The organism is Lysinibacillus sp. NPDC086135 (assembly GCF_044746345.1).
Classification (GTDB): domain Bacteria; phylum Bacillota; class Bacilli; order Bacillales_A; family Planococcaceae; genus Lysinibacillus.
Genome location: NZ_JBIVCA010000001.1, coordinates 1 through 57,671 on the forward strand (window position 1 = coordinate 1; position 57,671 = coordinate 57,671).

General features: G+C 37.5%; 47 protein-coding genes, 1 tRNA gene, 1 pseudogene, 1 riboswitch and 1 other annotated feature. Of the genes and pseudogenes, 35 read left to right on the forward strand and 14 right to left on the reverse strand.

The annotated features are described in order from the left end of the window. The first annotated feature begins 14 nt into the window (after positions 1-14). Positions 15-86: transfer RNA gene (locus ACIPKN_RS00005), tRNA-Glu, on the forward strand. Positions 87-473: 387 nt separating this feature from the next. Next, a complete protein-coding gene (locus ACIPKN_RS00010; RefSeq protein ID WP_400932238.1) occupies positions 474-3,251 on the forward strand; it encodes an S-layer homology domain-containing protein in 2,778 nt (925 codons plus the stop codon). A gap of 110 nt (positions 3,252-3,361) precedes the next feature. On the opposite strand, the gene ACIPKN_RS00015 is transcribed toward ACIPKN_RS00010, so the two are convergent. Then, a complete protein-coding gene (locus ACIPKN_RS00015) occupies positions 3,362-4,000 on the reverse strand; it encodes an NAD(P)H-binding protein (RefSeq protein ID WP_400932241.1) in 639 nt (212 codons plus the stop codon). A gap of 153 nt (positions 4,001-4,153) precedes the next feature. Here ACIPKN_RS00015 and dpaL point away from each other — a divergent pair, with 153 nt between their 5' ends. From dpaL to ACIPKN_RS00035, 4 genes are all read left to right on the forward strand, one after another. After that, positions 4,154-5,365 carry a diaminopropionate ammonia-lyase gene (gene dpaL / locus ACIPKN_RS00020; protein WP_400932244.1) on the forward strand — a complete coding sequence of 404 codons (1,212 nt, stop codon included), beginning with the start codon at positions 4,154-4,156 and terminating at the stop codon, positions 5,363-5,365. A gap of 467 nt (positions 5,366-5,832) precedes the next feature. Continuing rightward, positions 5,833-6,594 carry a MerR family transcriptional regulator gene (locus ACIPKN_RS00025; RefSeq protein ID WP_400932247.1) on the forward strand — a complete coding sequence of 254 codons (762 nt, stop codon included), beginning with the start codon at positions 5,833-5,835 and terminating at the stop codon, positions 6,592-6,594. 109 nt (positions 6,595-6,703) lie between these two features. Continuing rightward, complete coding sequence (locus ACIPKN_RS00030; protein WP_400932250.1) at positions 6,704-7,153, forward strand: TraR/DksA C4-type zinc finger protein; 450 nt, start codon at positions 6,704-6,706, stop codon at positions 7,151-7,153. A 49-nt stretch (positions 7,154-7,202) separates the two neighbouring features. Beyond that, a complete protein-coding gene (locus tag ACIPKN_RS00035) occupies positions 7,203-8,129 on the forward strand; it encodes a dipeptidase (protein WP_400932253.1) in 927 nt (308 codons plus the stop codon). 92 nt (positions 8,130-8,221) lie between these two features. Here ACIPKN_RS00035 and ACIPKN_RS00040 read toward each other — a convergent pair whose 3' ends face one another. Then, complete coding sequence (locus ACIPKN_RS00040) at positions 8,222-9,142, reverse strand: 1,4-dihydroxy-2-naphthoate polyprenyltransferase (protein ID WP_132364620.1); 921 nt, start codon at positions 9,140-9,142, stop codon at positions 8,222-8,224. Positions 9,143-9,752: 610 nt separating this feature from the next. On the opposite strand from ACIPKN_RS00040, the gene ACIPKN_RS00045 reads away from it, so the two are divergent. From ACIPKN_RS00045 to ACIPKN_RS00080, 8 genes and pseudogenes are all read left to right on the forward strand, one after another. Continuing rightward, positions 9,753-11,138: an isochorismate synthase gene (locus ACIPKN_RS00045; RefSeq protein ID WP_400932257.1), complete on the forward strand. Its 1,386-nt coding sequence runs from the start codon at positions 9,753-9,755 to the stop codon at positions 11,136-11,138. Then, positions 11,131-12,855 carry a 2-succinyl-5-enolpyruvyl-6-hydroxy-3-cyclohexene-1-carboxylic-acid synthase gene (menD, locus tag ACIPKN_RS00050; RefSeq protein WP_400932260.1) on the forward strand — a complete coding sequence of 575 codons (1,725 nt, stop codon included), beginning with the start codon at positions 11,131-11,133 and terminating at the stop codon, positions 12,853-12,855. Before ACIPKN_RS00045 ends, menD begins: the two co-directional genes overlap by 8 nt. Continuing rightward, positions 12,843-13,676, forward strand: coding sequence for a 2-succinyl-6-hydroxy-2,4-cyclohexadiene-1-carboxylate synthase (gene menH / locus ACIPKN_RS00055; protein ID WP_400932263.1), 834 nt, complete (start codon positions 12,843-12,845; stop codon positions 13,674-13,676). Before menD ends, menH begins: the two co-directional genes overlap by 13 nt. A gap of 160 nt (positions 13,677-13,836) precedes the next feature. Continuing rightward, positions 13,837-14,655: a 1,4-dihydroxy-2-naphthoyl-CoA synthase gene (menB, locus tag ACIPKN_RS00060; protein ID WP_132364614.1), complete on the forward strand. Its 819-nt coding sequence runs from the start codon at positions 13,837-13,839 to the stop codon at positions 14,653-14,655. Positions 14,656-14,741: 86 nt separating this feature from the next. Beyond that, the gene (locus ACIPKN_RS00065) at positions 14,742-15,248 is read left to right on the forward strand and encodes a hypothetical protein (RefSeq protein ID WP_400932266.1); all 507 of its coding nucleotides are present in this window, start codon (positions 14,742-14,744) and stop codon (positions 15,246-15,248) included. Between the two features lie 101 nt (positions 15,249-15,349). Next, positions 15,350-16,777 carry an o-succinylbenzoate--CoA ligase gene (locus ACIPKN_RS00070; protein WP_400932269.1) on the forward strand — a complete coding sequence of 476 codons (1,428 nt, stop codon included), beginning with the start codon at positions 15,350-15,352 and terminating at the stop codon, positions 16,775-16,777. 53 nt (positions 16,778-16,830) lie between these two features. After that, positions 16,831-17,022, forward strand: a pseudogene (locus ACIPKN_RS00075) (hypothetical protein); the annotation flags it as partial. 277 nt (positions 17,023-17,299) lie between these two features. Next, positions 17,300-18,586: a transglutaminase domain-containing protein gene (locus tag ACIPKN_RS00080; protein WP_400932273.1), complete on the forward strand. Its 1,287-nt coding sequence runs from the start codon at positions 17,300-17,302 to the stop codon at positions 18,584-18,586. On the opposite strand, the gene ACIPKN_RS00085 is transcribed toward ACIPKN_RS00080, so the two are convergent. From ACIPKN_RS00085 to ytzI, 4 genes are all read right to left on the reverse strand, one after another. Further along, positions 18,532-19,503, reverse strand: a complete 972-nt coding sequence (locus ACIPKN_RS00085; protein ID WP_400932276.1) for a metal ABC transporter solute-binding protein, Zn/Mn family — start codon at positions 19,501-19,503, stop codon at positions 18,532-18,534. The genes ACIPKN_RS00080 and ACIPKN_RS00085 overlap by 55 nt on opposite strands. Positions 19,504-19,610: 107 nt before the next feature. After that, a complete protein-coding gene (gene yidD / locus ACIPKN_RS00090; protein WP_082172819.1) occupies positions 19,611-19,844 on the reverse strand; it encodes a membrane protein insertion efficiency factor YidD in 234 nt (77 codons plus the stop codon). Further along, complete coding sequence (locus ACIPKN_RS00095) at positions 19,841-20,002, reverse strand: hypothetical protein (RefSeq protein ID WP_248716946.1); 162 nt, start codon at positions 20,000-20,002, stop codon at positions 19,841-19,843. Before ACIPKN_RS00095 ends, yidD begins: the two co-directional genes overlap by 4 nt. 69 nt (positions 20,003-20,071) lie before the next feature. After that, the gene (gene ytzI / locus ACIPKN_RS00100) at positions 20,072-20,218 is read right to left on the reverse strand and encodes a YtzI protein (RefSeq protein WP_400932280.1); all 147 of its coding nucleotides are present in this window, start codon (positions 20,216-20,218) and stop codon (positions 20,072-20,074) included. A gap of 138 nt (positions 20,219-20,356) precedes the next feature. Between ytzI and ACIPKN_RS00105 the strand changes: the two genes are divergently transcribed. The 3 genes from ACIPKN_RS00105 (at position 20,357) to ACIPKN_RS00115 (ending at position 22,225) form a co-directional block, all read left to right on the forward strand. Next, on the forward strand, positions 20,357-20,674 hold the full coding sequence (locus ACIPKN_RS00105; protein ID WP_132364602.1) for a transposase: 318 nt from the start codon (positions 20,357-20,359) through the stop codon (positions 20,672-20,674). A gap of 326 nt (positions 20,675-21,000) precedes the next feature. After that, the gene (locus ACIPKN_RS00110) at positions 21,001-21,465 is read left to right on the forward strand and encodes an NUDIX domain-containing protein (protein ID WP_400932284.1); all 465 of its coding nucleotides are present in this window, start codon (positions 21,001-21,003) and stop codon (positions 21,463-21,465) included. After that, complete coding sequence (locus tag ACIPKN_RS00115; RefSeq protein WP_142510674.1) at positions 21,449-22,225, forward strand: alpha/beta hydrolase family protein; 777 nt, start codon at positions 21,449-21,451, stop codon at positions 22,223-22,225. The genes ACIPKN_RS00110 and ACIPKN_RS00115 overlap by 17 nt, the downstream gene beginning before the upstream one ends. A 179-nt stretch (positions 22,226-22,404) precedes the next feature. Here the strand turns inward: ACIPKN_RS00115 and ACIPKN_RS00120 are convergent, their stop codons facing one another. Together ACIPKN_RS00120 and pckA are read right to left on the reverse strand one after the other, a co-directional pair. Then, a complete protein-coding gene (locus tag ACIPKN_RS00120) occupies positions 22,405-23,361 on the reverse strand; it encodes an alpha/beta hydrolase (RefSeq protein ID WP_400932287.1) in 957 nt (318 codons plus the stop codon). A gap of 122 nt (positions 23,362-23,483) precedes the next feature. Beyond that, entirely contained in the window at positions 23,484-25,070 is a 1,587-nt protein-coding gene (pckA, locus tag ACIPKN_RS00125; protein ID WP_400932290.1) for a phosphoenolpyruvate carboxykinase (ATP), read from the reverse strand. Positions 25,071-25,687: 617 nt separating this feature from the next. Further along, positions 25,688-25,807: riboswitch (SAM riboswitch) on the forward strand. A gap of 324 nt (positions 25,808-26,131) precedes the next feature. On the opposite strand from pckA, the gene metK reads away from it, so the two are divergent. Next, positions 26,132-27,328 (forward strand): methionine adenosyltransferase, encoded by a 1,197-nt coding sequence (metK, locus tag ACIPKN_RS00130; RefSeq protein WP_400932293.1) that lies wholly within the window; start codon positions 26,132-26,134, stop codon positions 27,326-27,328. Positions 27,329-27,506: 178 nt separating this feature from the next. Here metK and ACIPKN_RS00135 read toward each other — a convergent pair whose 3' ends face one another. After that, positions 27,507-28,025, reverse strand: a complete 519-nt coding sequence (locus tag ACIPKN_RS00135) for a gamma carbonic anhydrase (protein ID WP_400932296.1) — start codon at positions 28,023-28,025, stop codon at positions 27,507-27,509. Between the two features lie 136 nt (positions 28,026-28,161). On the opposite strand from ACIPKN_RS00135, the gene ACIPKN_RS00140 reads away from it, so the two are divergent. The 3 genes from ACIPKN_RS00140 to ACIPKN_RS00150 all read left to right on the forward strand — a co-directional run bounded on the left by ACIPKN_RS00140 (position 28,162) and on the right by ACIPKN_RS00150 (position 31,405). Further along, complete coding sequence (locus ACIPKN_RS00140; protein ID WP_132364588.1) at positions 28,162-28,968, forward strand: alpha/beta hydrolase; 807 nt, start codon at positions 28,162-28,164, stop codon at positions 28,966-28,968. 127 nt (positions 28,969-29,095) lie between these two features. Then, the gene (locus ACIPKN_RS00145) at positions 29,096-30,598 is read left to right on the forward strand and encodes an alanine/glycine:cation symporter family protein (protein ID WP_400932299.1); all 1,503 of its coding nucleotides are present in this window, start codon (positions 29,096-29,098) and stop codon (positions 30,596-30,598) included. A 168-nt stretch (positions 30,599-30,766) separates the two neighbouring features. Beyond that, on the forward strand, positions 30,767-31,405 hold the full coding sequence (locus ACIPKN_RS00150; RefSeq protein WP_400932302.1) for a superoxide dismutase: 639 nt from the start codon (positions 30,767-30,769) through the stop codon (positions 31,403-31,405). A gap of 147 nt (positions 31,406-31,552) precedes the next feature. On the opposite strand, the gene mnmM is transcribed toward ACIPKN_RS00150, so the two are convergent. Beyond that, complete coding sequence (gene mnmM / locus ACIPKN_RS00155; RefSeq protein WP_400932305.1) at positions 31,553-32,131, reverse strand: tRNA 5-(aminomethyl)-2-thiouridylate-methyltransferase MnmM; 579 nt, start codon at positions 32,129-32,131, stop codon at positions 31,553-31,555. Further along, positions 32,128-33,084, reverse strand: a complete 957-nt coding sequence (gene mnmL, locus ACIPKN_RS00160; RefSeq protein WP_400932308.1) for a tRNA modification radical SAM protein MnmL/YtqA — start codon at positions 33,082-33,084, stop codon at positions 32,128-32,130. Before mnmL ends, mnmM begins: the two co-directional genes overlap by 4 nt. Before the next feature lie 211 nt (positions 33,085-33,295). Here mnmL and ACIPKN_RS00165 point away from each other — a divergent pair, with 211 nt between their 5' ends. From ACIPKN_RS00165 to ACIPKN_RS00205, 9 genes are all read left to right on the forward strand, one after another. Beyond that, a complete protein-coding gene (locus ACIPKN_RS00165; RefSeq protein WP_400932311.1) occupies positions 33,296-34,474 on the forward strand; it encodes an MDR family MFS transporter in 1,179 nt (392 codons plus the stop codon). A gap of 172 nt (positions 34,475-34,646) precedes the next feature. Continuing rightward, positions 34,647-34,994, forward strand: a complete 348-nt coding sequence (locus tag ACIPKN_RS00170; RefSeq protein ID WP_142510684.1) for an ArsR/SmtB family transcription factor — start codon at positions 34,647-34,649, stop codon at positions 34,992-34,994. A gap of 65 nt (positions 34,995-35,059) precedes the next feature. Continuing rightward, on the forward strand, positions 35,060-36,784 hold the full coding sequence (locus ACIPKN_RS00175; protein ID WP_400932315.1) for a SulP family inorganic anion transporter: 1,725 nt from the start codon (positions 35,060-35,062) through the stop codon (positions 36,782-36,784). Between the two features lie 317 nt (positions 36,785-37,101). Next, positions 37,102-38,853, forward strand: coding sequence for a dihydroxyacetone kinase subunit DhaK (gene dhaK / locus ACIPKN_RS00180; RefSeq protein ID WP_400932317.1), 1,752 nt, complete (start codon positions 37,102-37,104; stop codon positions 38,851-38,853). Between the two features lie 101 nt (positions 38,854-38,954). After that, positions 38,955-39,168, forward strand: a binding site (T-box leader). A 90-nt stretch (positions 39,169-39,258) separates the two neighbouring features. Next, complete coding sequence (gene leuS / locus ACIPKN_RS00185; RefSeq protein WP_400932319.1) at positions 39,259-41,676, forward strand: leucine--tRNA ligase; 2,418 nt, start codon at positions 39,259-39,261, stop codon at positions 41,674-41,676. Between the two features lie 97 nt (positions 41,677-41,773). After that, the gene (locus ACIPKN_RS00190) at positions 41,774-42,295 is read left to right on the forward strand and encodes a sigma-70 family RNA polymerase sigma factor (RefSeq protein ID WP_142510688.1); all 522 of its coding nucleotides are present in this window, start codon (positions 41,774-41,776) and stop codon (positions 42,293-42,295) included. Further along, positions 42,282-43,214 (forward strand): hypothetical protein, encoded by a 933-nt coding sequence (locus ACIPKN_RS00195; RefSeq protein WP_400932321.1) that lies wholly within the window; start codon positions 42,282-42,284, stop codon positions 43,212-43,214. The genes ACIPKN_RS00190 and ACIPKN_RS00195 overlap by 14 nt, the downstream gene beginning before the upstream one ends. A gap of 828 nt (positions 43,215-44,042) precedes the next feature. After that, positions 44,043-45,314 (forward strand): L-lactate MFS transporter, encoded by a 1,272-nt coding sequence (locus tag ACIPKN_RS00200; RefSeq protein WP_400932323.1) that lies wholly within the window; start codon positions 44,043-44,045, stop codon positions 45,312-45,314. A 309-nt stretch (positions 45,315-45,623) separates the two neighbouring features. After that, on the forward strand, positions 45,624-46,316 hold the full coding sequence (locus ACIPKN_RS00205) for an AIM24 family protein (protein WP_053485054.1): 693 nt from the start codon (positions 45,624-45,626) through the stop codon (positions 46,314-46,316). A gap of 105 nt (positions 46,317-46,421) precedes the next feature. On the opposite strand, the gene ACIPKN_RS00210 is transcribed toward ACIPKN_RS00205, so the two are convergent. Beyond that, complete coding sequence (locus ACIPKN_RS00210; protein ID WP_400932326.1) at positions 46,422-47,672, reverse strand: BaiN/RdsA family NAD(P)/FAD-dependent oxidoreductase; 1,251 nt, start codon at positions 47,670-47,672, stop codon at positions 46,422-46,424. A 528-nt stretch (positions 47,673-48,200) separates the two neighbouring features. Between ACIPKN_RS00210 and asnB the strand changes: the two genes are divergently transcribed. From asnB to ACIPKN_RS00230, 4 genes are all read left to right on the forward strand, one after another. Further along, complete coding sequence (gene asnB, locus ACIPKN_RS00215; RefSeq protein ID WP_400932328.1) at positions 48,201-50,051, forward strand: asparagine synthase (glutamine-hydrolyzing); 1,851 nt, start codon at positions 48,201-48,203, stop codon at positions 50,049-50,051. A 483-nt stretch (positions 50,052-50,534) separates the two neighbouring features. Continuing rightward, complete coding sequence (locus tag ACIPKN_RS00220) at positions 50,535-52,148, forward strand: putative polysaccharide biosynthesis protein (RefSeq protein WP_400932330.1); 1,614 nt, start codon at positions 50,535-50,537, stop codon at positions 52,146-52,148. A 9-nt stretch (positions 52,149-52,157) separates the two neighbouring features. Continuing rightward, on the forward strand, positions 52,158-52,871 hold the full coding sequence (locus tag ACIPKN_RS00225) for a pseudouridine synthase (protein ID WP_400932332.1): 714 nt from the start codon (positions 52,158-52,160) through the stop codon (positions 52,869-52,871). A 175-nt stretch (positions 52,872-53,046) separates the two neighbouring features. Next, entirely contained in the window at positions 53,047-54,561 is a 1,515-nt protein-coding gene (locus ACIPKN_RS00230; protein WP_400932334.1) for a GGDEF domain-containing protein, read from the forward strand. Positions 54,562-55,056: 495 nt separating this feature from the next. Here the strand turns inward: ACIPKN_RS00230 and ACIPKN_RS00235 are convergent, their stop codons facing one another. Next, entirely contained in the window at positions 55,057-56,232 is a 1,176-nt protein-coding gene (locus ACIPKN_RS00235) for an MDR family MFS transporter (RefSeq protein WP_400932336.1), read from the reverse strand. A 480-nt stretch (positions 56,233-56,712) separates the two neighbouring features. On the opposite strand from ACIPKN_RS00235, the gene ACIPKN_RS00240 reads away from it, so the two are divergent. Beyond that, entirely contained in the window at positions 56,713-56,889 is a 177-nt protein-coding gene (locus tag ACIPKN_RS00240) for a hypothetical protein (protein WP_400932338.1), read from the forward strand. Between the two features lie 265 nt (positions 56,890-57,154). On the opposite strand, the gene ACIPKN_RS00245 is transcribed toward ACIPKN_RS00240, so the two are convergent. Beyond that, the gene (locus ACIPKN_RS00245) at positions 57,155-57,376 is read right to left on the reverse strand and encodes a DeoR family transcriptional regulator (RefSeq protein ID WP_036118795.1); all 222 of its coding nucleotides are present in this window, start codon (positions 57,374-57,376) and stop codon (positions 57,155-57,157) included. Positions 57,377-57,671: the final 295 nt, after the last annotated feature.

Here is a 57,671-nt window from a genome sequence, read left to right on the forward strand (position 1 = left end):
CCTTCTCCGCCATTGGCCCGTTGGTCAAGTGGTTAAGACACCGCCCTTTCACGGCGGTAACACGGGTTCGAATCCCGTACGGGTCATACTGAAATGCAGTAGATGTAATTTACATCTACTGCATTTTTTTTTATGGTACTTTATCAGACAACGAAAATTCCTTTCCGTCGAACCGCTGTTGCAGTTAGAATAGCTAGTCTGCTTATTTATCATTCTTCCGCTTATCACGTTTAGAGACAATCGTGTATAACCTTCATTTGGCCTTTGCTCTAAACTATCTAAAAAGCTAAAAACCAACCTTAAGATTCGCGCCTCCCATAAAATTAGGTAATTCATATAGAAAAAAATATGTGTTCACTATTAAATTGGACAAATAATCCATGGTAAATAGCTATAATATTGGTATATCCTTTGGAATATAGCTATCTTTCTTTTATAATGGGAATGAATAGAATTCATAGGAGGTAATAAATGTGAAAAAAAAGCAGGGTAAATGGATTATGAGTGCAGCTTCTGCTGCTTTGATTGCTGCAGCTGTTGTTCCGACTGCAAGTGCGGCTAACTTTACAGACATTGCAAAAAATGACCATAAAGAGGCCATTTTGGCACTAGCAGATGCAAAAATTGTAGCTGGATATCCAGACGGTTCGTTTAAGCCAAACGGGGTCCTTACGAAAGGCAATGTAACGAAATTTTTAGGGAAATGGCTTGTATTAGAACACTTCCAAGTGCCAGCAGACTACAATAAAAAAGTACGTTTTACAGACATGCCTACATCTTCAAAAGATAAAGAATTACTACAATATGCAGCGCTTATAAATGATACTGGTATTTTCAAAGGGACTAACAACAAGTTATTACCTTCCGAGTATATCTCGCGCGAACAAATGGCTTCTATTTTAGTACGTGCAATTGAAAAAGTTTACGATATCGATTTAATTGCGATGTATAAAAAAGAAAACTTTAAATCATCTATTACAGATTTAAAAGTAGCTTCACCAGAAAATCATGAGGCTATCATCGCATTAGAATATGCAAAAATTACAAACGTAAAGACATTTAATCCGAAAAAAACACTAACACGTGGTCAATTTTCGTCATTTTTACATCGTTCAATGACGAATATCAGTGAAATGGTAAGAGGACCCGAAGTGTCCATCCAAACAGTTAAAGTTATAGATGCAAAAACACTACAGGTAACATTAACAGATGGGACAAGCCATAAGGTAACATTAGCGACACCGCTTACTGAAAATGTGGAAACGAAGGTAGATTTCAAAATTAATGACAAACCATATTCCGCTGTTGTTACATATGAAGTGAATGAGTTAAATGTACAATCCATTGAGGGAATTAATGCTTCTCAGATTAAAGTTGTTTTCAACCAAGCTATTGATCCACTTTCTGTGATAAAAGCAGATGGGAAATTACAGGATAATGTTGTAGCTTTCTCTAATGTGGATACTTTAAGAGCACTATCGGTTATAAAAACAGAAATCAGCGCTGATAAAAAATCAATCACCTTTACAATGAATGAATCATTAAAAGGTACACATCGTTATGTGTTCAGTAACATCAAATCGGAAAAGGGCGCAGTGCTTCAAAAAGTAGATGCGAATTTTGTTATTGCTGGAGATACACAAGCACCTACGATTTTAGGAACAACGCAAGGAAAAAATTCTTCAATCGTTAAAGTGCAGTTTTCTAAGCCAATGGCAGCATTTCCAAATGAACGCATTCAATTTACATTAGCAAATGGTACAAAGGTATCGAATGTAGTTGGAAGCATTGAGCAAAACTCAACTGAAGCGACATTTGACTTATCAGCTGCAACAATAAATGGTGTGTATTTAGCACCTGGTACAGCTGTTCAAATTACATTCGTAGCGTCAGCAGATATAGCAGGGAATATTATTTCACCAAACCCTTCAACTGTAACAGTGAAAAAGGGAGATAAGGATGGTGTTCCACCGACACTATCTTCTGTTACACAAACTGGACCAAATACGTTCCAGCTATTGTTCTCAGAGGAGATTCAACCACTTTATTCATATGACCTTTCAGTGAAAAGCGGCCAGACTTCAATTTCTGTGAATTCTGTAGAGAAAGATCCTAAAAATGGTCGTTTATTTAATGTTACGGTGGATCCAAAAAGCTCGCTTCAAGGAATTACAACGATTGGGACAGCTTCTAGTCGTGTAATAACCGACTTATCAGGTGAAACGGCAACATTCTCAACAGCGTATAACTTTATAAGAGATGACAGAGCGCCAGCCCTAATGAATTCTGAAATTGTTTACGAGGATAGTGTAGAATATTTACAATTAACTTTCGATAAGCCAGTACAGTTAGGCGTTAACGCAAAAGCATCATTTACTGGAAAATTCGTGAATAATTACATTTTATATGAGGTATCAAGAGGACCTCAAAGTGATATTCAGATTGTAAAAGATCAACCTACGAAATTACGTGTTAAAATGGCAGGACTGCTAGGCATGTATGATACAAAGGGAGCTCTTTACGACGGCAAATTAAATTTATTTAATGTTACTAATTTATACGGTGTGCCAGTCACTGAGGTGCAAAATGTTAAATTTACACGTAACGGTGATTTAAATATAAATGGCAATAAATTAGCTTTATCGCAATACAATGCAATTCAAACATCTGCAACAGATTATTCTATTAAAGATAATAATATTGTTTATTTAAATTTCAATTATCCTGTTGATCCAGCACTTGCTCAAAATGTTCAAAATTATAGTATTGATAATGCTCAGGTAGAAAGTGCTGTTGTAGAGGGATCCAATTTAAATCGTATTAAGCTCACATTGAAAAAGGATTCAAATTATTTTAATGGCACACGAAACTTCACGATTAAAGGCTTAAGAGCAGCAAACTCTATGGAACCATTTGATGAGGTGCGAACATCCATTAACCTTAAAGAAAATATTGCACCAAAGGTTGTAACTGTTAATGTTAGTAATTCACAAACATTAGAGCTTGTTTTCAGTGAACCAGTAATAAACGTTAATAATTTGGATTTTAATATTACTGTGAATGGTTCTTCGGTAGCAGGAACTACCTATCCACAAGGTAATGATAGAGTATTAATTACAATACCTCAGAATGGCTATTTATTTGATAACGGCAGAAGTGTTACGATTCAAGCTTCACCTCGTAATAATATTATGGATTTCAATGGGAATAAATTAGATTTCATTTCTCAAACAATTACAGTACAAAGATAAATAAAAAGGGATTAAGCAAAAATTTACTACGATTTATCTTTAATTAAAAAATAGCATGCTGGATATATTCTCAGCATGCTATTTTCTCATATCTTTTTATTGCGATTTCACTAATGAGAGATAAACGGTGCTTTATGCACGTATTTTGTATTATCAATATGATCAATGATAAAGGTGGCTATATCTTGATTCGTAATTTTTGTACCAGGCATATCCGTCAGGTTTTCCTTTATCTGATTGGATGTTAAACTATCTTTTACAAACGGTAATCTAATTAGTGTCCATTTGATCTGTTTGTTATTTAATAAATATTCCCATTCCAATTTTTTATCTTGCATCATTTTTGAAAGGAAAACTTCAAATATCTTTGCTCCTAAACGATTCATCATGCTTTTTTCGTCCTCTTTAATCGTTAGAGAACCACCTGAAACACCTATATAACGACTAATGTTTAATTCTTTCATCACATTAAAAATATTATTTGTAACTTTGCTATATATAGGTTCCTCTTTAGTTGGTTGACCAAATGTATTAATAACAACTTGACTATCTTTAAGAAGTTCTCGGATGTTTTCTATATCCTGTACCTGCCCTTTCACTATTTCAATTGCATCATTTTGATCCAGTAACTTTTCAGGATTTCTAACAAGCATCCGAACATGGTATCCTTTTTGGATGGCTTGAGTTGCTATATGCCTTCCTACTTTCCCTGTTCCTCCAATTATCGCTATCTTATAAGGATTATCCATTATATACCTCCTATTTATTATGTTGGTAGATATACGATAAACCCTATCAAAAGGATTCAAATTTTTCTTTTTTTACTAAAGTATGTAATATGGTTTTGTTTTGCGAATCTATAAGCTAAGATGAAAATAGTACAAAAACTAGGGGGGATATGGATGGGGAAATTATTGTGGACTAACAACCAACAATATTTGTTACAGAAGAATGTAGAACAAGTAGTACCTTTTCTACGTCATTTTTCACCAGAACAAGTAAATCGTGTTGGTAAATTTCAGCGTACATATGAGAAGTTTGAAAGCACTCCATTACGATGCTTAAATACTTTTGCATCATTCGTTGGGGTACAAAGTATTGTGGTAAAAGATGAATCTTATCGATTTGGCTTAAATGCATTTAAAGTATTAGGTGGCGTGTATGCAATTGGGCATTACGTTGCTAAAAAGTTAGATAGAAATATTGATGAGCTATCGTTTGACCAGCTTAAATCACCTGAAATAAAGGAGCAGTTAGGGGACTTAACGTTTATTTCAACGACAGATGGCAATCATGGTCGTGGAGTGGCATGGGCTGCTAGAGAGCTTGGTTTGAAAGCTCGCATTTATATGCCTGCTGGTAGTGCAGAGGAGCGCCTCCAAAATATTAAAAATGAAGGTGCATATGCTGAAATAACAACAATGAATTATGATGATACAGTTCGTTATACCTCACAACTAGCAACAGAAAATGGATGGGTCGTTATTCAAGATACGATGTGGGAAGGCTATGAAGAAATTCCGTTATGGATAATGCAAGGCTATACAACACTAATAAAAGAAGCCGCCCTGCAGTTGGAAAAAGCACCTACCCATGTATTTTTGCAAGCTGGGGTTGGATCTTTTGCAGGGGCAGTTGTAGCTTTCTTACAACAATATTATGAGCAAGAGATTACATTTGTCTTAGTTGAGCCTTTTGTAGCGAATTGCTATTATGAAAGCTTTAAAGCAGGAGATGAACAGTTTGTAACGGTTGGTGGAGAGATGCAAACAATTATGGCAGGTCTTGCTTGTGGTGAGCCGAATCCACTTGCTTGGGACCTGTTAAAGACTTATACGAAAGTAAGTATTTGCTGTGATGAAGAAGTTGCCGCAATAGGTATGCGTATTCTAGGAAATCCACTAGCGACAGATGCACGAATTATTGCTGGAGAATCGGGAGCTGCCCCAGTTGGATGTTTTTATGAATTGATGACGAATGAGCAATATACAGAACTGAAGGAAACATTACAATTAGATGAAAATTCTCGAGTGTTGTTTATTAACACTGAGGGTGACACAGATGTAGAAAACTATAGAAATATTGTGTGGCATGGCAAGTATGCAAAAATTTAACTTCTTTCAGTGGATGTCCAAACATCTGTACCTGTTGCTACGCATTCGGTACAAAAGACATCCGCTAAAATAGATGAACTTAGTCTAAGAACACCACGCCCTGTGGCAACGGCTGAGTGGCCAACGTCATGCTGTTGCTGACGCTTCGCTTTCGCACAGACAAAAACATGTTGCTGACGCTACGTTTTCGTGCAGACAAAAACACGTTGCTGACGCTACGTTAGCTCTACGCTTCCGCACAAAAAACATTTGTTGGCCTAAACCCTACGGATTATGCCAGGCATAATTGATTTTAAAGAAAAAGCAAACTAGTGTTAATAAAACGTTCTAGTTTGCTTTTTTTATTTACTGGGTCGGATCATCGACGCCAGTCGGAACGGAAATCAACCTAACGTTTTTTCTTAATTTTTTTCTTGACCTTAACGTTGCGTAAACATTTACAGTAGCATTAGTGGAGGTGAAAAAATGTGGAATATACAATTCAAGAGCTTGCTCAATTATCCGGGGTTAGCACCAGAACACTGCGTTATTATGATGAAATTGGATTACTAAAGCCTGCAAGAACGAATGAGGCGGGCTATCGATTTTATGGACAGTTTGAAGTTGATATGCTCCAGCAAATTTTATTTTATAGAGCATTAGATATGAAGCTAGGAACAATTAAGGAAATTATTAAAGCGCCTGATTTTCAACATACAGCGGCACTCAAAAATCATCGTACTGCTTTACTGAAACGCAAGGAGCAGCTGGAAAAGATATTACAAACAGTAGAAAAAACCATTCAATCTATTGAGGAGGAACAACCGATGGCAAATGAAGAGAAATTTAATGGACTAAAAGAGAAGCTAATCGAGGAAAATGAAAAGCAATATGGTCAAGAAATTCGTGCAAAATATGGTGATAAAACAGTTGATGCATCAAATGCCAAGGTAATGAATATGACAGAGGAACAGTATGAAGCAATGCAACAGCTAGAACAGCAATTATTTAATCGTTTAAAAGAAGCGATGGATATCGGCGATACGAACAACGATGTGGCAATGGAGGTTGCAGAGCTTCATAAGCGTTGGCTTAGCTTTACATGGTCACAATATTCTAAAGAGGCACATGCAGGTATAGCTCAGATGTATTTAGCGGATGAACGCTTTTCAGCATATTACGATGAGCGTGTTTCTAAAGGAGCAGCACAATTTTTACATGATGCCATTATCAATTTCACTCTAGCGTAAATGTACTAAATGAAGATACATTATAAAAAAATAAGTGATTCATCCGCATGCTTTCATGTTTTAGAAATATTAATTTAGGAAAAAATGAAGGCATGAGGAGGAGATTTTTTTGAACCCACAAGTAATGGAAAAATTAAGGAAGCAATTAGAGCAAGAATTACAGGAAATAGAGAAGCGACTTGAGGAATCAGAGCGTCCACAAGCGACAGAGCTATCTAATTATGATAATCATCCAGCTGACAATGCGAGTGATTTAACAGATCAGCTAACGGAAATGGCGGTTGACGAGCACCGGGGTGACGATGCTGAAGAAATAAAAGCTGCGCTTCAAGCGATGGAAGACGGTACGTATGGTAAATGTGCTGTATGTGGTGAAGAGATTCCTATTGGTCGCTTAGAAGCTATGCCGAAAGCATTGACATGTGTTGAGCACGCAGAGCACAGAGAAGAAAATTTAAGGCCAGTAGAGGAAGATGTGTTGTCTTCTACGCCAAGATCGGATGATTTCATAGAACTTGAGGAATTTGGCTCTTCTGATACACCTCAAGATAAAAGTTAGTAAGCATTTTCGCTCACAGGCAGTATAATAGCTGTATGGGGGTGAGGATATGGACATAATTGATTTACACTGCGATGCTCTATTGAAATTAACAACTTTAGAAGCGGCAAAATTTGAAGATGATGTACGTTTGCAAGCTAATCGACAGAGATTACAATTAGGGCGTGTTAAGGCACAAGTATTTGCTATTTTTATTAATCCTAAAATTCCGCAAAGTATGCGATTTTTAGAGACAGTGCGGCAAATTGAAGCCTTCCATACACATGTATTACAAACTGAAGGCATGGTGCATATTACGAATTGGTCGCAATTAGATACTTTAGCTCCGCATGAAATTGGTGCAATTTTAAGCTTAGAGGGCTGTGGTCCAATCGGCGAAGATTTAGCAAAGCTTTCTGCAATATTAGATGCAGGAGTGAAGCTAGTCGGCTTAACGTGGAATGAAGAAAATGCTGTGGCCCACGGTGCTGAACAAGATGCAAGCCTTGGTTTAAAATCATTTGGTAAAGAGGTTATAAACTTGCTAAATGAGCGAGATATCATTATCGATGTCTCGCATTTAAATGAACAGAGTTTCTGGGATGTCTTACCATTAGCGAAGCATATTATTGCGAGCCATAGCAATGCACGTGCAATTTGTGATCATCCAAGAAATTTAACGGACGCTCAGGCAAAAGCACTTGTCGAGCATGGAGGGCATATTCATGTTGTTTACTACCCGCCTTTTATCCATGACAATGCTACGCTAGATGATTTAGTAGCGCATGTGAAGCATCTAGTGAATATAGTAGGGGTAGAGCACCTTGGACTAGGTTCAGACTTCGATGGAATAGATACAACTGTAAAAGGATTAGCACACGCAGGAGAGGCACAAAATTTGTTAGAGGCGTTACGTGAACATTTTTCAACCGAAGAAGTTCGTGGTATTGCAATTGAAAATTTTAGATGCTATGTAAAAAGTGCAGCAGCCCGTTAAAGCTGCTGCATCTTTAACTTCTCCCAGAAGTCAATGCCTCTCGGCACAAAGCCGGTTCCGGACCAATTATGCTGAGGCATAATTGATTAATATTAATAAAAGAAATATTGAATTAATAAACCGATTCCTAAGAGGAAGCCGAAGAATGTATTTGTTTGCGCTGTAAATTTCATCGCAGGCATAACTTCTTTCGCTTCTTTTTTATCGCGGAAAATTTGGATCGCACGAAGTGGTTTTGGAACGCTTAAGAAAATGATTAGAGCCCAAAAAGTAATACCATCAATTGCTACAAGAGCGATTACCCATAAATATGAAACGATAAAAAAGCCAGATAGCACAGAAATGGCATTATCTCGACCTACTAAAATAGCAAGCGTTCTTCGACCACCCTCTGTATCGCCAACAATATCACGGATATTGTTGGACAGCATGATAGCTCCAACTAAAATCATACTCGGTACTGAAAGCAAAACAGCGTCTAATGTCACAGTAAGCGTTTGAATATAAAATGCGATTAAAACAATCCCCATTCCCATAACAGCGCCAGAGACAATTTCTCCAAATGGTGAATAGGCTATTGGGTATGGTCCGCCAGTATATAAAAAACCAATAAGCATACAAACAAGCCCAACAGCAGCAAGCCACCAAGAGGTTGAGGCACATATGTAAATGCCAAGCAGCATAGCGATTGCGTAAAAGCTTAAGGCAATCATCATAATTGTTTTTGGTTGAACACCGTGACGCACAATCGTTCCGCCGATACCGACAGAATTTTCATTGTCCAATCCTAATTTGTAATCGTAATATTCATTGAACATATTTGTTGCTGCTTGTATAAGCATACTTGCAATGAGCATAGCAAAAAATAGTCCAAAATCAATTGTTTGTTTTTCAATTGCTAAAGCAATCGCTGTTCCTAAAAATACTGGAACGAATGAAGCGGTTAAAGTATGTGGACGTGTTAAATGCCACCAAACTTTAAAACCCCTATCAGCTTCAATGACTTTGGTCATAAGGTCTTTCTCTCCTTCAAATGTTGTAGACTATTCTTATTTTATACGAAGAATGAGAAAATGGATAGGTTCACAGCTTATTACATACAGTCCAATAAAAAAAATGATACAATAGAACATGCATTTATGAACTGAAAACAATAATTAAGATAATAGCAACAGTACGAAGAATAGGCTAGCAAATAAAAAAATATGATGTAAAAAAGTACAAATGCTCATGTCATTATGCAAAGTTTTGGTCAATTTGTTCTAAAGAAAAGGTTCATCACCAAAAGTTTGGATGACATTTGTTAAAACGTCTACTATGTAAATAAGTTGATTGGAGTGAGGCTGGGCGACTACTTGGGGATTAGCGATATAGATGAACGAAGGCTAAAACCATCACATCCTGTGATAACGCCTTCGTGACCAACCTCGTGCTGGCCCGAGACCCTGGAGCGAGCAAAGCGACAGCTACAAAGCGCTCAGTCGGAACGGAAATCAACCACACGTTTTGGTGATGATCCAAAGAAAAGCCAAAGCAGTTGATATTTATGAGAAAGTGTAGAACGAGTACAAAACATACCGTGCGTCATTCATTATGTACATTGCAACAACGGAGGTAATTTTCATGCAACAGAAGTGGTACCAAGCCACAGAGATAGAAGTGGACTCTTTGGGCCAAAGCCTTCATTTTTATATGGAAACAATTGAAGTTAGTCGCTTATCGGCGCTCGCATTTTATGCAGCGGGCGAGGAGCATTATAAAGGTGAACGATTTTATTGGCAAAATAGAGAAAAAACAATGACATTAGTAGGGCTAGGACATGCCTATACGATTCAAAGTAACGCCAAAAATGATCGCTTCGATGCAATAGAAGCAGAGTGGAAAAATTTAACGAAAAACTGTGTGAAGGGACAAAGCGAGCTACAGCCAATTTTGTTTGGCGGATTTACATTCGATCCGCAAAATGAAGTAACTGGGGAATGGACAGACTTTCCAGAGGCTTATTTTGCACTTGCAACTTACCAGCTTGTTATTCGTGATGACAAAGCGTTTGTAAGTATTCATCTTATTTCGAAAAATGAGCAAGCAGCAACTCAATTTGAAGCGCTACGTAAAGAGCGAGATCATTTAATTCATGCAGCTCAAGTAAAAGAAGTGAAAACGTATTCAAAGCCTGAAATCACAAGTTACTTTGAGCCATACAAGGAGCCGTATTTAGCTTCGATTGACCAAGTAACAGCATTGATTAAGCAGAAGAAAGCAGATAAAGTCGTTATTGCACGCTCACTAGCATTGCAATTTAAAGAACAAGTTTCTTCACCACAGGTACTCTCACAAATTATTCATGAGCAGCCAGAGAGCTATTTATTTGGTTTAGAACGTCAAAAATTATTGTTCTTTGGTGCGTCCCCTGAACGTCTTGTAAAAGTAGAAGAGGGGCGAGCCTTTTCATCTTGTGTAGCAGGCTCTATTAAACGTGGTAAGACAGCAGAGGAAGATGAAGCCTTTGGACAAAGCTTATTAAATGATTCGAAAAATGGTGGCGAGCATCAATATGTTGTCGATATGATTGCGGAAACATTCCGTAAAAATTGTATAGAGATGACAATACCTGATGGCCCACGCTTACTAAAAATTAGAGATATACAACATTTATATACACCTGTTGAAGGTCAGTTAAATAATGAGGCAACAATATTACAACTGACAAAATCTTTGCATCCAACGCCAGCTTTAGGCGGTGTGCCAAGGAAAGAGGCAATGGCAGCTATACGTAAGTATGAGCCTATGAATCGTGGGCTTTACGCTGCTCCAATTGGTTGGGTAGATGCTGACGGCAATGGGGAATTTGCAGTGGCCATTCGTTCAGCTGCTTTACTTAAGGACAAAGCTTATTTATATGCTGGTGGCGGTATTGTAGCAGATTCAGAGCCACAATCTGAATATGAGGAAACATTAGTGAAATTCCGTCCAATGCTTCGTGCGCTAGGAGGACAATTACATGAGTGAACGGAAAATATTAACGGATTATGTTTATAAAATGGTAGCATCACTAGTACAAGCTGGTGTTGAAAACGTTGTTGTCAGCCCTGGCTCACGTTCGACACCTTTAGCTTATGCATTTGCTTCAACGAAACAGCTTCATATGTATCGTCAAGTTGATGAACGATCAGCTGCCTTTTTTGCGCTAGGAATTGCAAAGGCTACAGCAAAACCTGTTGTTCTTTTATGTACATCGGGAACAGCTGCGGCAAACTATTTTCCTGCCATTGTTGAAGCAAGCTATGCTCGTGTACCGTTAATCGTCATTACAGCTGATCGTCCACATGAATTGCGAGAGGTGGGTGCACCACAGGCTATTAATCAGCCGAATTTATATGGTACAAATGTCAAATGGAGCGTGGATTTCCCTTTGGCAGATGGTGCCGCACCAACATTGCCGTTTATTGAGCGTCATACTGCACGTGCGGTAGCAGTGGCAATGAGCGCACCATTTGGACCAGTGCATATTAATGTACCGTTCAGAGAACCTTTGTTGATTGATTTTCAAGAGGTACTTCCAGAAGCGATATTTAAGCATAGCAGTATGGGTCAGTTAGTACCTTCAAAGGAGACTCAACAAGAGCTATCGGAGATTTTACGTGCAACCAAAAGAGGCTTTATTATTATTGGTGAGCTAGCACTCGGTACAGATTTAACAACTATGTGGGAGTTCATTCGCCAATTAAAATGGCCGGTCATTGTCGAGAGTTTATCTAATATGCGGTCATCTGTCCCAGAAGATTGTCTGCCCTATATGATCACGACGTATGATGCCATTTTGAAAAGTGAAGATTTTAAAGCATTAGTTGAACCAGATACGGTGCTACGTTTAGGAGCACAGCCTGTTTCTAAATTTATTATGCAATTTATTACAAAATCTCAGCCTAATGCTTATATTGTTGTCGATGAAGATCCGATGTTCCGTGATTCTACAGGTGTGTCTACTCATTTTGTTCATGCTAGTATTGGTGAGTGGCTCACGCAATTAGAAATCTCTGAAACAGCACTAGAAACAGAGTATTTAGCTGAGTGGCAGGATGCTAATGATATTGCACTTGAGTATATTGAACATTATGCTGACGGTGCGATTGATGAGGGAGCAATGGTAAGTCGATTACTAAAATTGATTCCGAATGGCAGTGATATTTTTGTTAGTAGCAGTATGCCAGTGCGTGATATTGATACGTTTTTAATGGCGACACCGAAGGATATTCGGATTGTTGCGAATCGTGGAACGAATGGTATTGATGGTGTCGTATCAACTGCAATGGGCTTTAGTCAAGGGAATAACCGTGAAACCTACTTGCTTATTGGCGATTTAGCCTTTTTACATGATGTCAACGGTCTCATTGCTTCAAGATACCAGGAATGCAATTTGACAATAATCGTTATGAATAATGATGGTGGTGGTATTTTCTCTTATTTACCACAAGCTACAGTTGAGGCGCATTATGAAGATTTATTTGGTACGCCAACAGCCCTTAAATTCCATGATATTGCCAATATGTACGATATGGATTATATACGAGTAGATGATATTTCAGAGCTATCAGTAAAGTTTACTACGATGAAAAAACGACCAATGCGCTTAATTGAAATTTTCACGAATCGAGAGGAAAATGTGTATGCGCATCGTGCACTATGGAATCGCATTAACGTAGGGTTAAAAGCATGGCAAAGCTAATGATTCGAGGGCTTGAAACATACGTAGAAATCTGGAATGAAGAAGCGGAGCAAACGCTCGTTGCATTGCATGGTTTTACAGGTAGTACGGCTACATGGCGAAATTTAGCGAAAGCTCTACCTAGTGTACGAGTGATTACCATTGATTTAATTGGCCATGGCCAAACAGCTATACCTCAACAAATTAGTCGTTTCTCTATGCAAGAACAAATCCAAGATTTAGAGGAAGTTTTTGGCCAGCTACAGCTCAAGAAATTTACGCTGCTAGGCTATTCAATGGGAGGAAGAGTTGCGTTATCGTATTCAACCTTCTACCCAGAACGCATTGACAAGCTCATTTTAGAAAGTGCTTCTCCAGGCTTACGAACTTCTAAGGAGCGTTCTGAACGCTGTGAGAGAGATAACGCTCTAGCTGAAAAAATAATTAGTAACGGTTTGTTATCATTTGTTAATGCGTGGGAGAACATTCCTTTGTTTGAATCTCAAAAGCGTTTATCGCATAGTGTACAAGAAGCTATTCGATTAGAACGACTTTCTCAGAAGGAGGAAGGCTTGGCAGGTAGTTTACGAGGGATTGGTACAGGCAGTCAGACATCGAATTGGATGTCATTGGAGAAGCTTGAATTTCCTGTTCTACTAATTACAGGCTCACTTGATGAGAAATTTTGTAAAATCGCACTAGAAATGAAAGCGTTATTAAAAAATGCCAAGCATGCGACGGTAAATGACGCAGGACATGCAATTCATGTGGAAAATCCCGCTGAGTTTGCTACAATAGTAGGGGAGTATTTAACTTCTTTCAACACCAATGAAAGAAGTTAAAGCCTCCGGCGGATGTCACGGAATCGGAAAGGAATTCTTTGTGCTTGCACAAAGCCGATTCCAGACACAATTATGCCGAGGCATAATTGATAGTAATATAATTTTTACGTTATCGCCTCGATTTTGAACGAGACGAATTTAATTATTAGGAGGCAATTCAATGACACGTCAATGGACAAGTTTACATACTTATGAAGACATTAAGTATGAGTTCTATAACGGTATCGCAAAAATTACGATCAACCGTCCAGAAGTGCGCAACGCATTCCGACCAAAAACGGTAATGGAAATGATCGATGCTTTTTCACGTGCACGTGATGACAAAAATGTTGGAGTTATCATTTTAACTGGTGAAGGTGAGCATGCCTTCTGTTCAGGTGGAGACCAAAAAGTACGCGGCCATGGTGGCTACGTTGGTGAAGATGAAATCCCACGTCTAAACGTTCTTGATTTACAACGTTTAATCCGTGTTATTCCAAAACCTGTAGTAGCAATGGTTGCAGGTTATGCAATCGGTGGAGGACACGTATTACACGTTGTCTGTGACTTAACAATTGCTGCTGACAACGCTCGTTTTGGACAAACTGGACCAAAAGTTGGTTCATTCGATGCTGGGTATGGTTCAGGCTATCTTGCACGTATTATCGGACATAAAAAGGCGCGTGAAATTTGGTACCTTTGCCGTCAATATGATGCACAGCAAGCACTTGATATGGGATTAGTTAACACGGTTGTTCCTTATGAGCAACTAGAAGATGAAACTGTACAATGGTGTGAAGAAATGCTACAAATGTCTCCAACTGCTCTACGCTTCTTAAAAGCAGCAATGAATGCAGATACAGACGGTTTAGCAGGTCTTCAACAAATGGCTGGCGACGCTACTCTTCTTTACTACACAACAGATGAAGCTAAAGAAGGTCGTGACGCATTCAAAGAAAAACGTCAACCAGATTTCGGTCAATTCCCAAGATTCCCTTGATTATCTGAAACGTTGAACGGCTCGTATCTTAATGAGATACGAGCTTTTTGTATATCTAAAGGAGCGAGACGGATAAACTTGCTAGAGTGGCGGAAAGTTATGGCTTAGCAACGGAAGCTCGTGCAATAGCAGGGGAACATGATGTTTTAGCGGCGGACCGTGAAGCAATAGCGGCGGACCGTGAAGCAATAGCGGCGGACCATGATGTTTTAGCGGCGGACCGTGATGCAATAGCGGCGGACCGTGATGCAATAGCGGCGGACCGTGATGCAATAGCGGCGGACCGTGATGCAATAGCGGCGGACCGTGATGCAATAGCGGGGGAACATGATGTTTTAGCGGCGGACCATGAAGCTTTAGCGGCGGACCATGAAGCTTTAGCGGCGGACCATGAAGCTTTAGCGGCGGACCATGAAGCTTTAGCGGCGGACCGTGAAGCTTTAGCGGCGGACCATGAAGCTTTAGCGACGGAACAAGATGCAATAGCGACGAAACAAGATGCATTAGCGGCGGAAAGCCATACTTTAACGGCGGAAACCCATGTTCTAGCTGCAGAAAGCCATACTTTAGCAGCGGAACAGCATGCCAAGTGACCTAAATTGTATAATAAAGTAGCAGAAAATCATGTCAGAGCACCGAATAGACGGATGATGCGATAAAGCGGTAAGATTAGGCTGATTGGAGGAATAATGAGATGTATTTAAATTGGATTTTACAGCGAGCGTATTTAACACCTTTACGAAACGGTTTAACATATAATGGGCAGACTTGGACATTTCAAGAATTAAATGATTTATCGTTAAAACGTGCATGTCAACTTACAGCACTGGATATTAAGCAAGGAGACCGTATTGCTATAATGGGGCCGAGTAAGCCTTCCTTGGTCATTATGATGTACGCGTGTATGCATTTACAATGTGAAATGGTCATGCTAAATCGTAGGCTAACACAGGATGAAATTGCCTATCAGCTAGAGGATTCAAAAGCTATGGCAGTATTAATTGCAGATGAGGATGTTGAAAAATTACCATCACATACGTCTTATTATTTATTTTCTACTATAGAAAAAAGTACGGAAGCGGCTATTGATATTACGAAAGAATGGTCTTTAAACCAAACAACATCGATTATGTATACATCTGGTACGACTGGTTTTCCAAAGGGCGTTTGCCAAACTGTCGGAAATCACCAGGCAAGTGCAACGGCCTCCGTTTTAAATATAGGTTTGCATACGGAGGATACTTGGTTATGTGCTGTACCACTTTTTCATATTAGTGGCTTTTCTATTTTAGTGCGCTCACTATTGTACGGTAATAAAGTGCATTTATATGATCAATTTGATGCAGAAGCCATTTCCAAAAATATTATGGATGGCGAGGTTACACATATGTCGGTAGTCGCTGTCACATTGGAAAGGATTTTACATACCCTTGAAAAGAAAAACGCACAAGCCTCACCGAAATTTAAAATGATGCTAGCAGGTGGTGGACCAGTGCCAGAAGATTATTTAAAGAGAGCGCATGCATTAAATTTAGCTGTAGCTCAAACGTATGGTATGACTGAAACTTCGTCACAAACTGCAACATTAGCTAATGAGGATGCGATGCGAAAAACTGGTTCTGCGGGAAAACCGTTATTTTTCAATCAAATTCGCATTGCTGAGCCGAATGACAATGGTGAAGGAGAAATTTGCATACGTGGCCCACATGTTACACCGGGGTATATTGGTCGTTTTGCCGACAAAAATGCAACGATTGATGGATGGCTTCATACTGGGGATATTGGTTATATAGATGAAGATGGTTATTTATTTGTCATTGATCGTCGGGCTGATTTAATTATTTCAGGTGGCGAAAATATTTATCCTGCTGAAATCGAAAATGTACTACTTACACACCCTGCTGTTAAAGAAGCGGGAGTATGCGGCATTGATGATGATGCTTGGGGGCAAGTACCAATCGCCTTTGTTGTATTAAAAGAAGAAGTACAGGTAGAGCAAATACGAGCATTTTGTCAAAAGAAGCTTGCGAAATATAAAATACCAAAAGATATTATTGTTACGGACGAGCTCCCTCGAAACGGTGCCAATAAGCTACTTCGTAGAAAATTAATGCACGAATAACAAAAAGAAGCCTCCATTATAGGTGTTTGACATTAAGGATTTAATTTTTTAAGATAGATTTTCAAAATGGGGGTAAAGCAATGAAATTTAAAGGATCTATATATTTAAACAAATTGTTTGAACCAGAAGAAAATTCTCTGAGAGTACTTATCGATAGGTGTAATGTGAACAATACCAAGGAGTTCGTGAAAATTACAGATAAGGTTGAAATAGAAGCATCCTCAGAAGCTGATCATCGGACGCCCCCAGGAAGCTTTGCTCTGCGCGAAAGCGAAGCGTCAGCGACAAAGCGCCTAGCCGGAACGGAAATCAACCCCTCATGTTGCCCAAAAGCCATACTTCCATTTGTTTCATTTAAACAATAGTTTTTTCTATCACTATAAAGAAGCCTTCATTTATAAGAAGGCTTCTTTTATTCGTTTTAAGAATCATTTTTAGTAAACTTTTAGGATTAAATTAATCATTCATTAACATAATAAGAAATTACGGGCATAAACTAGTTATTAAAGGAGAAAGACTCATATGAGAAAATATATATATAATGTTGTCATTATATTATTTGTTCTACAAATGAGTCATGTGCAAGTATTCGCAAACTATGAACAAAAGAATATCGCAACGGCCAATACAATAGAAACACTACAACATCTTATTCAAAAACAAGTCATGCAATTATCTACTGAATTTGATATTCGTTATACTGGTAATACGTCGGAAATAAAAGATGAACTATCAGAGCTTGTAAAACATGCTATTCAGGATCCATATATTTACGCCAATATTTCTAGTTTTAAATGGAAATATGATGGCTATGCCAATAATATTGTCATTAGTTTTGTGTTTACCTATCATATTACACAGAAAGAGGAGGTATTCGTAGAACAGACTTTGACGAATATTATTACACCTATGCATGGGTTAAGTGAATTGCAGAAAATACAGGCTGCACATGATTTTATCGTTCTATCTGCTGAATATTCGAAGGACACGAAAGGAAGTCAATATTCTCCCTACACATTGCTTACGGAGAACAAGGGAGTTTGTCAGGCATATGCTCTAGTGCTTTATCGAATGCTAGAGAAGCTAGGCTTTGAGGTACAATATGTGCCAGGAAATGTAGGGGAACAATTACACGCCTGGGTCTTAGTGAAGCTTGATAATGAATGGTATCATATAGATGTTACATGGGATGATCCATTGCCTGATCGTAAAGGTGAGGTCCGTTATCATTATTTTTTAGTGTCTGATCGCCAATTAGCTCAGGATCACTCTTGGGACTATACGAGTTTCCCAGCCGCTACAAGTGAAGCTTATTTTGATTTACAAAAAACGGATAAGGTTGAAGTTCTTACGAAACCGATACTAGATAGTCATTTTGCCTTTGATAAAGGGCTATTCATTTTAAGTAAAAATAAACAAACAGTAAAACAATTAATAGAACAGTCTAGACTGCTTTTTAAAAGTAATAGCGATAATTTTGTTCAGGTGCATTTAAATGAATGGGAACCAATCATTTTAGAAAGTAATATAGCCCAAGTAAAGGGTAATCGAAAGATAACACAAAATGCTATCCATAAGAAAAAAGGGCTAATTAGTATTTATAGAGTGGAAAAAAGAATGCCACAAGAAAAGTACGTCATAATAAAGGAGGTGTCCCATACTTTGTTCGGGGCACCTCCTTACTCATTTATTTGTGTTTATTTAACTTCTTTCAGCGAGTGTCCAAACGATTACGGACGCAATTATGCCGAGGCCTATTTCATTGCAGTATTTAAAGTTTTAATATTTCTCTTCATAAGGGTGAAGTAAGTTTCATTATTCTTTACATCATCTGCTGTTAAAACACTTAAATTGTGTAAGACAAGAGATTCTGCTCCGACCTCTTTTTGGATAACTTCAGCTAATTTAGAAGAGACATTTTGCTCGAATAAAATGTAGTGAATATGCAATTTATTTGCTTTATCAACAATCGCCGTAAGTTCTTTTTGAGAAGGCTCGTTTTGTGAGTTTAAACCGGCTATTGGAACTTGCTTTAATCCGTATTGTCCTGCGATATAGCCAAATGCTGCATGAGATACGAAGAACGTTTTCTCTTGCGCTTTATCAGCCATAGCTTTAAATTCATTGTCTAAATCTTGTAGTTCTTTTACTAATGCCTCGTAGTTAGCTGTAAATGTAGCTTCTTGTTCTGGCATTTTTTCAACTAGAGTGTTTTTAATGGAAAGTGCTAAGTCTTGACTTATAGTTGGAGATAGCCAAACATGTGGATCTACATTACCATGATCATGGTCCTCATGTCCGTGTCCATCTTCATCTTCGTGATCATCATGTGAGTGACCTGTGCTCACAGCTAATTTTTCATCTGAAACCTGATCTGCAGTTGCTACCATTGTTACATCTTCATTAGCCAGAGTCTTTTTAGCATTTTCAACAAAGCCTTCTAGCCCTAAGCCTATATAGAAAAACATATCGGCATCTGCTAATTTCATCATATCTTTTTGTGTTGGCTCAAATGTGTGCTCATTGGCGCCAGCAGGATAAATTGAAGAAACCTCTACAAAATCGCCACCAATTCGTTGTGCAAAATAACTTAATGGATAGACAGTTGTGTAAATTGTTAATTTATCCTTTTTCTCAGACTGTTTGGATGTAGCTGATTTATTCCCACAGGCAGCAGTGAATAGGGCAAGAACTGTAATTAAAAATAACAAAAATACTTTTTTCATCTTATAGTATACCTCTTTCAAATAGTAATCATTACGATTTGTTTTTTGAACAATTTCTATAATAACGCACATTTGAAAAAAGCACAAGAAAAAATGACCCTCGAAAATTAATTCTTTTTCGAAGGCCATTTTTCAGGTACTGGATCAAAGCCACCTGGATGGAACGGATGGCATTTTGATATACGTTTAATTGTTAAATAGAATCCTTTAATGGCACCATGTTTTTGAAAAGCTTCAAGTCCATAGGAGGAGCATGTAGGATGGAAGCGACAGGATGGCGGTGTCATAGGTGATATAAATTTTCTGTAAAACTTAATGAGCCATATAAAGGGATATTTCATAGTTGTTTATCCTTTTGTTGAGCATTGATTTGCTTAGGCTTAGCATCGATAGTTTGTGTAAAGAAATTGCTTTTTTTCTTCAACAAGACAATAACAGAAACGCCAAACATAAGCATCATCATTGCGATCATAATGATTATTGGTAATGGTACTCCCATTGCGTTCACCCCAAATTCTATTGTTAATAATATTATAAAAGAATGTCTTAAAAAAATGTACAAAATGAACTAGTCATCATCTTGATGAAAGCTTTGCTGTGGTTTATCATCGACTGTATGTTTAAAAGCATACGCACGGTTGACACTTAAAATAGTCGCGACCGTTACTAATATTACGATGATTGCTGCTACAACGAAGAGTGTGATTAAACTCATGGCATTCACTCCGTTCCTTATTCATACTCTCTATTATAAATTAGATAATCTTACTTAGTTGTGAAGGAAGTTTGACATTCCAGCGAATAAAACAGTCATTTTACCACCATACTATAGTAAAAGGAGTGTTTTGTAGAGATGGATCGTCAACGTGTATATTTTTCACTTGCCAATAGAACGTATTATACAAATCCATATGCAGGACAGTGGAACTTTGAACTCAACATAGATCGCCAAGCATTAGATGTATTTGAAAAGATTTTTCAGCAAATGCAAATGTTAGAAATCGCGAATGCGTGGCGTGCGCAATTGCCATATATACAGTATCATCTTGATAGAGAAAATGATGAAATTGATTTGCGATTAAAAAAAATCTATGCACTTGTTCATGAGTATGGGGATGCGGATACGAAGGCATTTGTTGAACAACTTCCATATTTCAATAAACGTGTCTAAAGGTAGGGTCACTGAAAAACATCAGTGACTCTTTTTTATTGATGAAAGTTAATTTCTCTTGACGGATTAACCATTATCATAAGAGAAGAGCACATGTTTTTAGGCGTCAATTTGTGGCACTGTTATTGTTTGAGATCGAATGAACATAATAGTAGATGTCGTATTACTTCTTAATAGACGCCTATCGCACCGCTTAATGGAAGTTAATATTAGTGATTTTATCTGTTGATTGTACATACATGAATACTCTATAGTGAAATAAAAGGTCATCACGGTAACGCTGATTCGACTCAGTGTATGAAATATAGAATAAGGAGTTGAAGAGCATGTTTACATTTACAGATTTAAATGGTTTACAAGTGGATTTAAGTTTTAAAAGAGATGAATTGGACACTGAGCCTAAGCATGTACTTGTTTTATTAAAACATGAAAATAAGTGGTTATGTACGATTCATAAACGACGTGGTGTCGAGGTTCCAGGTGGAAAGCAAGAACCTGGGGAAACATTGGAGCAGGCAGCAATTAGGGAAGTATTCGAGGAGACTGGTGTTCATGTGAAAAATCTTAGATGGTTTGCAGAATACGCCGTTCATGATGACATCTTATTTTGTAAAACGGTCTTTACCGCGCAGTTTGCGGGGCAGGAGGACATTGAATTTGATTTAGAAACTTCAGGGATGACTTGGCTAACGGATGAAGAATTTGCTCATCATCCAAATTTAAGCTTTCATATGAAGGATGCAGGAATGCAGAAAATGCTGGAGGAGTTGAAGCATTATGATCAATGGTAAGATCGTTGGAAAACGTCCTTATCCTTCGCCTAATCCAGCTATTCGTTTAACGGAAATCACGTATATGTCACATGGCTTACGTGTGAAGGGATTACTAGCGGAACCTAAGGCAGAAGGTACATATGATGGCTTTTTATATTTACGGGGAGGCATGCAAAGCATTGGCATGGTTAGACCTTCGCGTGTCGCGCAATTTGCAGCTCAAGGCTTTATCGTTTTTGCTCCATATTACCGTGGCAATCGAGGTGGAGAAGGTCGAGATGAATTTGCAGGAGCTGATCGGTATGACGCTGTATACGCAGTAGACGTGCTAAAACAGTTTTGCAATGATAATATTCATGTTTTTGGTTTTTCACGTGGTGGCATTATGGCGCTTTGGACTGCTATTTTACGTAGAGATATTACATCTGTTGTGACATGGGCAGGAGTATCTGATGCAACAGCTACATATTGGGAGCGGACAGATATGCGCAGGATGATGAAGCGGGTTATTGGAGGGACGCCTAATCGTGTACCAGATGCTTATGACGCTCGAACACCACTTTTTGAGATAGAGCACATTACAGCTCCAGTACTTATTATTCATGGCTATCGTGATGAAAATGTAGATATTGAGCATGCGAGACAATTAGAATTTTATTTAAAGGATGCTAATAAAAGATATGAAACATGGTATGATCTTCGCTATGCTCATCAGTTTCCACCGGCCGAAAATCGAGCAACAGTACATGCACTGTGTGAATGGATGAAACGTCAATAGATGACGCTTTGAACCAACGTAGGATAAAATTAGAAAATCAACGCCTTTTTGATAACTCTTTTTTAAAATGGCGTTTTCTGTTTGAAAAAACTGCTCAGCAAGCCCGAAGAATTGCTCAGGTAGATTAAAAAACCGTACAGGTGCTTAATATCAGGCACCTGTACGGTAGAAAAAGATATTTACTCTGTATATTTTGCTAAGAAGTTATTAATAGTTTTCCAGTAAGAGTCTCCAGCAACGCTTTCTGCAAGGCTATGTCCGGCACCTTCAACTATAAATTTCTCCTTCGGTACATTGGCAGCCTCGTATACTTTATCTAGCATATCAGATGGAACAAATGTATCATTACTTCCATGAATGAATAGCATAGGTGTTTTCGATTTCGCTACTTGCTTGACGCTATCAGCTTCACCAAGCGTATAGTCAGCTTTTAACTTCGTTACAATTGAAGAAAACTGCATAATGGGGAATTCAGGTAACTTAAAGAGTTCTTGCAATTGATAGGAGAATTCATCCCAAACTGAGGAATAACCACAATCCTCAATGATAGCCTTAACATTGCCAGGTAGCTCCTCTCCTGAGGCCATCATCACTGTAGCACCTCCCATGGAAACACCATACAAAATAATTTCAGCGTTTTTATCAGAACTGATCACATTATTAATCCAAGAGACTACATCAAGTCGATCATGCCAACCCATACCGATATAGTCACCCTCACTTTTTCCATGAGCCCTTGCATCAGGTACGAGAACATTGTAGCCTGTATCGTAAAAATGCTTAGCATACTTTGTCATTTGTGAGCCATCAGATGAATATCCATGGAAAACAATTGCCCATTTATTTGTTTCGTTTGTATTTTTAAGTGTATAGGCATGTAATTTTAAATTATCGAAAGCCTGTATGTAAGAGTCCTTGTAATTCTCTTTAAACCACTTCTCGCTCTCTTCTTTTTCTTTAGCATCCTTAGGACTAACAGCAATAGAATTGTGCGGAGCATTAAACACATCTGATTTATCAGTATTAGGATTTAAGGCAAAATTATAAAAATAATTCCCTGCAAAAAATCCAGCCACAACAAACAATACTAATAGCAGACTGACAATGGTAATAATCACTTGATATTTTTTTTTCATATATATCCCCCTAAAACTACTATTATGTATTATACACAAAGTTACTAATATGAAAAGTAGAATTCTCAAAATAGGGAATAAAAAAAAGGGAACGACTGAAATCGTTCCCTTTGCTTAGTAAATTATTTTAATGGACCGCCAAGTTTAGTGATAGCTTCAGAAACATTTGAGAATTTCTTGAAGTTTTCGTTGAATAAACCAGCAAGTTCAGCAGCTTTTTTATCATAAGCAGCTTTGTCTGCCCATGCATCACGAGGATTAAGCACTTCTGTCGGTACACCTTCAATAGAAGTTGGAATGTTTAAACCGAATACTGAATCTTGAATTGTTTCAACATCAGTTAATTTGCCATCAATTGCAGCACGTACCATTGCACGAGTGTAAGAAAGCTTCATTCGGCTACCAGTACCGTATTCGCCACCAGTCCAACCAGTGTTCACTAAGAATACTTGTGCACCGTGCTCGTCAATTTTTTGACCTAACATTTCAGCATAAACTGTTGCTGGAAGTGGAAGGAATGGAGAACCGAAGCAAGTTGAGAATACTGGTTCTGGCTCTGTTACACCACGTTCTGTACCAGCAAGTTTAGATGTGAAACCGCTTAGGAAGTGGTACATTGCTTGCTCTTTTGTTAATTTACTGATTGGAGGTAATACACCAAACGCATCAGCTGTTAAGAAGATAATTGTTTTTGGGTGACCTGCAACAGATGGATCAACAATATTTTCGATGTATTGAATTGGATAAGCTACACGCGTATTTTCTGTTAATGAACCATCATCATAGTCACAAACTCGAGTTTCTGGATCAACAGCTACGTTTTCTAGAACAGAACCGAAGCGGATTGCGTTGTAGATTTCTGGTTCTTTTTCAGCAGAAAGGTTAATTGTTTTTGCATAGCAACCGCCCTCAATGTTGAATACACCGTTATCAGACCAACCGTGTTCATCGTCACCGATAAGCTTACGGTCAGGATCAGCTGATAAAGTTGTTTTACCAGTACCAGATAAACCGAAGAATAATGCAACATCTCCAGCTTCACCAACGTTTGCTGAGCAGTGCATTGAAAGGATGCCTTGTTGTGGTAACAAGTAGTTCATAATACCGAAAATAGATTTTTTGATTTCACCAGCGTATTCAGTACCACCGATTAGGATAATTTTCTTTTCTAGTGATACAATGATGAATGTTTCAGAAGCAGTACCATCAATAGCAGGATCTGCTTTAAAGTTAGGAGCTGAGATAACTGTGAAGTCAGCAACATGAGAAGCCAATTCTTCTTCAGTTGGACGGATAAATAATTGATGAGCGAAAAGATTGTGCCAAGCATATTCATTGATTACTTGGATGCTTAATTGCGAATCTTTGTCAGCACCAGCAAAGCCTTTGAATACGAATAATTCTTCACGTTCTTTTAAATATTTTACTACTTTTACATATAAGTTATCGAACACTTCAGAAGAAATTGGTCGGTTAACTTTTCCCCAGTCAATTTTATCCTTTGTGCTCTCTTCTTCTACCGTATATTTATCTTTAGGTGAACGACCAGTGTATTTGCCAGTTTCTGCACGAACTGCGCCATCTACTGTTAACATAGCTTCACCACGAGATGTAGCTTTTTCAGCTAATTGTGGTACTGAAAGTTGAACATTAATGTTACCGCCGTTTAATAATTCCTTCAGTTCGTTTGCAATTTCTACTGAATTCATCGATTAAATACCATCCTTTTTTATAGTATTCCCTTGAGTCTGAGGGAGATTTTCTTAATTTCAAAAATAGTATAACACAATTGCTTAAATAATCTATACTAATTCAGAAATTATTTTTCAGATTTTATTACTTTTCAAGAAAACGACAAAAAGTAAATTGATTCGTTTTTATAATGCTTTTTACCCTATTTATAAGTGATCACACATTCACTTTCGACACAGCAAAATTGTGTTTGGAAGCTTTTGGCTAACATGGGGTTCGCACAGGATGTGAAGTTTTAGCTTGTTTTTTATAGTTGGAGCTTGTCTTCGACTAAAAAGGGGCTATAATCATATTCATCCACCACATGTTTTGTAGCTAACGCTTTGCTTTTGCTGCAAAATGTACTGTAAAGGGTTACACATATGTTAACACATGATGTGAGGTGGAGAGTAGGGATTATTTTGTTTTAATTTACAGCATAACCCAAATTCCTTTCTGTATAAATCCCATACTTTCTTTGAATACAACCAATTATGCCACAGCATGCTTTCGCCAGAGAAGACACTCGCTGAAAGAAGATAAAAATATTTGACAATGTTCGACCATTTACGTATTATGAGATATTGAACGGATACTCTTATCCCGAGCTGGTGGAGGGTCAGGCCCTGTGAAACCCGGCAACCTGCATGAACTATTTCACGACATGCGCTGGTGCCAATCTGATGCAAGGGGAAACTCCCTTGAACGATAAGAGTGAAAGGTTACGAAGTCATTATTCCTTTCCTCATGTTAAGTAAGCGTGAGAAAAGGATTTTTTTATTGTTAAAAACGAATTAAAGGAAAGTATACAGTCCTTTCCTTATTATAATGACGGATCTTTCGAAAATCCTCGTGTTAAAAGCATCAGCTGTTTATTTGTGCGAAAGCGTAGTGACAGCAACAAATGTTTACTGTGCGAAAGTGCAACGACAGCAACAACGGCTTGAGAGTTCAATCCTTAGGGGCGAACTTGACATGGGTAATGAGTACCGTATTAATTCGCAAATATTATTTGTAAAAGTAATAGGAGGAAAATCAAATGACAAACCGTCGACTGTTTACATCAGAGAGTGTAACAGAAGGACATCCAGACAAAATTTGTGACCAAATCTCGGATGCCATTTTAGATGCTATTTTAGCAGAAGATCCAAACGCGCGTGTAGCGTGTGAAACAACAGTAACAACAGGCTTAGCGTTAGTAGCAGGAGAAATTACTACTTCTACTTATGTAGATATTAAAGGTATCGTTCGTGATACTGTAGCAGAAATCGGTTATACACGTGGGAAATACGGCTTTGATGCTGAAAACCTAGCAGTACTTGTTGCGATTGGCGAGCAATCACCTGATATTGCCCAAGGTGTTGACCAAGCATTAGAGGCGCGTGAAGGCTCTATGACAGACGCTGACATTGAAGCAATTGGTGCAGGTGACCAAGGTTTAATGTTCGGTTATGCATGTAACGAAACGCCAGAGCTTATGCCATTACCAATTAGTTTAGCGCATAAATTAGCTCGTCGTTTAACGGAAGTACGTAAATCTGGTGAATTAGCATATTTACGCCCAGATGGAAAAACGCAAGTAACGGTTGAATATGATGAAAACAATGTACCAGTACGCGTTGATACGATTGTCATTTCAACACAGCATGATGAAGAAGCTACACTTGAGCAAATTCAAGCAGACTTAAAAGAATTCGTTATTACTCCAGTTGTTCCAAGTGAATTACTAGATGCCGATACTAAATATTTCATCAACCCAACTGGCCGATTCGTAATTGGTGGTCCTAAAGGGGATGCTGGTTTAACTGGACGTAAAATCATCGTTGATACATACGGTGGCTATGCACGTCATGGTGGAGGTGCTTTCTCAGGTAAGGATGCAACTAAGGTAGACCGTTCAGCGGCATATGCAGCACGCTATGTGGCGAAAAATATCGTAGCTGCTGGTTTAGCTGATCGAGCTGAAGTACAACTAGCTTATGCGATTGGTGTTGCTCAACCTGTATCTATTGCTGTTGATACATTTGGAACAGGAAAAGTTACGGAAAGTGAAATTGTAAAATGGGTACGCGAGCTATTTGATCTACGCCCAGCGGGGATTATTAAAATGCTTAACCTTCGTCGTCCTATTTATAAGCAAACTGCCGCATATGGTCACTTCGGTCGTACAGATTTAAATGTACCTTGGGAACAAACAGACAAAGCTGACGCATTAAAAGAAAAAGCAGGTTTATAAACTATTCAGCTAAAGCAATGAAGTGTCTGGAAAAATATTTTAAAATACTATTACAGAAAGGGGCTCAATATTCTTATAGCCCCTTTCACTGTTTTTAACGAAAAAAATAAGCTCCTAATCATAATCATGGGGGGCTCGGTTACCCAAGAAAACGTGGAGCTGCTTTGATTTAGTTAAATTAATTTTTTAGTTGAAGAGATTTATAGTATTGACCCTTTTCTACATATTCACGTATGATGCGTTCCATATCTTCTTTATCTTCATCATTTAATTCTCTTACAACTTTTGCAGGACGGCCTAGTGCTAAGCTATTTGGAGGAATTACTTTGCCTGGAGGAACTAGACTACCCGCCCCAATGAATGCACCCTCTCCAATCTCCGCTCCGTCTAATACTATAGAGCCCATACCTATTAAGGCTTTTTTTCGAATCGTACAGCTATGTAAAGTTACTTGATGTCCTACTGTTACTTCATCTTCAATAATTAGTGGATATTTAGGGCTTTGATGTAAGCAACAGAGGTCTTGAATACTAACTCTTTTTCCTATAATTGTTGGTGATACATCTCCTCGAATAACTGTGTTAAACCAAATTGTTGTTTCAGCACCTATTGTAACGTCGCCAGTAACTGTTGCATAATCAGCAATGAAAACAGAAGGATCGATATTGGGTTTTTTACCTTTAAATGGATAGATCATGAGTATCGCCTCTTTTCTTTCTATGATGTAATATTATCGTATCAAATACGCAACATGATGGAAATATAAAATTAAAATGATCTAGATATTCCGATATAATCATTGTGTAATTATTTTTTTAGGAGGACTATGTGAAATGTGGAAATGGGAAGCTGATGGACAAGCAAAGGCTGTGGTTGCTATTCTTCATGGTGCATATGAAAATCACCGTTGGTATGCATGGCTTATAGAAAAACTTAGATTGGAAGGCTTCCACATAGTCATGGGGGATTTACCTAATCATGGAGTAAATGTAGGATATTCAAAAATTCACGATGAAGATTTTAAAGAATACAACAAATATACAAGGAATTTAATCGAGAATGCATTTTCGTATAATTTACCTGTCATTTTAATAGGACATGGGCTTGGCGCGACTCTATTACTACATACCATGCAAAAACGAAAATATGAATGTGCAGGAATTATTTTAACTTCACCATGGCTTCATTTAAAGCTATTGCCAGGTAAACTCTCAAATGCTTTAACTAGTTTAAGTGCCTTGACTGCCAATGTGAAACTGACCCATGAAATTACATTAGAATCATTAACGCGCAGTATAGAAGGTAGAGATGAGATGAAGGATGAAGTTCCTTTTTCATCCGTTGTTTCAGTGAAATGGTATCGCGAGCTACAACAAATGATGCGCAATTTAGTGTTATTGCCTAAGGCTGAATTCCCAAATAGGCCTATGTTAGTTATGACAGCTGAAAAAGATAACATTACTGAAACTAAACAAACAAGGAATTGGCTTTATCAGATGGAATTTACAGAGTTTCAATTCAAAGAATGGGCAAACTGTTATCATAATCTATTTCATGAAGTAGAGCGTGACGAGATTTTTGTTTATATACGTGATTTTATTAATAATGCTCTTCGAAGAATTGGCTATATAATTGAATAGTGAATTTCCTCTCCAATTAACTAGAAAAATTACTAACTTTTTGTTACTTAAATATAATGTTGTAATTTTCTGAAAAGTGTAATACTATAATGACTTAAAGTGATGCTTTTCAAATTGGAGGGGTAAAATGGAAACAATTGTTGGGAAAATTAATGAGATTTTGTGGGGACCATGGTTTATTTATGGCATTTTGTTAATTGGGCTCTTCTTTTCAATCATTACACGGTTCCTACAAGTAAGACACATTAAAGATATGTTTGTTTTAATGTTTAAAGGCGAAAAATCGGAGAAGGGGATTTCCTCTTTCCAAGCGATGTCTATTGCATTATCTGGTCGAGTAGGTACAGGTAATATTGCCGGTACTGCTACAGCAATCGGGATGGGGGGACCTGGTGCTGTTTTTTGGATGTGGGCAATCGCCTTTATCGGTGCGGCAACTGCTTACGTGGAGTCGACGTTGGCTCAAATTTATAAAGAAGAGAAAGACACAGAATATCGTGGCGGGCCAGCTTTTTACATAGAAAAAGGAATGGGGCAAAAGTGGTTTGCAGTTATTTTCGCTGTTGCCGCATTAGTTGCCATGTTAATTTTGATGCCAGGTGTTCAATCGAATGCAATTGCGACAGCAGTTGAAAACGCTTTCGATGTTAAGACTTGGATAACAGGACTTATTATTGTCGTACTATTAGGTACTATTATTATCGGTGGTATAAAATGGATTGCCAATGCTGCACAAGTCATTGTACCGTTTATGGCATTAGCATATATTCTGATGGCCATCATTATTATTGTAATGAATATTAAAGAAGTACCAGCTGTATTTTCATTAATTTTTTCTAGCGCATTTGGAGCGCAAGAAATCTTTGGTGGTATTATTGGCTCCGCTATTGCATGGGGGGTTAAACGAGGTATTTATTCAAATGAAGCAGGTCAGGGGACAGGTGCGCATCCGGCAGCGGCAGCAGAAGTATCACACCCTGCTAAACAAGGTATCGTTCAAGCAGCTTCAGTGTATATTGATACGCTATTAATCTGTTCAGCTACAGCATTTATGATTTTATTTACTGGTATGTATAATGTACACGATGAAAAAGCGGGTACTGATTCATTTGTTTATGTTGGCGATTTCAACAAAGGCGGATTAACTGGAGAAGAACAAATCACATTTGCGAAAAGTATTAAAGAAGGCGCAGCATTCACACAATATGCAGTTGACTCTTCACTACCAGGTTTTGGTGGACCATTCGTAGCGATTGCCTTATTCTTCTTTGCTTTTACGACAATTATGGCATACTACTACATTGCAGAAACGAATGTGGCTTATTTATTCTCAGGAGGTACAGAAAAAGTCGTCATATGGCTAGCTAAATTCGCAATTTTAATTTCTTCATTTTACGGTACAATCCGTACATCCGATCTTGCTTGGGCAATGGGGGATGTTGGGCTAGGTCTAATGGTTTGGATTAACGTTTTAGCGATATTAATTATTATGAAGCCTGCTATAGTCGCTTTAAAGGACTATGAGAAACAGAAAAAAGAAGGAAAAGATCCTGTTTTTGATCCTCGTAAACTAGGAATTAAAGGAGCAGATTTCTGGGTAGACTATAATGAAAAACGTAAAAATAAATAGATAAAAAAGAGAAAGCTATCTAATAGATTTTAATATTCTATTAGATAGCTTTTTTGATTTTATAAAAAGAAAATAAATTTTCTGTTGACTGCAATAGAAAAAGAAGGTATATTTTGTTTTAAGGAAATTATCTTTCCTTTGAGAAACATTTTGGGAGGAGGTGAAAAAATGACTGTGTTCCATTTACCGAAACTATCATATGATTATGATCAGTTGGAGCCTTATATTGATGCTAGAACGTTAGAAATTCATCATTCTAAGCATCATGCTACGTATGTAAATAATTTAAATGCGGTCTTAGAAGGTCATAAGGATTTACTAAATATGTCATTAGAAGATTTATTACGCAATCTTGATGTACTTCCAGCTGACATTCAAACAGCTGTACAAAATAATGGTGGAGGTCACTATTGCCACAGTTTGTTTTGGGAATTGATGAGTCCCTGTGGTGGTGGCAAAGCGAATGCAGATATGGGAAAGGCGATTGATTATTATTTTAAAACGTTTGATAATTTTCAGGATCAGCTTTCTAAAGCAGCAATTACCCGCTTTGGAAGTGGGTATGGCTGGCTAGTGCTTGATGGCGAACAATTAACCATTATGAGTACAGCTAACCAAGACACACCTTTAAAAGAAGGGAAAATTCCTCTACTCGTTATTGATGTATGGGAACATGCATATTATTTGAAATATCAAAATCGCCGACCTGAATTTGTTACGAATTGGTGGAATACTGTCGATTGGGATAAAGTCAATCAACGATATGTGGATGCAATGAAACAACAAACACTTTTAAAATCTAACTAAGCTAAGTTAATTAAGGTAATTTGACATGAAAGTAATAATTAAGTACTCCTCCCTATCCCCCGCGCCATCGGGGGATATTTTCTTTTCAAAATTAAAAGGCAGATTCCAATGTTCTATCGGAATCACGCCTTATATCGAAAGGTTTAATTAACTTAACGAGTAATCTTTCATTTTCTCCAAAGCTATCACAAAGGGTGGATCATTTTGTTGATTTAGAAACTCGTATTTTAATACATGTACATATTTTTGGGGAAGTTGACTGACATATTCTATCACTGCATCCCGTTCTTCCTTACCACCCGGATGACCGTGATAAATGACAAGGACAATAAGACCACCGATTTTGAGTAGCTTTAGCAAATCTTCAATCGCTTGTATCGTTGTATTTGGCTGTGTAACGATGTCGTGATTACTACCAGGCAAATACCCAAGATTGAAAATTGCAGCAGCTACCGGCTTGTGTACATAGTTGGCTACTTCTTCATGCCCTCTATGCAAAACAAGTGCACGGTGCTCTAAGCCATGATCTAAAAGGCGGTGGAGAGTTGCATCAACAGCGCTCTTTTGAACATCAAATGCGTACACTTGACCTTCATCGCCGACAAGCTGTGCTAAAAACAATGCGTCGTGGCCGTTACCCGCTGTGGCATCCACTGCAGTGTCTCCCTCTTCAACTGTATCTGTTAGTAGCTGTTGTGCATATTGTAAAACACGTTGTAGCTTCATTTGGCAGCCTCAGCTCGATAAAATTTCCCTTGCCAGCTTCCACGTCGTTCAAGTTCTGCATCAATGCCATTTAATACTTCCCATTTATTAACACTCCACATTGGGCCAATCATTAAATCAATTGGTCCATCGCCTGTGATACGGTGAATAACCATATCCGGTGGTAGAATTTCAAGTTGATCTGCTACAAGCTTTGTATAAACGTCTTGATCTAAAAATTCTAACATGCCCTTTTCATATTGCTTAACCATTGGCGTACCTTTTAAAAGGTGTAGTAAATGAATTTTAATGCCTTGTACATCAAGTTTTGCGACTTCACGAGCAGTTTCCATCATCATGTCATAGTCTTCAAGAGGAAGACCATTAATAATGTGCGAGCATACGCGAATACCATGCTTTCGTAGCTTGTTAACACCTTCCACATATGTTGCATAATCGTGGGCGCGGTTGATAAGATTTGCTGTTTTTTCATGCACAGTCTGAAGTCCGAGCTCAATCCATAAATAGGTACGCTCGTTTAATTCAGCTAAATATTCAACTACATCATCTGGCAGACAATCTGGGCGCGTTGCGATGGATAATCCAACAACTCCCTCTTGAGCCAACGCAGCTTCAAATTTTTCCTTTAATACAGGAAGTGGTGCATGTGTATTTGTATATGCCTGGAAGTAGGCCATATATTTGCCATCCTTCCATTTTTGATGCATTTTGTTACTGATTTCAGCAAATTGTACCTCGATAGTATCAACTTTATTGCCTGCAAAATCACCTGAACCTGCTGCACTACAAAACGTACAACCTCCGAAGGCAACAGTACCATCACGATTTGGGCAGTCAAAGCCTGCGTCTAGTGCTACTTTAAAAACTTTATGACCAAATTGCTCACGTAAATAGCGATTCCATGTATAATATCTTTTCCCATCTGAAGGAAAAGGAAAGTTTGTCTCTGTCATTTATTTCACTCCTCTAACGTTATATTTTATCACGTGCTGGTGCTTCCGTCATGATTTATGTGAATGACTGGAGCAAATCATGAGGAGTACCGAACGAAACCTATCACTATTCTAAAGCCTAAGTAAAAAGAGTAAATTTATTTTTCTTGTGCTTTTGTATTTTTCAACATAAACTAACTATTTAGAGTAGCGAAACAATGGAGGTCGTTCTATGCCAAAAAGTGTTTGGTTTTTAATTATCGGAATGTTTGTGAACACAACAGGCAACTCGTTTTTATGGCCTTTAAACGCCATTTATATGCACGATTATTTAGGGAAATCACTTGCGATGGCAGGCTTTGTGTTGATGTTGAATTCTGCTGCCGGCGTATTAGGAAATCTCTTAGGTGGTTATTTATTTGATAGAATAGGTGGCTATAAATCAACAATGTTGGGCATTCTTTTGACAATTTCCTCATTAGTTGCTTTAACGATTTGGCACGACTGGCCACATTATGTGTGGATTTTAACGATACTTGGCTTTAGTGGGGGTATTGTCTTCCCAGGAATGTTTGCTTTAGCTGGAACTGCGTGGCCTGAGGGCGGACGAAAGGCTTTTAACGCAATTTATTTAGCTCAAAATGTAGGAGTGGCGATTGGTCCTGCACTTGCTGGCGTTGTTGCTGATTACAAATTTGACTACGTCTTCATTGTCAACTTAGCTATGTATATATTGTTCTTTTTTATAGCGTTTTTTACTTTTAAACGATTAGAAGAGGGAAGCATTGCACCGAAGAATGTTGTGAGTGAAAGTAAGCGAATTATTAATAAAGCACCGTTTTATGCATTATTAATTATTAGTTCATCCTCTGTGTTATGCTGGCTAGCTTATTCACAATGGAGTGCGACTATTTCTTCCTATACGCAAGATCTAGGATTAGGGTTGAAACAGTACAGCTTACTTTGGACAATTAATGGCCTACTTATCGTTTTAGGGCAACCGCTAATTGCGCCGCTAGTGAAACGTTGGGAAAACAAATTGAAGCGTCAATTAGTTTTTGGCGTTATCCTGATCGCAATATCCTTTGGCATCATTGCATTTGCGAGTGATTTTAAAATGTTTGGAGCAGCAATGGTTGTGCTAACTTTTGGTGAAATGTTTTATACGCCTGCTTTACCTACCATCGCCAATCAGCTTGCACCAAAAGGGCGTCAGGGTTTTTATCAAGGGATTATTAATAGTGCGGCAACTACAGGTCGTATGATTGGCCCTCTATTTGGTGGTATTATGGTTGATCAGTTTGGCATGATTGCTCTCGTATTAATCCTAGTAATTATTGTATTGTTTGCGATTATTCCATGCCTTATCTATGATTATCCTTTACGAAACAAGAAAACAGTGACAGATTAATAGTTAAATTTAACAAAAATATTTTCAAAACGAGCAAAAAATGTGTGGGAAACACGTTTTTTGCTCGTTTTTTAATAGTTGATATTGAAAGTCAACAAATTGTGGCGTACAATCAATCATACATATTCAAATATTTGAATATATGAAAATGAAGTTCCTTGGAGGGGTTTATGTGGAAGAGAGCTTGCAGCAATTTAAGGCAGATTTTTTTAAAGCTTTAGCACATCCATTACGAATCAGAATTCTAGAATTACTAGTAGATGGTAAAAAAAATGTCAATGAAATTCAAAGCTGCTTAGAAAAAGAGGGCTCAGCTGTTTCTCAGCAATTAAGTGTATTACGAGCCAAAAATATTGTGCATGGGACGAAAGAGGGGAAAAGAGTTTACTATTCTTTAAGCGATCCGATGATTGGGGAATTACTTGGTGTTGCAAAGGATATTTTCAACAATCATTTGATAAATACAATTTCAAGATTAGAAGAAATGACTATTAACGAAAATAATGAAGAGGATATGTAAATTTTGTAGACTGTGTTCTTATGAAACATTTACCTTGCTTATTATTTTGAAGGGAAGATTTATAGATGAAGTCACTGTTTACAGGACGATATGAAGGATATTCAGTTCATCATTTGAAAAAAGATTTAATATCAGGGGTCATTGTCGGGATTGTGGCAATACCGCTGGCAATGTCCTTTGCTATTGCGTCAGGTGTTAAGCCTGAGTATGGAATATATACAGCTTTTATTGCTGGAATACTTATTTCTCTTTTGGGTGGTTCGAAATATCAAATCGGGGGACCTACAGGTGCGTTTGTGCCAATTCTGCTAGGGGTAGTCATTTCGTATGGTTATGAAAACTTACTAATCGCTGGATTAATGGCCGGAATTATTTTGTGCTTAATGGGGATATTTAAACTTGGCTCATTAATAAAATTTATCCCGCGTCCCGTGACAATAGGATTTACAGCAGGAATTGCAGTTATTATTTTTACAGGCCAAATCGCTAATTTCTTAGGTTTGACTAATATTAAAAGACATGAGTATTTTATTGACAATGTAAAAGAAATTGTTATGCATATTGGCACAACAAACTTTTATAGTGTTTTAACGGCAATCATTAGTCTCATCATTATTTTAATAACACCTAAAGTTTTACCCAAAGTTCCAGGGGCGTTAGCAGGCATTGTTGTTTCTACATTAGTTGCAACGTTCTTTTTTTCTGAACAAGTTGCCACAATCGCAACAGCCTATGGTCAAATTCCAAATACAATACCGAATTTTGCAATTCCAGATATCACATTAGAGCGAATTCAGCTACTTATTGGACCAGCCTTTGTGATCGCCATGTTAGGTGGCATTGAATCACTTCTATCGGCAGTAGTAGCAGATGGTATGACAAATACAAAACATAATAGTAATCGAGAACTTGTTGGTCAAGGAATTGCTAATATCGTCACTCCTTTCTTTGGAGGAATCCCTGCGACAGGGGCTATTGCTCGAACTGCAACAAATATTAAAACAGGTGCCGTATCACCAATATCAGGGGTTATTCACGGTGTATTTGTCTTAGTCACTTTATTAATACTAGCGCCCTTTGCTTCACATATTCCTTTAGCAAGTATGGCTCCAGTTTTAATGGTGGTGGCTTGGAATATGAGTGAGCAAAAGCATTTTGCGCATATTGTTAAATTAAAATCTGGCGATTCCCTCGTTTTAATGATTACGTTTTTACTGACTGTTTTTACAAGCTTAACATTAGCTGTAGAGGTTGGACTTGTGTTAGCGGTCGTATTATTTGCGAAGCGTATGAGCGAAAAGCTTGTAGTAACAAAAGTGTTACCGGATCATTCGAAAGAAAGTGGGAAGGTACAATCACATGTTGTTCATCAGAAACGTGACTGTCCACAAATTAGTATTTATACAATTGAAGGTCCTCTTTTCTTTGGTGCAGCTCAAACTTTTGAGGAGGCAATTGTAAGTTCCATTCAACAACAACAAAAAGTTTTGATATTACGTATGAGTAAAGTGCCCTTTTTGGATACGACAGGTGAGACATATTTTGGTAATGTCATCCGGAATTTTAAAGCTCAGGGTGGCACTATTTTAGTTACAGGTGTGCAAGATGAAGTGAAATTAGCACTACAAAAAAATGGTTTATATGCTGAAATTGGTGAAGATAATTTCTATCAGCGTACAGGAGAAGCGATTAATAAGGCTTTAAGTTATTTAGATACAAATAAATGTATTGGATGTAAGCATTTTGCTTTTCGTGAATGTCAGAAATTATCCCGTGTTAACGGGCAGTAATTTATTCTCACCGAAAGCGAAGCAACAGGTACAAGTCTCCCACCTAACTTCTACGAAAACGTAGAAGTTAGGTGGGAATAACTGTTTAAGAGGTTATGATGATCATCTCTACAACATAAAAAAGCCTAGTGTCTTTAGACAAATCGTTCATTTTGTCCTTCTGAGATAAAGCGCTTTCATTTTGCTATAATTAATAAGAATATGCTTTCAAATAATAGAAATCATATCATAGCAGAAATCTCCTATGAATAATTATAGAAGTATGGATAGGAATAGGCTGCGAAGAATGTAACCAAACTTACAGGGGAGGAATAAAAATGAAAAAAATTATGAATCAACCTGAAACACTCGTTATGGAAATGTGCAATGGGATGGTAATGGCTCATCCGGAACTTGAGTTGTTAAAAAAATATAAAATAATTAAGAAAAAAGAAATGAATGAAAATAAGGTAACTTTAATTAGTGGTGGCGGTAGTGGACATGAACCGGCACATGCGGGATTGGTAGGGAAAGGAATGCTTGATGCTGCAGTATGCGGTGACGTATTTGCTTCTCCTTCGCAAATACAGGTTTATCAAGCCATTAAAGCGACAGCCAGCAAAAAAGGTACACTGCTTATTATTAAAAATTACAGCGGAGATATTATGAACTTTAAAAATGGTGCCTACTTAGCTACTGAGGATGGTATTCGAGTAGAGTACGTTCGCGTAAATGATGATATTGCAGTAGAGGATAGTCTTTATACAGTAGGAAGACGCGGCGTTGCGGGGGTTGTGTTAGTGCATAAAATCGCTGGTGCGGCAGCAGAAGAAGGTATGAATTTGATGCAGGTGAAAGCTGTTGCGGAAAAAGCGGCGGCAAATGTTCGAACAATTGGTCTAGCACTAACTTCCTGTACGGTTCCGGCTAGTGGATCACCGACTTTTAAATTAGGTGAAGATGAGATGGAATATGGCGTCGGTATTCATGGAGAGCCCGGGAGAAAACGTGAAAAAGTTATGGCAGCAGATGAATTAGCTATTCGTATGACAAATGACCTTGTGAAAGATTTAGGATTAGATAAAGGTGTTGAAATTGCTGTTTTAGTAAATGGCTTTGGCGGTACACCGCTTCAAGAACTTTATCTGTATAACAATGCCGTTACTAGAGAGTTAAGTAAAAGAAATATACGAATTAATAGAACGTTTGTCGGCAATTACATGACTAGTATTGATATGGCCGGGATTTCTCTAACAGTAATGAAACTAGATAATGAGCTGAAAACATTACTATCGAAAGAATGTAATACACCTGCATTTAAGGTAGAGGGACCAGTTGATAGTGTAGAATATGTAGATATTAATGACAATATAGAAGAGAAACGAGTTTTCTTTGAGACGGAAACAGTGGAAGAGCACGCTATTATCAAGAGTGAGGTCATCACATTAAATAATATGATTTATCTCGTAGATAAAATGAGCGAAATTATTATCAAGAACGAAGTACCTTTCTGCGAATTAGATACACATGCAGGTGATGGCGATTTCGGAATGAGCGTCGCTAAAGGATTTAAGCAATTAAAACGAGAATGGGGCTCGATTCTAGGTCAGGAACATTTAAATATTGGGACTTTCCTTGATGCGTGTTCTATGGTGATTATGGAGCATTGTGGAGGCGCTTCTGGACCCATTTGGGGAGGGGCTTTCCGAGCTGCGGGTAAAACTGTAGAAGGAAAAATTGAATTAACGGTCGGAGAGTTTGCTGAAATGTTACAAGCTGCGCTTAAAGGCATACAGTCTATCGGTGAGCGCTCTTTCGGAAGAGGGGCAGAGGTAGGCGATAAAACGCTTGTAGATGCACTAGTACCTTGTGTAAATGTTTGGACAGAAAGCGCTTTTGCTTGTGCGGATTTTAAAACTGCCTTTGACAAAGGGGCAGAGGCTGCTGTTAAAGGAGCGGAATATACAAAAGAAATCGTTGCTCGAATGGGTCGCGCTGGTACAGTTGGTGAAAGAAGCCTAGGCTATCCGGATGCTGGTGCTTATGCGCTAGGAGTTATTTTTACGGAACTTTCTCGTAGTTTAAAATAGCTGCAGTTTCACAAATAGGCATTGAATTGTTCAAAAATGGGTAGTATGTAAACAAAGTCTTGTGCTTTTCAGTACTTTCCATTAGAATAAATGCAATACTTGTAAAGACAGTGATTTAGGAATAGTAAATTTGTGGTTCTTTTTAGAGAGCTAGCGGTTGGTGGGAGCTAGTAGGAAAGCAAATTGAACTCGCCTTCTGAGTCTGCCCGCGTGAAATAGCGCGTGCCGTGCCTTTCCGCGTTAAGGAAGCAAGAGCCGAGTGTAATCACTAATGTGGGTGGTACCGCGGGAGATACGAATTCTCTCGTCCCTTTCTGACAAAGAGAGGGACGAGTTTTTTTATTTTTTAAATATTTTGTCAATTCTTTAAGTGAAAAGTATGACGCATTCAAAGGAGGAAAAATAATGAGTTTTAATCATCAACAAATTGAAAAAAAGTGGCAGCAATATTGGGCTGATAACAAAACTTTCAAAACTGAAAATGAAACAGAAAAACCAAAATTTTATGCATTAGATATGTTCCCGTACCCATCTGGTGCAGGTCTTCATGTAGGACATCCAGAGGGTTACACGGCGACAGACATCCTTTCACGCTTCAAGCGTATGCAAGGCTATAACGTCCTACATCCTATGGGGTGGGATGCATTCGGTTTACCAGCAGAACAATATGCACTGGATACAGGAAATGACCCAGCTGAATTTACAGCGAAAAATATTGCGACATTCAAGCGTCAAATCCAAGAGCTAGGCTTTAGTTATGATTGGGATCGTGAAATTAACACAACAGATCCAGAATATTATAAATGGACACAATGGATCTTTATTCAACTTTATAACAAAGGTTTAGCCTATGTAGATGAAGTAGCTGTAAACTGGTGTCCTGCACTAGGAACAGTACTTGCAAACGAAGAAGTTATTGATGGAAAGTCAGAGCGTGGTGGTCACCCTGTAGAACGTCGTCCGATGAAACAATGGATGCTTAAAATTACTGCGTTTGCTGATCGTTTAATCGACGACTTAGAGGAAGTTGATTGGCCAGAGTCTATTAAGGATATGCAGCGTAACTGGATTGGTCGTTCAGAAGGTGCAGAAGTAACATTTAGTATAGATGGTACAGATGAAAACTTCACAGTATTTACAACTCGTCCTGATACTTTATTTGGTGCTACATACTGTGTTCTTGCACCTGAGCATCAATTCGTGGGGCAAATTACAACTGCTGAACAACGCCAAGCTGTTGAAGCTTATTTAGATAAGGCAAAAATGAAATCTGATTTAGAGCGTACAGATTTAGCGAAAGAAAAAACAGGCGTATTTACAGGTGCCTATGCAGTGAATCCAATTAACGGTAAAAAAATGCCGATTTGGATTGCAGACTACGTATTAATTTCATATGGTACAGGTGCAATCATGGCGGTTCCAGCACATGATGAGCGCGACTATGAATTTGCAACAGAATTTGGTTTAGAGATTACTCCTGTACTTGAAGGTGGAGACATTAGCAAAGAGGCATTCACAGGAGATGGTAAGCACATTAACTCTGAATTCCTTGATGGCTTAAACAAAGAGGACGGTATTGCTAAAGCAATTGAATGGCTAGAGGAAAAAGGCGTAGGGGAGAAGAAAATCTCTTACCGTCTTCGCGACTGGTTATTCTCTCGTCAACGTTACTGGGGTGAGCCAATCCCTATGATTCATTGGGAAGATGGTACAACGACACCAGTACCGGAATCAGAATTACCATTAATGTTACCAAAAACAGATAATATTCGTCCTTCGGGTACTGGTGAGTCTCCATTAGCGAATATTTCTGAATGGGTAAATGTTGTTGATCCTGAAACGGGCAAAAAAGGTCGTCGCGAAACGAACACGATGCCACAGTGGGCAGGTTCTAGCTGGTACTTCATACGGTATATAGACCCAACAAATAAAGAAGCAATTGCGGACCCTGAGTTACTGAAACGCTGGTTACCAGTTGATATTTATATCGGTGGGGCAGAGCATGCCGTATTACACTTACTATACGCCCGCTTCTGGCACAAAGTATTATACGATTTAGGTGTTGTACACACGAAAGAGCCATTCCACAAATTATTTAACCAAGGGATGATTCTTGGTGAAGGTAACGAAAAAATGTCTAAATCAAAAGGTAATGTCGTTAACCCTGATGAAATCATTTCTTCACATGGTGCTGATACTTTACGTCTATATGAAATGTTTATGGGTCCACTTGAAGCATCTGTTGCATGGTCAACAAATGGCTTGGACGGAGCACGTCGCTTCTTAGATCGTATTTGGCGTCTATTTATCAATGAAGAAGATGGTACAATCGCTGCGAAAATTCAAGCTTCTGATGACAAAACACTTGAAAAATCATATCATCAAACGGTGAAAAAAGTGACAGAGGATTACGAAGGTATTCGCTTCAATACAGCTATTTCACAAATGATGGTATTCATCAATGATTGCTATAAAGCAGATGTAATTCCAACAGAATATGCTGAAGGCTTTGTGAAAATGCTAGCTCCAATGGTTCCACACGTTGCTGAAGAACTATGGCAGATTTTAGGTCATGGAGAAACACTTTCATATGCGCAATGGCCAACATATGATGAGGCTAAACTTGTTGATGATGAAGTGGAAATCGCAGTACAAGTGGCCGGCAAAGTACGTGCAAAAATTATCGTAGCGAAAGATGCTTCAAAAGAAGAAATCGAAAAAGTAGCACTTGCAGATGACAAAGTACAAGAGTATATGGCAGGCAAAAACTTAGTAAAAATTATTGTCATTCCAGGCAAGCTTGTTAATATCGTCGTGAAATAATAAGGTAAAAAGTGTCCAATATTTGGGCACTTTTTTCTTTTTTACGAAACCAACTGAGAGTTCGATACGACTATAGTGTGAAATAGGAGGTGTTTGTTTGAGTGAGCATTTAGCAAGGGTTATGGAAGAGCATGGTGAATACTGTCTTCGAGTAGCTTATCTGTATGTAAAGGACTGGGCTATCGCAGAAGAAATCGTTCAGGATGTATTTTTTGCCTATTATCGGCAGCAGGAGCGCTTTGAACAACGATCCTCACTAAAAACATATTTAGTAAAAATAACAGTACATAAAAGTCATGACTATTTACGAAGCTGGAAAAATAAGCGCCATATTTTATTTGAAAAGCTGCATATTGGAGTCAGTAAACGATCGCCAGAAACAAGTTTGCTTGAAAAGGATGAACGAAGAATTGTGACAGCGGCTTTGTTTGAGCTTCCAATCAACTACCGAGAAGTAATTATTCTTTATTATTACCAAGAATTAAAGGTTCGAGAAATAGCAGAGGTTCTTGCCTGTACAGAAAATACAGTGAAAACAAGACTACGTAGAGCAAGACAAATATTGCAGGAAAAACTGGACAAAAATCATTGGGAGGTGCTAGAAGATGACATCTTTTAAGGATAAGCTGGATAAAGAGCTTGGAGAAGCCCGACGTTTCTCACAACAATTGCAGGAGCGTATTTTGCACGATGTAGTTCAGCAAAATAAACAACCTAGTAGATGGCAATATCCAACGATTTTCATTGGAGCAGTCGTGACGATCCTCATTTTAATTGTAATTGGCCCATGGAAGCAAGTAGATACATCTAGGCATGCGACGATTGTTGAACTAGCCCAGCATGAGGTTAAACAGTTTACGAGTGCACGAAATCAGGAGGAAGATTCCTTTGAGGCTGGAAGAACTGGTTGGATCTTAGTGCAACAGGCATATAAAAAAGATTCGGAAACAAGGCTCATTGCTAATACGCTTCAAAAAGCAGTTAAATCGAAAATGGATAATGATTATTATGCGTTTCGTGATGTATGGGTGGAGTTTGACAATGGGCAGGCTGCGCAGCTAAAAATGTTCTTAAACGATGGGCAGCTAGCTTTCAGCGATCGACATACAAATGTCTTTTATAAAGTGAAAGATGACGATACTGCCTCAGCATTTATTGCGCTTATGCAAAAAGATGAAAAAGATTTTAGTTTTGGTAAGATCTTTACTTTTTTAATAATTGCTTTCTTACTAGGGTGGCTTTTAGAAAAAGCTATTCGAAAAAAGTTTAGCATTCCAAAGGAACCAAAATATATAAATACAAGCCATCAACGTACAACGTATATTGCTAAGTTTATACAAGGGGCGACTTTAATTTTATTTAATATAAATGGGTGGTTTTTATATACAGCTGCATTTTGCATATTTTTAACTATCGCTATAGTAAGCACTATTATGATTGACTATTATTATGGGCGTGAAGAAAAAAGACATTATGTTTCTGTGGGGTCATTTGCACTAGTGCCACTAATTATTGTATTTATCATTTATTTTCTATAGAAAAGGAAACGAACGAAAAGAGATGCTCGAGTTATTCCAGAGCATCTCTTTTTGATATAGAATACGTTCATATACATAACTGACCCACACTTGGAGTTTAGTTTTATTAACATCGTTCTAAAAAGTACTTTTTGCTTGTGTGCTATAGGAAAAGTTTTTGTTATAACTGATTGGTTTAGTTGCTTTTAAGTTTAAAAAGCATTACTAGCCATAGTCTGAAAAATGTGCAGGATTCATTTTAAGTGAAAAAATATATATTTGAATAATAAAAATGAATGGGTAGTGATTATTCATTTTGAAATATACAAAATGTGTATTGGGTTTATTTAATTGAATATCCATTAAAAGTTAAATAGAACATTTAACAGTGTTTTTTAGCATCCTTTTACGAGAAAGAAATTCGTTTATTTAAGTTACAAAATTCTCTCTTATTCTAAAAATTTCTACATGATGATTATCTTTTTGTGCCCTATTAAAGAACTGTGCAGGATTAATGAGAGTTAGAAAAAATGCAATATACATAGATTGCATGTGAAAATATGCACAAAATTAATTATATCAAAATAATTTATGCGCAACTTGATAATAGAGTAGAAAAATAATAATAGCTAAAAAATGTTGTGGTTTTTGTTTAATAAACACCTATTTGCTTAGAGACTGTAGGGTTTTCGTTATAAGATTATTGGGGTGAAAAATAAAATACTTTTTGCAGAAATAATATTTTTTAAAAAAACATCTTGCATTTGAATAATTCTAAGTGTTAAATTGTTTTACAGAGACGTTCATAAAACTTTCACAGGTAGCAAAAGAGGGGAGAAAAGAGAAATTATGAATAAAAATAGATGGTTAATTGCATTATCCGCAATCGCTATTCACCTTTCAATCGGTGGAGCATATGCATACAGTGTATACAAACTACCGATTGTCACAGAAATGGGATGGAGTGAAACAAACGTAACGGTTGCCTTCACAATAATGATGGGGCTTGCTGGTTTTTCAGCAGCATTATTCGGTAACTTAGTAGAAAAAATGGGGCCACGTAAATCTGCAATGATAGCAGCTGTTCTATTTGGGGCAGGACAAGCTGGTGCGGGTGTAGCGATTTCAATGGATTCCGTAACATTGTATTGGTTAACATATGGTTTACTAAGTGGCTTGGGTATGGGTATTGGTTATATTGCGCCTGTATCGACATTGGTAAAATGGTTCCCAGATCGCCGCGGTTTAGCAACGGGTATGGCTGTACTTGGATTTGGTTCAGGGGCACTTATTACAGCGCCAGTCGCAGCTAACTTAATGGAGGCTGTAGGTATTTCTACAACGTACTTTATTTTAGGGGCAAGTTATTTCACGTTAATGATTTTAGGGGCTTCATATATAGCACCGCCTAAACCTGGTTATATGCCAGCGAATATGAAGGCTGCTGCAGATAATGGTAAAGAAGTAGTGAAAAAAGATTTAGCTGTCATGTCAGCACGTGAAGCTGTGAAAACTAAGCATTTCTGGATGCTTTGGTCGATGCATTTAGTAAACGTAACAGCAGGTATTATGATGATTTCTGTTGCATCTCCAATGGCTCAAGAAATTGTAGGATTATCAGTTGCGGGAGCCGCAGCAATGGTAGGAATAATGGGATTATTTAATGGTGGTGGTCGTTTAATATGGGCTGCTGTGTCTGACTATATTGGTCGTTCGAACGTCTTTGTCATTTTCTTTATCGCACAGCTAGTTACTTTTATCGTCTTACCGCATACAACAAACGTTATTATTTTCCAAGCGCTTATTTTCTTAGTTGTAAGTTGCTATGGTGGAGGTTTCTCGAATCTACCAGCATTTGCAAGTGATTTATTCGGTACGAAACAACTTGGAGTTATTCATGGTTATTTATTAACAACTTGGTCTTTAGGTGGCATTTTTGGACCGCTTTTAGTAAGCACAGTTAAAAACGCTTATGGAAGTTATATTCCAGTATTCTATGTATTTACAGGGTTAATAGCTGTTTCATTAATTATTTCATTAACATTACGTGCAGATGTACGTAAACGAACAGCATTAAAACAAGCTTCTCAAAAGGTTGGGGACGTCTCCGCTACACAATAAATTATACTTTCAATTCGCACTTGAAGGTATCGGCCATATGAGTGTCATTTCGCACATGACGCTTGTATGGTCTTTTTATGTAGTTGTTGTTATATAACACTTGATCAATCTCTGTTTAATGTATAACAGTCGGTGTCTGATGTCAATATCATTACGGGAAATAAAGTGATTTCGCTACCAAAAGAGAAATTTTGTAACGGAAAGCGAATGAGGGGTTCATTTTCAAGAGGGAGCCTTTAAATTCTTGCATTTGATTGAATCTTTTCATATGTTAAAACGTATATAAAATAAATAAGGAGGCAATGTGATATGGGGAAATTTTCTTTAAATGAATTTATCAATAAAACACAGCAAGACGACAACGAAAATGAATACTTCGAGTTAGAAACTGAGCGTGTATTAGAGGTTAACCTAAATGGCGAGGTTTGGTCGAAAATGGGCGCGATGATTTCTTACATAGGAGATATTAAGTTTGAGCGTGAGCGTGTGCTGGAACATGGCCTCGGTAAAATGTTTAAAAAAGCATTAACAGGCGAAGGTACACAACTTATGAAAGCTAAAGGTAAGGGGCGACTTTATTTAGCCGATCAAGGGAAAAAAATAACGGTTTTCGATTTAAAGGATGAAAGTATTTGTGTAAACGGTAATGATTTACTTGCCTTTGAGCCAAGTATTGATTGGGATATTCATTTAATGCGTAAAATGGCAGGAGTCATGTCAGGTGGGTTGTTTAATGTAACCTTACAAGGAAGAGGGAAGGTAGCTATCACAACTCATTTTGAGCCGTTAACATTGTTAGTGAAGCCTGGTGAAACGGTCTATACAGATCCGCATGCTACAGTAGCATGGTCAGGTAATCTGGCACCAGAGTTTAAAACAGATATTAGCTTCCGAACGTTTATCGGTCGTGGTAGTGGTGAATCCATTCAAATGGCATTTTCGGGTGAAGGATTTGTCATCATTCAACCTTTTGAGGAAGTATATATGTCTAAAGATAGTTAAAAAAGCGTGTCCATTTTGGGACACGCTTTTTATATGATGAGAAGTAACTTAAATCGCTGATAAGTCGCAGGAAATCGCTGATAGAAGTCTGACATACAGATTATATTATAGTGCTGCATTCATCCCTGCAATACGTCCTGTAACGAGTGCTGACGTTATATTATAGCCACCTGTGTAGCCGTGAATATCAAGGATTTCTCCGCAGAAAAATAAACCAGCTTTTTTCTTTGAAGCCATTGTCTTTGGTTCAATCTCTTTAACAGAGACGCCACCTCCAGTGACGAATGCTTTTTCAAGGGATTGCGTACCACTAACTGTCATTGTGAAATTGACGAGTAGTTTAGCTAAATTGCGGATTTTTTCCTGTGATAACTCAGTACCTGTCAATTGTACATCGATGTCTGCACGTTCACATAAAAATAGAAGCCAGCTTTCAGGTGCAATTCCTTTCCAAACATTTTTCACCGCTTTTTTTGGATCTTCTTTAATGAGTTTGTTTAAATATTGCAGACACGTTTCTTCATTATAATTAACAAGAGTTTGAATACGCATTGTCACAGGCTCGTAACCGGTTTTCATTAATTCTTTCACGACAAATTGACTGCAACGCAAAACAGCAGGACCGCTTAATCCGAAATGAGTAAAGAGCATGTCCATTTGATGTGTTACGAGCACCTTGCTCTTTTTGTTTAAAACAGAGACAGCGACATCTCTTAGGGCAAGCCCTTGTAGCTCACGAGCTTGAATAAAATCCTCTTTTGATAGAACAGGAACCTCAGTCGGGAAAAGAGTTGTTATTGTATGGCCAGCACGCTCTGCCCATGGATAACCATCTCCTGTTGAGCCTGTTTGTGGAACAGCTTTCCCACCAACGGCAACGACTACTGCCTTACTACGAATTTCTGTGCCATCTGTAAGGCGTACCCCAAGAATTTTTTCCTCATCCATTAGAAGTTTATTAACGGGTGTGTGTAAGCGAACTTCAACATGTAGCCTCTGAAGCTGACGAATAAGTGCATCTACAACATCTTGCGCGCGATTAGACACAGGGAACATACGCCCATGATCTTCCTCTTTTAATGCCACGCCAAGTCCTTCGAAAAATGCGATAATATCTTCGTTATTGTAAACCGTGAATGGACTGTAAAGAAAACGGCCGTTCCCAGGTATGTGCTTAACGATTTCTTCAACAGATAAACGATTTGTGACATTACAGCGACCACCGCCTGAAATGGCCAATTTTTTGCCAAGTTTCGTCCCTTTTTCTAGTAATAATACTTTCTTTTTATGCTCTCCAGCTGCGATAGCAGCCATTAAACCGGATGGGCCACCACCGATAACGATAACATCGTACATATATTTAAACTCACTTTCTTATCAAATTAGGAATCTTTCCTATTATACATGAAGTCTATATAGAGGGGCTTCTTTCACATTGAAAATAAAACAAAAGTATTTTATAATGCTTTATCTTCTACTTTAAGTAGCTCGTCCCATAACGTGGAGTTGATTTCCGTTCCGACTGGGCGCTTTCCTGGGGGCGTCCGATGAGCCGCTTCACTCGCATTGCTCGCTCCAGGGTCTCATCTGTGACGCTGATCCCCAAGGAGTCGCCCAGTCTCCACTACAATCAACTTATACACATGGCATACGTTTTAACACAATGTCATCCAAAAGTTACGGTGAAGAGCTTACGTGTGTAAAGTTTTGAAGGGAAATTGAGGTATTTTCGAGAGATAATGTGCTCGGTGTTTGAACAAATAATCAGTGTAGGAGAACCTGCTGATGAAAGTTTTGCTATATCTGTATTGTCTGTATGAAATGAATGTCTTTTCATGCTATTATGGTAAAGGTTAAGCACTAAATTATGAGGTGAAAAATAGAATGTGCGGATTTATAGGCTATATTAATGGAACAAATGTTATCGATCATCATCAAACGATCGAAAATATGATGAATACAATTATTCACCGTGGACCAGACAGCGGTGGGATTCACAGTGATGATAAAGTAACGTTAGGATTCCGTCGATTAAGTATTATCGACTTATCAGACGTGGCAAATCAGCCGTTGTACAGTGCGGATGGTAACATCGTTCTCGTATTTAATGGAGAGATCTTTAACTTCCAAGAGCTGCGTGCTGATTTGGTTGAAAAAGGTCACAACTTTAAAACACACTCTGATAGTGAAGTTATTATTTATGGTTATGTTGAATATGGCGTAGAATTTGTCAAAAAGCTTCGCGGGATGTTCGCATTCTGTATTTGGGATAAAAAGAATGATTTGCAATTCATCGCTCGTGATGGCTTTGGTATTAAGCCACTATATTATACAGAAAACACTACAGATGGTACTTTTATTTTCGGTTCAGAAATTAAATCATTTTTACCACATCCATCATTTATTAAAGAATTAAATAAAAATGCGCTACGTCCGTATTTGACGTTCCAATACTCTTCAATGGACGAAACGTTCTTTAAAGGTGTGTACAAATTACAACCAGCACACTATATGCTTATTCAAAATGGACAAAAGCAAATTGTGCAGTATTGGGATAAAAAATTCCATGCACAAGAAGCTCCAATTGAAAAATATGTAGAAGAAATTCGTACGACAGTAAGAGAATCAGTAGATGCGCATCAAATAAGTGATGTAAAGGTTGGTTCTTTCTTATCAGGTGGTATTGATTCAAGTTATATTACTTCATTATTACGCCCTGATAAATCCTTCTCTGTTGGTTTCTCTGACTATGAGGATATGTTTAATGAAACAAATTTAGCAAAAGATTTATCTGATACATTAAATATTCAAAATGAGCGTAAATATATTTCGGCAGATGAGTGTTTTGAAGCATTACCAAAAATTCAGTGGCATATGGACGAGCCACAATCAAACCCATCTTCTGTACCACTTTACTTCCTTTCTGAATTAGCATCGAAGGATGTAACAGTTGTACTTTCAGGTGAAGGTGCGGATGAAATCTTTGGTGGTTACTCATGGTACCAAAACTCTGACAAAATGCAAAAATATGAGAAAGTTCCATTTGGTATTCGTAAAGCGTTACGTGGCTTAGCAGAGGCGTTACCTAAAAATCAATATACACACTTCCTTGTTAAAGGTGGTCAAACCGTAGAAGAACGCTTCATTGGGGAAGCTGTTGTATGGGACGAAGAAGATGCATTAAATGTTTTGAAACCAGACTATAAAAATGGGCCATCTGTAAAATCGATTACAAAACGTATTTACGATGAGGTTCCAGGTGATGATGATGTTACTAAAATGCAGTATCTTGATTTAAATCTTTGGATGCCAGGCGATATTTTATTAAAAGCAGATAAAATGAGTATGGCCCATTCTATTGAATTACGTGTTCCATTTTTAGATAAAGAAGTGATGGAATTAGCGAAAAACATTCCATCAAAATATCGCGTAAATGACATTGATACGAAATACGTTCTTCGTCAAGCTGCACATCAGGAATTACCTGAAGAATGGGCAAAACGTCCAAAGCTTGGCTTCCCAGTACCAATTCGTCACTGGCTACGTGAAGAAAAGTATTATAAGATGGTAAAAGAAATGTTTACAACTGACTTTGCCAATGAATTCTTTGATACAAAACAATTAGTAGGCTACCTTGATGAGCACTATGAAGAAAAAGCAAATCGTGGACGTTATATTTGGACAGCCTATGTGTTCTTAGTATGGTATAAACAATTTTTCGTAGATATGAAATAGAGCAGTATCATTAATCGGTGGGGGTCTTCTTAATCTCCACCGATTATTTTGAGCCTTCTACTTTCTATAGGAAGGGCACAACCACTATTTTTTTATAGAGCTTCTAGAACTTTTTAATGTATTTGTGCGTCTGTTTACCTATAAATATGTTAAGATTACAGTTGGTTTACTTATTTAATATTTTGCGATGTTTTGCTTTCTAGTTGTTTTGCTGAATTTTTTATGGCGGTAGTATTAAGATTTAAACAGTAAAGAAAGCTACGTTTGAAACAATCCTGTAAAAGTGCTCGAGTAGCGGAAAAAACCGCTCAGGCACCCAGTGAAACTCCAAAGGTAGCAGAAAGGACTGTTCAAGAATCAGGTTAAACCTCATTTTGAAAAACGCCTGCTCTGCTTTTATGGAAATAAATACCTTTAATAGCAAATATTTTATAAGTGTTACGGTAATGAAAATATTGATTTTACGATGAATGGATGGGTACGATGTCCAATTTAATGAAAGGTACTGCGATATTAACAATGGGAATGTTTTTATCGAAGGTGCTCGGATTAATTTATATTTTTCCTTTTTATGCGATTGTGGGTGAGGAAAATGTTGCTCTCTATCAATATGCATATATTCCCTATTCGATAATGCTAGCAATAGCCATCTCAGGTGCGCCAATTGCTGTATCCAAGTTTGTTTCTAAATACAATGCATTGGGTGATTACCAATCAGGCCGCAAGCTGATGAAATCTGGCATACTTATTATGATATGTACTGGGTTAGCTGCGTTTATTGTTCTTTTTATATTAGCCACGCCAATAGCGGGGCTTGTTATTAAAAGTGATGAACAGGCATTTACGGTAGAGCAAATTGCTTCAGTTATTCGCTGGGTTAGTTTTGCGCTAATTGTCGTACCATTTATGAGCCTCTGGCGTGGATTTTTCCAAGGATATGACAAAATGGAGCCTACAGCGGTTTCTCAGTTAGTGGAGCAAATTGTTCGTATTGTTGTGTTATTGGGTGGTTCTTTCTTAGTTGTGGTAGTTTTCAAAGGGAAACCAGAAACAGCTGTTTCCTTTGCAGTATTTGCTGCATTTATTGGGGCAATTGGTGGGTTGCTAGTACTTTATTATTATTGGAAGAAGTATCAACCTGAATTTGATTTACTGCGCAGTCAAAGTGTGACGTCTACACAGCTACCAATGTCCAACATATATAAAGAAGTAATTACGTATTCAATTCCAATGGTATTTGTAGGCGTAGCAAATCCGTTGTTCCAATTAGTAGATATGCTAACATTTAATGGAGCTATGATATCTATAGGCTTAGCGGAAGTAACGGATAAGTATTTATCAATGATTAACTTTACAACACAAAAGGTAGTTATTATCCCAGTAATGTTAGCTACAGGTTTTTCGTCGGCACTAGTACCGACGATTACAAAGTACTTTACGCAAGGTGAATATTTATCGCTACGACATGCAATGGATAAAACATATCAAATATTAATTTTTATTACATTGCCTGCGGTAGTTGGAATTTCATTGTTATCGAATGAAATTTACTTTATGCTCTATACTGAAAGTGAGATGGGTGCTATGATTTTAGCCCATTATGCACCTGTTGCTATTTTATTTGCATTATTCCAAGTGACGGCAGCTCTTTTACAGGGCATTGACTTCCAAAAGTGGATTGTCTTAAGCTTATTAACTGGAATTTTCGTCAAGCTAGCGATTAACATTCCGTTAATTCGTTGGATGGAGGCAGATGGCGCACTTCTTGCTACAGCTATTGGCTATAGTGTTTCAATTATCATTAATATGCTTGTGTTAAGAAAAACACTGAACTATAAATCAGAAATGGTTATTCGTCGTGTCATGCTCATTGCTCTTTTGACAGCGGCAATGGCGGTAAGTGTACTAATCGTTCATAAACTTTTAGTGTTATTAATGGGACCAGTAAGTAGTAAATTCTCTGCATTAGTTTATTCTGTTATTTGTGCTGGAGTAGGTGTAGCAGTATATGGCTATTTGTCTTTACGCCTAGGCTTAGCACAAAAGCTTCTCGGTGAACGATTGACAAGAATTACAAACAAACTGGGGCTTAAATAGGAGGTACTAATGCGTTTAGATAAATTACTGTCGAATATGGGTTACGGGTCACGCAAGGAAGTTAAGCAGCTTCTAAAGCAAAAAGCAGTGACAGTAGATGGCGCATATGCGAAGGATGCAGCATTACATGTTGATCCTGACAAGCAGGATGTCTCCGTTTTTGGTGAACGTGTGAACTATACAGAGTTTGTATACTTTATGATGAATAAACCTCCTGGAGTTATTTCTGCAACGGAAGATTTACGAGATGAAACTGTCATCGATTTGTTAGATCCATTACACCAACATTTTCAGCCTTTCCCTGTAGGTCGCCTAGATAAAGATACAGAGGGATTATTGTTGATCACAAATGATGGCATATTAGCACATAATTTATTGTCGCCTAAAAAACATGTGCCGAAGGTTTACTATGCACAAATAGAAGGAATTGTGACAGAGGATGACTGTGAGAAATTTGCTCAAGGTGTTGAGTTAGACGATGGTTATGTAACAAAACCCGGAGAGCTCATCATATTAAAATCCGCTCAGCAATCAGAAATTGAGTTAACGATTCAAGAAGGTAAGTTTCATCAGGTGAAGCGTATGTTTGAGTCTGTTGGTAAACATGTAACGTATTTAAAACGCCTATCGATGGGTAGCCTAAAGCTGGATGACAATCTAGAGTTAGGTGAATATCGAGAATTAACGGCTGAAGAACTAGCTTGCTTACAAAATAGGGATTAAGGAATTCCTCGATGCTAACATTGATTAGTATCGAGGCATTTTTTATATACATAGTTATACCGGTAACTGTATAATTGATATAACTTTTGTGTAAAAAGCTATTTAGTCTATCGTACTAATAAATCTCTAAATGTTTCAGAAAATCTGATGGTGAAAATAAGTAGAGGACAAGTTAATGAAAAACCTAAGAATTAAATTATTAATATCTTTATTTGCCTTTGCATTAATACTAGTTGGTGTTATTTTTTACGTTAATAGGCAAATACTTACTGAAGATATGAAAAAACAAGAAGTCATGAATAGAACATTAATTGAAAACCATATTCTTAAGGATATGCAGGCTGTAGATAATGCACATTTTTATTTTGATAAAAATCTCTCTGAAAAAATGGAAGAAGTACTACGAAAACTAATTACTTATTATAAGGAAAATCCACATATAGCGAAGTGGGATTTACAGAAAATAAAAAGCGAAAACGAAATGGACGTGTACATACTCGACCAATCAAATACCGTAATTTATACAACTTTTGAAAAAGATAAAGGATTAGCTTTTTCAGAATGTTGCCACCGTTTTTCTACTTTACTAGACGAACGTCGAGCAAGTGGAGAATACTACACTGATGGTATAGATATTTCAACAACTACTGGGGGATATCGAAAATTTGGCTATTTAGCAACCCCTGACAAGAAATATTTATTTGAGGTAGGTATCGACTTACTTGATGATCCTGTATTCCAAACTTTTAACTTCGGAAAAACTGCTGACTATTTAATAGATAAATATGCAGATTTGTTAGAAGTACAAACGATAAATGCGGGTGGTGTTTTCTTTGATGATTCTAAATCTAAAAAAATAACTGTAAATGATAAATCGAAAATGTTTCAAGAGCATTTTGAGCTAGCAAAAAAAACGATGAAGCCAACGGAATATCAAACGGAGTTTAAAAATGGTTATATCGAAAAATACCGTTTTATACCATACGAAGCGGAAGCGGTTCGGGGAGAATCCTCTAGAAGAGTTGTATATGTGAAATATGGTAATTTCACAGAAATGAGAGCGCTAACTAAAAATATAAAGCAGTTTCGAGTATTGCTTTATATTGCCTTAGTAACTTCTTTCATCATGCTATTAGTCATTAACAAACTCCTTTCCAAAACGATTCATCTTGCAACCTATGATCCTTTAACAAATGTTTATAATCGTGCTACCTATGTTAGTAAAATGGATAAGTTATTAAGACAAAGAAAGACGAATCAACCTGGTTTATTGCTGTTAGATTTAGATAATTTTAAACAAGTAAATGATCGGTTTGGACATGTTGAAGGTGATAAAATTTTGATTGAAACAGCAAGAACATTAAAACAAGAAGTAGGAAAAAATGGCTTTGTTGTAAGATTTGGTGGCGATGAATTTGCCATTGTTTTATATGATACGAAGGATGAATGTATGGAAAAATTAGCAAATTCCATTTTGGAGAAAATTCATCACTTGAAGTGTGAGGATAAAGTTTCTATTGATAGATGGTCTGTACTTTCAGTCAGTATGGGCGGAGCTATTTGCATTCATCCAGATGAGTCAGAAAGAAGCTTATTTGAGCGTGCAGATAAGGCGTTGTATCAATCGAAAAATGCTGGTAAAGACCAATACACTAGTTATGCAGAAGCTCCTGCTAATAAAGAAAGCTAATGCCACTTCAAATTTTTAAGGATAACATTATATGTTCGCTCCATTCTTATTAGTGAGTCCAAGCAAGAAGTTAAAGCCTCCGAACGCAATTTGCCGAGGCATAATTGATAGGCTTGAGATTCGCTTATAGAAATGGAGCGATTTTTTGCCGGAAGTTAAAATCCGTAAAAGACTTATTTCTTACATTTTATTGGCTCATCACCAAAAGCTGAGTATGACATTTGTTAAAACAGATGCTATGTATAAAAGTTGATTGGAGTGAAGACTTGGCGACTCCTTAGGGATCAGCATCAGACCCTGGAGCGAGCATAGAGGAGCGAAGGCTAAATCCTTCACGTCCTGTGATAACGCCTACGCGACCAACATCGTGTTGCTGCCGCTACGTTACACTACGCTTTCGCACAAAAAACACCTGTAGTCCTAAGCGGCTCATCGGCAGCAACAAAGCGCTCAGTCGGAACGGATATCAACGACATGTTATGGTGATGAGCCACTTTATTCCTGTTGCGGTTTAAGCTTGGATCTATAAAATATACAACTGCATAAAACTAGAACAGCAATGACCGCAAACATTGCATTCATATAATGTGTTAACAGCCACCCACCAATAATTGGTCCAATAAATCCTCCTAAATTTTTAAATTGAGCTGCTCCTAAATAGGTTCCCTTTTGTGTATCAGGCGCAATTTCATCAATCATGACACTCATAGTTGGAAAGGCGAAAATTTCACCAATCGTGAATATAATCATAGCAATAATATATAACGTATAGTTAGTTGAGAAGCCGAATAATAAAAGACCAAATGCCAAGAATAAAATCCCTACTAATAGAGTAGCTGTTGATGAAAAACGTTCCGAAAGTATACTAATCGGTAATTGTAGTAATAACACAACTGCTGCATTTAGTGAGATTAGTAGAGAATAAAGCTTGGTTCCATCTTCAAATTTAAGTTCAATGATTTGTGGCAGTGTTGAATCAAATTGAGAGTAACCGATATTTATTAAAATTGCCCCGAAAATAAAGCTTAGTAATACACGATTCGTAAATAGAATCGTAAAGGTTTGCAGTATTTTAGTTGGATTTGAAGCTTTTGGTTGTTGCATTTCATAGCGATTTAACACGAAAAATAAAAATACGGCGTAAATAATATACATAGTCCCTGTCAGCATGAATGGAATACTTGGGTTGGACAATTGAGAAATATAAACACCAAAAATAGGGCCGATTACAGCCGCTATGTTAATGGCTGTGTAACGAAACGAATATAATCTTTTTCGTTTATCTGCAGGAGTAAAATCAATCATTAATGCCTGTGTTGAGGGTTCAAAGAAGGAGCGACATAAGCCATTAAGGCCGTTCAATGCTACAAAGAACCAAATCGTTTGTGCTGTTGCAAAGCCAAAGAACACAATACTCCAAACAATAATCGTAAGTAAAATGACGTTTTTTCTACCAAAGCGGTCTGTTAAATAACCACCGAAGAACCCTCCTACAGTGGAGATTAACGGTGCAATACCAACCGTCAAACCTATTTGTAAAGGGGATGCTTCTATCTCATTATGTAGGTAAATTGCTAAAAAGGGCATTGCCATAAAACTTGCAATACGTGTGAAAATAGTTCCTCCTAAAATAATCCAAACTAGTGGGTGAAACAGTTTGGGAAGTTTCATAGAATCCTCCTCTCGAAATGAAGAATGTTTCGATTTTAACGGATTGTTAAACAATTGTAAATAGTGGGAAAATATTCAGAGTTAACGATGAGGAAACAAATTTTATAAAAATACAGTAATTTTTTAGAGTGGTGGTTTGAACAGAAAACCTCTAATGTGCAGGAACATCTATAAAAATAATAATACGTTGTATTAAATGATCTGCATGAAATTTCAAAATTTGCGAATATTTATTATTTTATTTTTTAGAAATATAGGCATGGTGTTTTTTGATAGATGATAGGGTGAATGGTAGAAAACAAAAGGCTGTTTTCGTATAGAGTGTTGCTATTCAACTCCCATGAAAGAACTTAATCATCTTTCATTTTCTGTGGTGAAGAGATTATTTTCGCGCTTCATGGAGGGCTAACGGGGTAGGATAGTTAAACAAAAACGGTTGTATTATTATGGTAAAATTGATTGAAAGGGAGGGCTTTCAAAATGAATTTTTCTGGGGATATGGTAGGTATGGTAGGAGCGTTGTTTGCGTTAATACCTATTTTGTTAGTAGCTTTAGTATTAAGATGGGTTAGAATCATTCGAGTAAATAGTGAAATTCAAATTGAACAAAACAAAGAAATTATTTCTTTACTTAAAGAAATGACTAAGAAAAATTAAGTGAGAAGAAAAGCGATAAATAGATGGGTGATTGAAGAAGAAGTGCAGTTGCCTTTTTCGCTAACAGGGTAGTTTAGTTAAATTTGGATTCACAACATATAAAAACCAAAAAGACAGAATTTAATCTAACTATTTTGTAGATTAAATCTGCTTTTTTGTTTTAACAGCAACAATCTTTTAGAAAACAGCCAAACAAAAAAAGAATGACCACGACGAAAGGTCATTCTTTTTCCATACAAGATGCTTTACGTGTTACACGTAAAAACTAAGACGTCATTTTTACTTTTTTCTTCGTCGTTGTCCATTTGCCTCGACTTGGACTCATCACCAAATCGTTAAAGGCTAACACGTTCAAATCTCTTTGAACGGTGCGAGGAGTGATACTAAACTCTTCGACTAAATCCTGTGTAGACACGGTTCCTTTGTCTAAAATAAACATGTACACATCTTTAATACGATTAAGCATTCGATCAGTAGTTGGTTTCATAAATGAACCACTCCTTCATCTTAATTCTCTTGGCAAAGACTAGCGGACGACAATATGTGCGGAGTGCACTTAGGCTAATAAGTAGCTGCCTTAGACATCCCCTTTTCTAATTTTATATTCAGAAAAATTGTTCTGATAAGTTCATTATATAGAAAAACAAGTCAGTTTTCTAGTGAATGCAAGAGGAATTTACAATTAAGACATAAAATTTTCACAGTATTTTGTGGGAATAAGTGAAAAACGTGCTATATGTGGTAGTGTTCGAAGTAAGATTTTGAAAAGTTGTCAGAAAGAT

What these genes read in the sequence shown, in the direction of transcription:
- ACIPKN_RS00140 (WP_132364588.1), top strand. Translation starts at nt 28,162, where the DNA reads ATGTGGAAATGGGAAGCTGATGGACAAGCAAAGGCTGTGGTTGCTATT.
- mnmM (WP_400932305.1), bottom strand. Translation starts at nt 32,131, where the DNA reads ATGAAGCTACAACGTGTTTTACAATATGCACAACAGCTACTAACAGAT.
- ytzI (WP_400932280.1), bottom strand. Translation starts at nt 20,218, where the DNA reads ATGAGTTTAATCACACTCTTCGTTGTAGCAGCAATCATCGTAATATTA.
- ACIPKN_RS00240 (WP_400932338.1), top strand. Translation starts at nt 56,713, where the DNA reads ATGAATTTTTCTGGGGATATGGTAGGTATGGTAGGAGCGTTGTTTGCG.
- ACIPKN_RS00105 (WP_132364602.1), top strand. Translation starts at nt 20,357, where the DNA reads ATGGATCGTCAACGTGTATATTTTTCACTTGCCAATAGAACGTATTAT.
- menB (WP_132364614.1), top strand. Translation starts at nt 13,837, where the DNA reads ATGACACGTCAATGGACAAGTTTACATACTTATGAAGACATTAAGTAT.
- ACIPKN_RS00015 (WP_400932241.1), bottom strand. Translation starts at nt 4,000, where the DNA reads ATGGATAATCCTTATAAGATAGCGATAATTGGAGGAACAGGGAAAGTA.
- ACIPKN_RS00230 (WP_400932334.1), top strand. Translation starts at nt 53,047, where the DNA reads ATGAAAAACCTAAGAATTAAATTATTAATATCTTTATTTGCCTTTGCA.
- asnB (WP_400932328.1), top strand. Translation starts at nt 48,201, where the DNA reads ATGTGCGGATTTATAGGCTATATTAATGGAACAAATGTTATCGATCAT.
- ACIPKN_RS00085 (WP_400932276.1), bottom strand. Translation starts at nt 19,503, where the DNA reads ATGAAAAAAGTATTTTTGTTATTTTTAATTACAGTTCTTGCCCTATTC.
- ACIPKN_RS00035 (WP_400932253.1), top strand. Translation starts at nt 7,203, where the DNA reads ATGGACATAATTGATTTACACTGCGATGCTCTATTGAAATTAACAACT.
- ACIPKN_RS00145 (WP_400932299.1), top strand. Translation starts at nt 29,096, where the DNA reads ATGGAAACAATTGTTGGGAAAATTAATGAGATTTTGTGGGGACCATGG.
- ACIPKN_RS00110 (WP_400932284.1), top strand. Translation starts at nt 21,001, where the DNA reads ATGTTTACATTTACAGATTTAAATGGTTTACAAGTGGATTTAAGTTTT.
- pckA (WP_400932290.1), bottom strand. Translation starts at nt 25,070, where the DNA reads ATGAATTCAGTAGAAATTGCAAACGAACTGAAGGAATTATTAAACGGC.
- dhaK (WP_400932317.1), top strand. Translation starts at nt 37,102, where the DNA reads ATGAAAAAAATTATGAATCAACCTGAAACACTCGTTATGGAAATGTGC.
- ACIPKN_RS00175 (WP_400932315.1), top strand. Translation starts at nt 35,060, where the DNA reads ATGAAGTCACTGTTTACAGGACGATATGAAGGATATTCAGTTCATCAT.
- metK (WP_400932293.1), top strand. Translation starts at nt 26,132, where the DNA reads ATGACAAACCGTCGACTGTTTACATCAGAGAGTGTAACAGAAGGACAT.
- ACIPKN_RS00225 (WP_400932332.1), top strand. Translation starts at nt 52,158, where the DNA reads ATGCGTTTAGATAAATTACTGTCGAATATGGGTTACGGGTCACGCAAG.
- ACIPKN_RS00200 (WP_400932323.1), top strand. Translation starts at nt 44,043, where the DNA reads ATGAATAAAAATAGATGGTTAATTGCATTATCCGCAATCGCTATTCAC.
- ACIPKN_RS00235 (WP_400932336.1), bottom strand. Translation starts at nt 56,232, where the DNA reads ATGAAACTTCCCAAACTGTTTCACCCACTAGTTTGGATTATTTTAGGA.
- yidD (WP_082172819.1), bottom strand. Translation starts at nt 19,844, where the DNA reads ATGAAATATCCCTTTATATGGCTCATTAAGTTTTACAGAAAATTTATA.
- ACIPKN_RS00040 (WP_132364620.1), bottom strand. Translation starts at nt 9,142, where the DNA reads ATGACCAAAGTCATTGAAGCTGATAGGGGTTTTAAAGTTTGGTGGCAT.
- dpaL (WP_400932244.1), top strand. Translation starts at nt 4,154, where the DNA reads ATGGGGAAATTATTGTGGACTAACAACCAACAATATTTGTTACAGAAG.
- ACIPKN_RS00210 (WP_400932326.1), bottom strand. Translation starts at nt 47,672, where the DNA reads ATGTACGATGTTATCGTTATCGGTGGTGGCCCATCCGGTTTAATGGCT.
- ACIPKN_RS00045 (WP_400932257.1), top strand. Translation starts at nt 9,753, where the DNA reads ATGCAACAGAAGTGGTACCAAGCCACAGAGATAGAAGTGGACTCTTTG.
- ACIPKN_RS00245 (WP_036118795.1), bottom strand. Translation starts at nt 57,376, where the DNA reads ATGAAACCAACTACTGATCGAATGCTTAATCGTATTAAAGATGTGTAC.
- menH (WP_400932263.1), top strand. Translation starts at nt 12,843, where the DNA reads ATGGCAAAGCTAATGATTCGAGGGCTTGAAACATACGTAGAAATCTGG.
- ACIPKN_RS00095 (WP_248716946.1), bottom strand. Translation starts at nt 20,002, where the DNA reads ATGGGAGTACCATTACCAATAATCATTATGATCGCAATGATGATGCTT.
- ACIPKN_RS00195 (WP_400932321.1), top strand. Translation starts at nt 42,282, where the DNA reads ATGACATCTTTTAAGGATAAGCTGGATAAAGAGCTTGGAGAAGCCCGA.
- ACIPKN_RS00205 (WP_053485054.1), top strand. Translation starts at nt 45,624, where the DNA reads ATGGGGAAATTTTCTTTAAATGAATTTATCAATAAAACACAGCAAGAC.
- ACIPKN_RS00165 (WP_400932311.1), top strand. Translation starts at nt 33,296, where the DNA reads ATGCCAAAAAGTGTTTGGTTTTTAATTATCGGAATGTTTGTGAACACA.
- mnmL (WP_400932308.1), bottom strand. Translation starts at nt 33,084, where the DNA reads ATGACAGAGACAAACTTTCCTTTTCCTTCAGATGGGAAAAGATATTAT.
- menD (WP_400932260.1), top strand. Translation starts at nt 11,131, where the DNA reads ATGAGTGAACGGAAAATATTAACGGATTATGTTTATAAAATGGTAGCA.
- ACIPKN_RS00150 (WP_400932302.1), top strand. Translation starts at nt 30,767, where the DNA reads ATGACTGTGTTCCATTTACCGAAACTATCATATGATTATGATCAGTTG.
- ACIPKN_RS00070 (WP_400932269.1), top strand. Translation starts at nt 15,350, where the DNA reads ATGTATTTAAATTGGATTTTACAGCGAGCGTATTTAACACCTTTACGA.
- ACIPKN_RS00220 (WP_400932330.1), top strand. Translation starts at nt 50,535, where the DNA reads ATGTCCAATTTAATGAAAGGTACTGCGATATTAACAATGGGAATGTTT.
- ACIPKN_RS00080 (WP_400932273.1), top strand. Translation starts at nt 17,300, where the DNA reads ATGAGAAAATATATATATAATGTTGTCATTATATTATTTGTTCTACAA.
- leuS (WP_400932319.1), top strand. Translation starts at nt 39,259, where the DNA reads ATGAGTTTTAATCATCAACAAATTGAAAAAAAGTGGCAGCAATATTGG.
- ACIPKN_RS00120 (WP_400932287.1), bottom strand. Translation starts at nt 23,361, where the DNA reads ATGAAAAAAAAATATCAAGTGATTATTACCATTGTCAGTCTGCTATTA.
- ACIPKN_RS00135 (WP_400932296.1), bottom strand. Translation starts at nt 28,025, where the DNA reads ATGATCTATCCATTTAAAGGTAAAAAACCCAATATCGATCCTTCTGTT.